Source organism: Hymenobacter caeli, assembly GCF_013294115.1.
In the GTDB taxonomy this organism is placed as follows: Bacteria; Bacteroidota; Bacteroidia; order Cytophagales; family Hymenobacteraceae; genus Hymenobacter; species Hymenobacter caeli.
Window position 1 is genome coordinate 1 of the sequence record NZ_JABSNP010000018.1, and the last position, 56,477, is coordinate 56,477.

Genomic DNA, 56,477 nt, shown 5'->3' on the forward strand with positions numbered 1-56,477 from the left:
TTGCTTCACGGGGCGGAACGAGTTTGGCTGTGTAGGAACTCCAAAGGTCGGGCCGCCCCGTTTTTATGCCTCAAATTTTAGTAGGGTAGAGTAGAGATATAGGATATTTCTGCGCAACGGATTATTCATTGCATAATGGCCGGCGCTGGCACGATTCAGGGCCGCCGGCTGAGTGCCCTCGTTAGCCGGGGATTTCAATCAATTGGCCGAAAAGTGCAACCAGCATTCCAGGGACCCGCTAGTTTTGAATTATTCAATCAAAAAGTTAAGCCCTCCCATGAAACACCTTATTCCCCACGGCTGCTTTATGTTACTAACCGCCCTTGCACTGGCCGGCCCCGCCCTAGGTCAATCCAAAGCCCTCCGCACCAACGCCTTGGCCCTCAACGAGCCCCGGGGCAGCGCTGGCCCGGCGGCCCCGGCTTCCGCGGCCCCGGTGGCCGCTACCAAGGAGCTAACCGGCCGGGTCGAAACCGCGCACGGGGCCCTGCCCGGGGCCGTGGTGCGCCTGGCGTCGTCCGGCCAATCGTGCGTGACCGATGCGCAGGGCAACTTCCACTTCGCGGTGCCCGCCAACGCGGGGCCCCTGGGGGCCGTGGCCACCTACGCCGGCTTTGCCGACGTGAGCACGACCCTGGCCCCCGGCGGGGCCCCGGCCGTGGTGCAGCTGCTCACGCCCATTGCCATCAAGATGGGCCGCAAGCAGCAGCTCAAAACCTACCTCAAAACGGCCCGCCGCGAGGTGCGGCACGACCTGCGCCAAATCAAGTAGCGCGGGGCCCGGGCCGCCCCCAGGCACCGGGGCCCTGGTTTTCGTTGCGGCCGCGCGGGGCCCGGGCCGGCTGGCGCGGGCCCCGCGCTTTTCAGCCGTTGCCTAGCCGCCGCCCTGCTTGCTGGCCCCGCCCTTGGTGTCGTCGTTGTTCACCTGCTTGCGCTGGCGGCCCTGCTGCTCCTGGCCGAAGCGGTAGCTGAAACTCAGGCGGAAGGAGCGCTGGTAGGCCCGGAATTCGCTGTGCTCGTTGAAGTACGCCGTGGTGGTGGTGGAGCGGTAAGGCCAGTAGGCGTTAAAGGGGCTGCCCAAGTTGAGCACCAGGTCGGCTTTTTCCTTGAACAGCGTTTTTTTCGCCCCTAGCTGGTAGTACAGGTTGGCCGCGCCCCGGCCCTGGATTTCGGGGGTGGGCAGCGAGGCGTACACGAACGACTGCAACGTGACGCCTTTGTCGAGCTTGTACGAGGTGTTCACGTTCAGGCCCGCCGTGAAGCCCTGGCGCTCGGCGTTTAGGGCCGGGCTGCGGCGCACGATGTACTGCACGTCGGGGCCGGCGCTGAGGTCCCACTTGGGCAGGGGCTTGGCCGCGAAATACACGTTGAACTGGTAGAACGTGTTGGCGGCCACGTTGGCGAAGGTTTGGGCCGTCACGCTGGGGTCGGTGGGCACGTCGGGCGGCAGCGGGGCGGCGGGGTTCACCGTCGAAAAGCGCACCTGCTCAATGGCGTTGCCGGTGTGGCGCACCGACAGCGAGGCGTTGACCGTGGTGGTTTTGAAGGTGGTGTTGTAACTCAGCTCGTAGGAATCGGTCAGCTCGGGGGCCAGGTTCGGGTTGCCGTAGGAAATATTTTTGGCGTCGGAGCGGTCCACGTAGGGGTTGAGGTAGTCGATGAACGGCCGGGTGATGCGCCGGCTGTAGGCCAGGCGCAGGCTGGTGGCGTCGCTGAAGGCGTAGCGGGCGTTGCCGTTGGGCAGCAGCGACAGGTAGCTGCGGTCGAAGCCCGTGCCGCTGGTCCGGAAGTCAGCGTTCAGCGCGGTGCGCTCCAGGCGGCTGCCCAGGCTGCTGGTCAGCTTCTTGCCCACGCCGAATGAGTAGGTGGCGTAGGCGGCCTGCACGTTCTGGGCGTAGCTGAAGTCGGTGGCGCGGCGCGGCGCCCGGGCAAAGTCGGCGGCCCGCGCGGGGTAGAGCGTGTCCACGGCGGCCACCGAGCCGGTGCGCCGGAAAATAGCTTTCAGGCCCAGCTCCAGGGTTTTCTTGTCGCCGAAGGGCTGGGTAAAATCCGTTTGAAACGTGTACTCGTGGCCCGGCGTGCGGCCCCGGCTGTGCTCGCGGTAGTCGGCCCGCGTTTGCTCCAGCGCCACCGGCGAATTGTTGAATTGGTCGAAGTCGTAGCCGGCCGTGCCGTTGTTGAGGGCGTACTGGGCCAGCGTGCTCCACTCGCGGCGGGCCTGCGCGAAGGTGCGGGTGTAGGTGCCGGTGGCTTCCACGTTCAGCCCGCCAAACACGGTGGTGGTGGCGCGGGTATAGAGCGGATTTGGTACGGGAAACGACGCAATGTCTTGGCTGAACTGGCTTTGCGTGCTGTTGCCGTTGTAGCCATTCACGGAGGTGGCCAGCGAGAGGCTGTGGTGCTCGGCGGGGTCGAAATCGAGGCCCAGGGTGCCGTAGTACCAGCGGCCGTTGTTGCGGCTGCTGCCCATCTGGCGCAGCGTGTCGGTGCCCAGGCTCGAAAACCCGACCCGTTCGAGGCTCGACTCGCCGCGGTTATTCCACGTGCCCGTGTTGGCCGAGGAAGTAAAGCCCACCTTGCCTTTTTTAAAGTTCAGGGCCGTGTTCAGGGCCGTGTTGCGGTTGCCGCCGCTGGCCCCCACCCGGCCGTTGAGGCCCTGGTCCACGCCCTTCTTCAGCACGATGTTGATGATGCCGGCCGTGCCTTCGCCGTCGTACTTGGCCGGCGGGGTCGTGATAATCTCCACGCTCTTAATCTGGTCGGCGGGAATGCTTTTGAGCGCCTCGGCCAGGTTGCGGGCCAGCGAGGGCGAGGGCTTGTTGTTGACCAAGACCTTAAAATTGCCCGAGCCACGCATTTTCACGTTGCCGTCGCCGTCCACGGCCAGCAGCGGGGCCTTACTCAGCACGTCGGCCGCCGTGCCGCCGGCGTTGCTCACGTCCTGGTCGGCGTTATATACGAGGCGGTCGGCACGCACTTCCACCACCGGCTTCGAGCCGATGACCACGGCTTCGCCCAGCAGCTGGGCCGCCGCCGGCAGCCGAAGGGGCCCCACGGCGGTGGCCCCGGCCGTCACCGTCACGGCCCGGGTGCGGGTGGCGTAGCCCACAAAGCTCACTTGCAGCCGAAAGGCCCCGGCGGCCAGCTTGGTCAAGGCGAAACGGCCCTGGTCGTCGGCCGCCACGCCGGTGATGGGTTTGTCGGCCGGGGCGGCGGGCAGCAACACCACCGTGGCGTAGGCCACCGGCTGGCGGCTGGCCGAGTCGAGCACCGTGCCCGTGAGCGAGCCCGTGGCGGCCGGCGCGGGGGCCTGGGCGGCGGCGGGCGCGGCGGCCCGCAGGCACAGCAGGGCCAGCAGCCCGCCTGCCCGGCAGAAGGTAGAAAGCAGCATATACAAACGGTTGGAAAGGAAAGGCTCGCGGGAGAGATGCCGGCGGCCACCGGCAGGTTGCGTGGCCTCGGATTAAGTTTTGGTGGCCCCGCCCCGGCTACCGGCGCGGGGGCCCAAACGTTACACGGAGCCCGCACTTTGGCACCAGCCCCCGGCGAAGGGCGCTCTATTTCTGGAGCACCTCGTAGCCCATGCCCATGCTGAAAGAAGTGTCGCCGGTAATCCGGAAGCCCAGCACGGCCTGGCGCTCGCCCAGGTTGCGCACGAGCGCCGCGGAGCCCGCGCCGAAGGCCAGCTCCACGCGCTGGCCCTGGTCGAGGCGGCCCCGCTCCTGCACCGTGCCGTCGGCCCGGCGCTCGGCCACGCTCACCGGCACGGGCCCCACGTTGTGGGCCGCCACCCGGAAGGCCCCGCGCTGCCGGCCGCCCAGCACGAACTGCTTGCCCGCGTCGATGAACGTGGTGGAGGTGATGCCGCCGCAGACCGCGAGCAACGCGGAGCCGGCCAGCAAGGCGGCCAGAAATAAGGTGCGCATGGCGGTTGGAGGGGATTGACGGGGGTGAAACGATGGCCCAAAGGTCCCCATCCGCCCCGCGGCCGGCGCTCCAAGCCATCGTTTGGCCCGTCCCAACTTATGCTTTGGGCCGCATTACCTCGCTGGGGGCCTGGCCCAGCAGCTTTTTGAACACGCGGTTAAACGTTGATTTTGAGTTGAAGCCGCTCTCCAGCGCTACGCCCACCAGCGAATAGTGCCCAAAGCGCGGGTCGGCCAGCTTGCGGCGGGCCTCGGCTACCCGGTACGTATTCACGAAGTCGTTGAAGTTCTGCCCGCAGCCCGCGTTGATGACCTTGGAGAGCAGCGCCGGGTGGGTGCGCAGGCGGTGGGCCAGCTCGGCCAGGGTCAATTCGGGCTCCAGCCAGGGCTGCTCGCGGGCCATCAGGGCCAGCAGCTTGTCGCGCCAGGGGCGCAGCTCGGGGGCCAGCTCCACGGGCGGGTGGGCCGCGCGGACGGCCGCCTCCACTCCGCGTTCCGACAGCGGGTTGGTGGCCAGCGCGACTTCTACTGCCGCTTCCAGCGCTTGTTCCGCCGCCGTGGGCCGCAGCAGGTCCTGGGTGGTGGCGTCGGGCGGGGCGGGCGTGGCCCCGAAGCGCAGCGGGCTGGTGGCCGCCGCGTAATTGGCCTGGATGCCCACCACGATGAGGCCAAACATCAGCACCCCGAGCAGGGCGTAAAAATACCAGGCCGCGTCGTAGCTAAAACTAAACACTTCATTCAGAGCCGTGTATAGCAGGCTGAGGCCCAGGGCCAGCAGCTGGAGCACCAGCAGCTGCCGCAACCCGGCAAAGCGCAGGCGCTCGGGGTCGGAGAAATTGTCGTCGAGGTAGCGGCGGTAGCGGCGGTAGTCCACCAGCACCCGCCAGCCGTAGGCGGGCAGCAGCACGTACACCAAACAGGCCACCGGCTTGTCCAGGGCCTCCAGCCACCCCGCGGCGGGGCCCTTGGTGCCAAAGTGCGCGGACAGCGGCTGCCCGCGCAGGCCGTGCCACCAAAGCAGGTCGTAGGCCGCCGCTGCCGCGAACAAGCCGATTTCGAGCAGCCCCGGCCCAAAATGCCACCAGGCCCGGGGAAACAGCTGAAACTCCTGGTTGGTGAGGCTGCGGAAGTACAGGTAATAGCCCGGCCCCAGCAGCAGGTTCAGCTGCCACGGCACGTAGAACATGGCCGTCGAGTAGCCGTCGTGGCTGTCGTACCAGCCGGCGTAGCCCAGCATCCACTGCGCGATGCCCAGCGTGGGCACCGCGACGAGCAGGGCCAGCAGGGCGTCGGCCGGGGCCCCGCGCCGCAGGGCCCGCCCCAGCAGCCACAGCGCCGCCGCGGCCCCCGGCACCACGAAGGGCAATAGCAACGCGCTGCGGGCACCGAACTGGAACAACATGCCGTGAAAATACGCCGCGGGCCCCACCGGGGCCCGGCTGGCAATTTGGGTTAGCTTTGGGTTGTTCCTAAATTATACAGCGCTTGCCCGCCCCGGCCGCCATGCACCTCCTCCGCCACGTCGACCTCGCCCGCATTTTCTTTGTCGACATCGAAACCGTGCCCGGCCACGCCAGCCACGCCGAACTGCCCGGGCCCCACCACGCGCTGTGGGAGCAGTTCTGCACGCAGCGCCACGCCAAAGAGCTGGCCGAGGGCCAAACCCACGCCGAGCTGTTCGCCCGCGGCGGCCTCTACGCCGAGTTCGGCAAGGTGGTCTGCATCTCGGTGGGCTTCTTCCGGCCCTTGAAAGACGACACCCTGGAGTTCCGCACCAAGTCGTTTGCCGGCCACGACGAGCCCGCGGTGCTGCGCGGCTTCGGCCAGTTTTTGCAGCGCTACGCCCCCTACGGCCCCGCCCGCTACGCCAAGCTCGAAACCGCGGGCCCCGACGGCTACTTCCTCTGCGCCCACAACGGCCGCGAGTTCGACTACGGCTACCTGGGCCGGCGCCTGCTCATCGGCGGGCTGGGCCTGCCGCCCATGCTCGACGTGGCCGGCCACCGGCCCTGGGACCTGCCCCACCTGCTGGACACGATGGATTTCTGGAAATTCGGCGACAGCAAGGGCCACATCACGCTGCCGCTGCTGGCGGGCGTGTTCGGCATCCCCTCGCCCAAAACCGACCTCGACGGCGCGCGGGTCGGGCACACCTACTGGGTCGAAAAGGACCTGGCCCGCATCGTGGCCTACTGCGAGCAGGACGTGGTGGCCACGGCCCGCGTGTACCTGCACTACGCCGGGCAGCAGGCCCTGTGGCCGGCCGTGCAGCTCACCCACACGCCGTGGCCCGGCGCGGCCCCCGGCCCGGCGGTACTGCGCATAGCGTAGCCCACGGCTCCGGCCCGTTTATACTATCCAAAGATGCAGGGCAGCCCCACGGCTGCCCTTTTTCGTGCCCTTTCCCCAGGCCCCCCATTGTGGGGTTCAAATACCCGACTAAGGTTAATACTATTTGCATATTTATTATTTTTTATAGCAACTTCATTTTCATTTATAATTTCTCAATTATTTTTATCAGATTAGTGCAAATAAAATTTATTATTTTCTTCAAAAAACGAGAAATAAGACTATGATTTAATTTTTAGTCCTATATTTGTCCAGGCCAAAACAACAACCCCGGGGGTTGTACACAAATTATAAGCTTTTGTTTTTTATTAGAATAGTTATAAATTATTTTTACCCTTACGCCTGGTTTCATTAGCTCAACCTATTCTATCTGGCCCCACCCTCTACTCGTCCTTTTATGCACTTACGCTTTCTATCGCTGCTGGTGGGGCTGGCGGCAGCCCTGCCGGGCCGGGCCGCGCTGGCCCAAGTAGTGGCCCCTGGCCAGGGCGGCGAAGTCAACCCGGTCCGCGTCACGGCCACCACCATGGAGCTGAGCTTCGGCACCATGGGCCAGGGCCAGGGCCGGGTAATCGCGGTGGCCCTGTCCAACAACGGCATGCCCGAGCCGCTGGCCGCCGTCGACAACCAGTTTTATAAAGCCGCCACCGTTTTCGGCCAGGGCGACCCGCTCGGCAAAGGCTACGTTATCTACGCCGGCCCGGGCCACTCGGTCACCATCACGGGGTTGCAGCCCGACACTTATTATTATTTTACCGACGCCGAATACAACGCCGACGGCACGAGCATCATTTACAACACCCGCGGCAGCAGCATGTCGACGCGCACCCGCAGCGCCCCGGTAGCCCCCGCCCCACTGCCCGTCGAGTTGACGGCCTTCACCGGCACCGTGGACGCCCGCGGCACGGCCTTGCTGCGCTGGACCACGGCCTCGGAGCGCAACACCGCCTTTTTTGCCGTCGAACGCTCGGCCGACGGCGCGGCCTTTGCGGAGGCGGGCCGGGTGGCCGCGGCCGGCGCCAGCAGCCAGCCGCTGGCCTACCAGTGGCCCGACCCCCAGCGCCTGACTGGTCCCACGTACTACCGCCTGCGCCAGGCCGACCGCGACGGGGCCGTGCACTACAGCGGCGTGGTGACGCTGTCGCCCCCGGCCCCCGTGGCCCGGCAGGTGGACGTGTACCCCAACCCCAGCGCCGGCCGGGCCGTGCAGCTCCACTTGCAGGGCTACGGCGGCGAAAGCCTCACCCTGCGCCTGGCCGATGCCCTGGGCCGCCCCGTGCTGGCGCAAGCCCTCGCCCCGGCCAACGCCCAGTACCTCGCCCCCCTGGCGTTGCCGCAGGGCCTGCCCGCCGGCACCTACTTCCTCACCTTGGCCAGTACCAGCGGCCCCATTCGCAAGCGTATCGTCGTGTCTGATTAAAGTGACTCACTACTATAATATTATTTGTCAATTAGTTAGGTTTTCATTAGTTATATTATCAACATATTAACATTATCCCATTACCAGGTTGCTATGGCGGGCCCCGCCGATATTTTATCCCCGTTCACCCATTCCTATTCGGTTTACTTAGTGTCTTATCCTGCGCCGTTCGCTTCCGCTATCTAGAACGGTTATTCTTTATGCTAGCAAAGGCCCCTCCCACCAGGAGGGGCCTTTTTATGCATAGGCCAAACCGTCAAACGGTTGGCCTTGCTTTTTCTAACAAGCCTCGGGCTCAATAACCGGTGGTTCGAGTCGAGTATAGTATTCGCCGCCGGCCAGAAGCAGTGAATAGAAGACAGGCAACATTTTTTTGCATTAAACAATTTCCCCCGGGGTTCATCGTATATTTGATTGTGTCTTTCCACACATTTATTATTGAACCCATGCAAAAACATCTAAACGCTCACCGATTTTCATCTTTAGCAGAGTATATACTACCAGGCAGCAAAAGCAGCCTGCTGGTTAGCTTGCTGCTGCTGTTCGTTGGCTTTGCCAACCAAGCTCGAGCCACTGGATTCTACAAAGAATTTATCGTCATTAATGGCGCGTATTATTACGCAAACAGTAATGTTGGGGGCGTTCAAGCATTTCAGAACAGAGATTTAGGGTCTTTTGACCGTAATTCTGGCAGCTTACAGCTAGGAGGTGAAGCAAATACATTTAGCGATAATGGCGATGATGTGCAACCTCCCCAGATGTACTACCGGGTTTACGCCCAAGGTTCTCCTGGTGGCTCCTTTGTTCCGCTGAATTTGAGCTTTGTGCGTTCGGGCGATGACGGAAAGTCCACGAATAAAACATGGGCTAATACTTCTACTTTACCCAACCTATTGGCTGCCACTAGCACTAACGGTACCGGCAATTATGTTATAGAAATCTATTTTCAAGGTCGCGCAGTTTATAATAACTCTGGCGGCAGCGGAAGCTTTGATTTTTATGATAATAATAACGGTCCCAACTACACAGCTACGTTTAGGGTAACAAACAGTATAGCGCAGTGGACGGGCACCAGTGACAATAACTGGTTCAACCCTTCTAACTGGAGTACTAACAAAGTTCCTGACCCAACCATTGATGCTAACATTCCTTATAATGGTAGTGGCCAATCTAGTTATCCAACCATTAGTGGCGGCGTGGCGCAGGTACGCACACTGACCTTGGCAGGCAACAACGGAGCTGTAGGAGCCCGTAACTTTCTAAAAGGTGGCGAACTACAGATATTCGGCAATTTTCAGGATCCCAACGGTGGCTTTGGGCAAACGGGGGGGGTATTCACTCTAGCCGGTACAACAGCACAAACATTTGACGGATCAACTTTTTTCGATTTTCGAATTCAAGGAGGTGGTACCAAGACACTCTCTAACCGCATGGACATTCTCAATAGTTTGCAATTCATAAGCGGCCAAGTTGTTACCCGTTCCGATAACGCTACTACTTACAACATTGATCTGGGTGTTAATGCGCAAATTATAGGGGAATCAGAAAGTAACTATGTTCTCGGTATTTTGCGCAGTCGTGGCCGAATAGTTACTCAGAATCAGCCCAGCTCTTTCGGCAATATTGGGGTAGAATTGACGGCAATGGATGGTTCGCCTGGAACTACACAGGTTACGCGAATTACTAGCTATACCTACACTGGAGTAGGAACGAGTAAAAGCATTCGGCGTGGTTTCATCTTTCAACCTGACAATCCGGATAATTTAAACTTCAATCTCGTTTTTCACTATCTAGACGCAGAATTAAACGGAATTTTCGAGGGTGACTTACGTCTTTTTCGTTCACTGAGCGGCGGCATTCCTTTCCAACCCCTAGGCGTATCGAGCGCTGATCCCAGCGCCAATACGCTGACTCGTAACAGTATTTCGGGTACTCTCGCAGCTACTTTCACCCTCGGTGACCAGACCAACCCCCTGCCCGTGACGCTGACCAGCTTCACGGCCGTAGCTCAGGGTGCGGATGCCGTGCTGACCTGGGCCACCGCCCAGGAGCTGAACAGCAAAGGCTTTGAGGCGCAGGTGTCGGGCGATGGGACGACGTTCCGCACGCTGGGCTTCGTGGCTTCGGTGACGCCCAACAGCAGCGAGGCCCGCACCTACCAGTACCGCGACGCGGAAGCTGGCAAGCAGGGCACCCGCTACTACCGCCTGCGCCAGCTCGACGTGGACGGCAAGGAGAGCTTCTTCGGGCCGCGGGCCGTGGCGTTTGGCGCGTCGGCGCTGGCCGCGGTGCAGGGCTTTCCCAACCCGTTCGGCTCGGAAATCAACCTGGCCCTGCAAACCGCCGCGGCCGGCCCGGCGGCGGTGAGCGTGTTCGACGGCGTGGGCCGCCTGGTGCGCACGTGGCAGCCCACGCTGGCCGCCGGGGCCTCCAGCCTGCGCCTGGGCGACTTGCAGGACCTGCCCCACGGCCTGTACGTGGTGCAGGTGCGCTACAGCGACGGCCAGGCCCAGCGCCTCAAACTAGTGAAGGAGTAACCGCTCCGCTCACAAAAAAAGCCCTGCGCCGTGCGCAGGGCTTTTTTTGTGGGGTTATGGCCGGGCTTTTGGCCCGCTGGGGCAGCGTAGCTAACTTCCCGGGCCGGGTTGGCAACAATTTGCCGCCCTTTGCGCGAAACGTGCTTATTTTTCGCTTCCCATCCGGCATTTTTGGTCTTTCATGCTCGTCCGATTTATGTTTTGCCGCGGCCGGCTGGCTAGCTTGGTGGCGTTGCTGCTGCTGGCCCAGCCGGTGGCGGCCCAGCAGTACCAGCCGCCGGGGGCCCGCTTCGTGCGCGACAGCCTGACGGCCTACGTGCGGCGGGGCCTGCGCCTGTGGAACATTCCGGGCCTGGCCGTGGTGGTGGTGAAGAACGGGCAGGTGGTGGCCAGCCAGGGCTTTGGGGTGCGGGCCGTGGACCAGCCCGAGCCCGTGGACGCCAACACCCTGTTCATGATTGCTTCGAACACGAAGCTGTTCACGGGCACGGCCCTGGCCCAGCTAGAGGAAGAAAGGCGGCTGAACCTGAACGACCCGGTGCGCAAGTACCTGCCCAGCTACCGCCTCTACGACTCGGTGAGCACGCGCCTGGTGAGCGTGCGCGACCTGCTGGGCCACCACCTGGGCACCCGCACGTTCCAGGGCGACTTTACGTTTTGGAACTCCGACCTGAGCCGGGCCGAGGTGGTGGCCAAGATGCGCACGCTCAAGCCCGTCAACCCGTTTCGCCAAACCTACGGCTACTGCAACTCGAGCTTCCTGGCGGCCGGCGAAATCATTCCGGCGGTGCTGGGCGGCAAAAAGTGGGAGGACTGGGTGCAGCAGCGCCTGCTCACGCCCCTGGGCATGGCCAACACCTACCCACTCACGGCCGGCTACGCCCAGCGGCCCAACATTGCCCGGCCCTACTCCAACGCCTACGGGCCCCTCACGCCCCTGCCCTTCGACGCCCTCGACAACCTGGCCCCGGCCGCGGGCCTTGTCTCGTGCGCCAACGACCTAGCGCACTGGCTGCGGTTCCAGCTCGACAGCGGCCGCTACAACGGGCAACGGGTGCTGCCCTGGGCCACGCTGCAACGCACCCGCCAGCCCAACACGGCCATCTCCGACGCGAAATCGTCCGTCCTGCCCAGCCACTTTTCGGTGTACGGCCTGGGCATTTACACCGGCGACTACAACGGCCGGCAAATCTTCTGGCACACCGGCGGGGCCTACGGCTTCGTCACCAACGTGTGCTTCGTGCCCGAAGAAGGCCTGGGGCTGGCCGTGCTCACCAACCAGGACAACCAGAGTTTTTTTGAGGCCCTGCGCTACCAGCTGCTCGACGCCTACCTGGGCGTGCCCTACGTGGACCGCAGCCGGCAGCTGTACAACCTGGCCCGGGCCGGCCGCGAAGAAACCCGCCACGGCCTGGCCGACATGGCCGCCCGCGTGCAACACAAAGACCGCCCCGCCCACCGCCTGAGTACCTACGCCGGCACGTACCGCAACCCGGTGTACGGCACCGTCACGGTGGAGGTGCAGGGCAAGCAGCTGCTGGTGCATTTCTCCCACCACCCCAACCTGCTGGCTACCCTCGACTACATGGACGACGACCAGTTCCGCACCACGTACTCCAACCCGGCCTACGGCATCCTGCCGGCCGCGTTCGGGGCCCAGGCGGGGGGCGTGCGCACCCTGGAGCTGCGCGTGAACCCCTTTCTGGAGCCGGAACCCTATTTGTTCACTAAAGAATAGCGCGGCGCAGCGCACACCAAAACGGCCGGCCCTCCGCGTGGAGAGCCGGCCGTTGGCCTAGGGGCTGGCTTAGGTTGTCAAGCAAAAATAAACGCGCGTTGACTTCTTTGTAATTTCCTGCCTGCCAGAACGAAAGCTAATAGCTAGCAGCCAATAGCTAACGGCTCATTACTTAGTTTAGCGAGGCCACGTCGATGACGAAGCGGTACTTCACGTCGCCCTTCAGCATGCGCTCGTAGGCTTCGTTGATGTGCTGGATGTCAATCATCTCGATGTCGGACATGATGTTGTGCTCGGCGCAGAAGTCCAGCATTTCCTGGGTTTCGGCGATGCCGCCGATGAGCGAGCCGGCGATGCGGCGGCGCTTGGCAATCAGGTTGAAGGCGTGGATGTGCGGGGCCTCGGAGGGCACGCCCAGCAGAATCATGGTGCCGTCGCGGCGCAGCAGGTTCACGTAGGTGGCGAGGTCGAGCTGGGCCGACACGGTGTTGATGATGAAGTCGAAGTAGTTGCCCACCGCTTTCAGCTGCGCTTCGTCTTTGGTAACCACGAACTTGTGGGCCCCCAGGGCTTTGGCATCGGCCTCTTTGCCGGCCGAGGTGCTGAGCACCGTGACCTCCGCGCCCAGGGCGGCGGCGAACTTGACGGCCATGTGGCCCAGGCCGCCCAGGCCCATCACGGCCACGCGGTGGCCCGCACCCACTTTCCACTGGCGCAGGGGCGAGTAGGTGGTGATGCCGGCGCACAGCAGCGGGGCCACGCGGGCCAGGTCGAGCTTGTCGCTCACCTTCAGGGTGTATTTTTCGTCCACCACAATCTGCTGCGAGTAGCCGCCGTAGGTGGGGGCCCCGGTGCCGATTTCGCGGGCGTTGTAGGTGCCCACCATGCCGGTGGTTTCGCAGTACTGCTCCAGGCCGTCCTGGCAGCTGGGGCAGGTGCGGCACGAGTCGACCATGCAGCCCACGCCGGCGATGTCGCCCACTTTAAAATTCTTCACGTGGTCGCCCACGGCCGACACGCGGCCCACGATTTCGTGGCCCGGCACCATCGGGAAGATGGAGCCGCCCCACTCGTCGCGGATTTGGTGCAGGTCGGAGTGGCACACGCCACAAAACAGGATGTCAATCTGGACGTCGTGGGCCCCGGGGGCGCGGCGCTCCAGCGAAAAGGGTTCGAGGGGGATGTTGGCGGCGGGGGCCGCGTAAGCCTTGGTGGTACTCATCAAGTGTGGTTTTGGAGAAATAATTGGTTTTGCACAACCAAATGTAGCTGTGTACTGCCTGCCCTAACCGGCCGGCGCGGCCAAAAGTTGCGGGTGGGCTAGCGCGTCGGCCACCAAGCGCCGCATCCGGGCCAGCGACTGGTGCGCGAACCGGCGCTGTAAGGTCCGGCCAAATACCTTAAAGCCAACCCAGTAGAACGGGTTGCGGATGTGCCCGGACTGCGACACGGCGTGGATGCGAAATTGCACGGCCCCGGTCGCCAGGTTTTTGTGGACGCTGAAATTAATCTGGCCGCGCTCGAAGTGGCCTTCGAGGGTGCGGTAGCCGTAGCCCCAGACCCGCTCGGGGCCATCGGGGCCGGGCTGGCTTTCGGCATCTACCACGTCGGCCACCTGCACCCCAAAGTAGAAATTGAACACCAAAAAATGCGCCCGCAGCACCATGATGCGCTTTTCCAGCGGTTGGCTGGGGTCGAAGTAGCCCGTGATGAGGTCGGGCGGCGGGAAGGCGTAGCGCCGCAGCACGTCCTGGGCGGCGGCAAACGCGCCGGCCGGCGCGGGGGGCCCGGGGGCCTCGGCGGGCAGGTCGGTGGCGTAGTCGTCGAGCCGCCAGCCGGTGGCCGGCGTGTACGCTTGCCGGGGCTCGTAGTCGTAGTTGACCCGGGCGTTGGCGTAGGTTTCAAGGCGGGCGCGTTGCTGCTCCCAGGCCGGGGCAGCGGCGGGGCTAATCGACATGAGAGACCTGCTGCTGGGTGGTGCCGTCTTCGGCGCGGCGGGTGGTTTCGACCGTGACCGGGCCCAGGGCCTGGCCGCCGCTGGCCTCGGCCACACGCTGGCAAAACTCCACCCAGGTGGCTTCCTGCATCAGCTTGCCGCCGCCAATGGTATCGTAGGCAAAGGCCACGAGCCCGTCGCGCGAGCGGGCCAGCGAATGAATCTCGAACCGCAGCGCGTCGGGCCGCGCGTCGAGGGCGTGGGTTTCGAAGCGGATGCGCCCGGCCTCGGGGTGACCCTCGAGCGTTACCAGTTCAAAAAACGTGGCCCCCACGTCGGTCACGCGCACGCTGCCGTTCCAGGGCCCCAGGATTTTGATGTGGAACTCGTCGCCGACGCGCAGGGCCCCGGCTTCGCCGCGCGTCTGCTCAAAATCGGCCAGCAGCCCGGGCGAAAACCGGGGCACGTCGGCTTGTACGGCGGCCATAAGCTGCGGGGGCGTCAGGCGGGGCCGCGCCACGTCGAGGTAGTAGCGGCGCTCCAGCTCGGGGCCGGTGCCCTGGGCGGCGGGTTGTTCGGGGTGGGCCACTTCCTTTATAGTTATGGGTTAGGAGTTATGAGTTATGAATTTTAAAAACCGCTTCTTTAAAAACCACTCCTACGTATACGCCAAGCAGCCCGCCAGGGTAGCGCTTCGTGCCTCGCAACTTCCAAACCCATAACTTCTAACTCATAATTAAAAGCAGTGGCCTACTACCGCCCCCCCGGCCCGCCGCCCGACCCCGCCCTGGTGCGCCGCCTCACCCAGCAGCAAGAGGAGATGCGCCAGCGCGTGCGGGCCGAGCCCCTGGCCCGCGAGCCGCGCCTGATTGGCGGCTGCGACTCGTCGTTCCCCACGCCCGAAACCATTCTGTCGGTGTTCGTGGTGCTGAAATTCCCGTCGCTGGAGCTGGTGGAGAAAGTGTACAGCTACGGGCCCGTAACCATGCCCTACGTGCCGGGCTTCCTCTCCTTCCGCGAGGCCGACAACGTGGTGCAGGCCTTCGCCAAGCTGGCGAACAAGCCCGACGTGGTGATGGTGGACGGCCACGGCATTGCCCACCCGCGCCGCATGGGCATCGGGGCCCACCTGGGCGTGCTGCTCGACGTGCCCACCTTCGGCGTAGCCAAGCAGCGGCTGACCGGCACGTTCACCGAGCCGGGGCCCGAAAAAGGCAGCATCGCGCCGCTCACCGACGCCAAAACCGGCGAGCTGATTGGCGAGGTCGTTCGCAGCAAAGACAAGGTGCTGCCGCTGTTCGTGAGCCCCGGCCACCGCTGCGACCAGGCCACCGCCACGCGGCTGACGCTGGCCTGCCTGCGCGGCTACAAGCTGCCCGAGCCCACCCGCCTGGCCGACCACTGGGCCGAGGAATTCAAAAAAGAAGTGCGGTAGCGGGGCCCGAAGCAGTCGTGTTCCGCTCTGAACAGTAGGTTTACGAACGAAGGCCAATAATATATGCGATACCTATTGCCTCTGCTATTATTCACTGCTAGCGGGAATATTTCTCCTGCTCTACCTGCTCATCCAAACTGCCAGCTTCAAGCGTTTGCAACACCAATAGAGCCGGATTTTGACGATACCCGACTAGCTGTGCGGGACTTTACGCGTCAGGCCGGTGCCGCATATACCGTGCTTTACATCCGTAAAGCAGCTGGCAGCCCCGATAAGGCGAAGTGCATACTTTTGGTCCAACGGTCTGCCACGCACTTCGTACGCTATACTTATTACGCCCAGCAGGTTGACAGCACCCAATTAGAAAACACCCGATGGCAGCAGCCCCTAGCACGCATAGGAGAGGGACATTACATGGCACTTTGCGAAAGTATTTCTACGGAACCAGTCTACTGGATATTGCTCGTAAAGCAGGGCCCCAAGGTAAAGTTTAGCTTGGGTTTTTCTGACAATCCCATACAGGATTTTACGCCCTCGGACCAAGTACAACTCACGCCTGCTTTCAATTTAGTGCGACTTCTTTCTGAATAGGCACGCCTAATGACTAGTAGCGATTTGGCATATGGTGCTGAAACGAATATTTAAAAAGGCATTCAATTCCTTGGAATCGCAGTCTAAAAAGAATTCGGCAGCAAGAGCCTAAAAAATCGTTTCAAACGCGGCCCGCAGCGTCGCCAGGGATTCGCCGGCTTCGGCGGGCAGCTTCAGCAGCTGCGCCACGGCAGTGAAAACGGTGCTCCGCTCCTGCCCCAGCACGCCCGTGGCCAGGGCCCCCTGCTGCGACTTGGAGAGCTTCTGCCCCGTTGCGTCCATCAGCAAACTATGGTGGCAGAACCGGATGCGAGTGGCGTTGAAAGCCGCCGTTTCGGAGAGCTGGGCGGCCAGCCACAGCTGGGCGGCGGTGCTGGCTTGCAGGTCCAGACCGCGCACGATTAGGTTGGTACCGAGCCGCAAATCGTCCACCACCGAAGCCACCTGGTAGGCGGCCACGCCGTCTTTTTTGCGGATAATGAAGTCGGGCATTGCCTGGGCCAGGGGCACTTGCGTGGGGCCCTGGCCCGCATCGTGCCAGCCCACCAGCACCTGCGGCGGCACCCGGGCCCGCCACGCCGCGCCGGGCGCATCCAAAGCGGCGGCAGTCTCTTGCGAAGACCCGGCGCGGCTGCGGTGGCTGGCCTGCACCAGCCCGGGCCGCTGGGCCAGGCGGCGCAGCACGGCGTTGTATTCGGGCAGGTGCAGCAGCTGCGAGTGGTGGCGCAGGAAGTCGTCAGGGCCCCGGGGGCCCTGGTCGTAGTCGATGCCCAGCCAGTCGATTACCCAAAAAATATTGTCCAGGTACGGCCGCCGCAGGCGGGCCCGGTCGAGGTCGTCGATGCGCAGGTGCAGCGTGCCGCCGGCCCGCCGCGTGAGCAGCCAGGTGAGCACGAAATTCACCGCGTTGCCCAGGTGCAGGCAGCCGCTGGGCGTGGGGGCCAGGCGGGCTACCGTAGGTAGTTGATGCGTTTCGATTGATGCGAAGAATGGATTCACTGGACGTGAAGGCCACAGTATTTATTGCACGCTCAGGCGCTGCACGGGAAGCAGCGCGCTTCCAGCTGATGTTTGCTGCGTCGAATGCACCGTCAGGCGCAGCAAGTAGAGGCCGGAGGAGAGTCCAACAGTGGGTATATTAGCCTGAACCTCGCCCTGTACCACGGGCAGCGTTGTACTGCTCACCGCTTGACCTACAGCATCACAGAGCGTTGCGTCCAAGGTGTGTACGCTGGCCGGTAATTGGTTTACGGTAAAGTGCACGGCCTGCGCCCGGGCACCAGGGTTAGGGAACAGGCGAACCTGGGGGGCGGACAACTGTGCGCCGGGTTGGGCAGCTAGGACGACCGTGGTGTTGAGCAGTACGCTAATCGTACTGGTATTAATGTTGGTGGTGATAAGGTCGGGCTTTCCATCCTTGTTCATATCGCCCGCTGCCACATGATGAAAGCTAACGTCGGCGCTTACCAAGTAGGGCACGAGCGGAGCAAAAGTGCCGTCTTTGTGGTTAAGCAGCACCCCACCAACCGTGGTGGTGAAGCCATTGGCCGTAACAATATCCAAGTAGCCGTCGCCATTTAAATCGCTCAGCGTCCCGCTCAAAGGTTCGCCGCTGTCGCCCGCAGCATAGGCCACGACAGGGGCAAAAGTACCGCCACGCCGATTCAACAATACCCCGGCAGTGTGCGCGATGTGATTGAACGCTACGATGTCTAAAGCGCCATCGTTGTTCACGTCGCCTACCGCTGCATCAAAGGGATAACTGCCGCTGCCCGTGGAATACTGTGCGGCCGGCGCGAAGGTGCCATCTTGCCGATTGAGCAGCACCCCAACCGTGCTGGTTGTGTGGCTGGATATCACCAGGTCCGGGTACCCGTCGCCGTTCATGTCTCCTATCGCCAACCCCTGGCTATTGCTGGTACTGCCAATCGCGTAAACCACAGCCGGGGCAAAGGTGCCGTCTTTCTTGTTTAATGACACGTTGACCGTGTTGTTATAAACGTCGCCCATAACCAAGTCAGGATACCCGTCCTTGTTAACGTCGCTCACCGCCACCCCACCTAAACTGGCACCCATCGGGTGTACCACGATGGACGCGAAGGTGCCGTCTTGCCTGGCCAGTAACACCCCGGCACCGGCATCAACGGCCGTTACTATGTCCAAGTAACCGTCTTTGTTCAAGTCGCCCACAGCCACGGCCCCAGGGTAACTATTGCTACCCGTAAAATACGCCACGGCGGGGGCTAGGGTGCCGTCTTTCCTGTTGGTTAGCAGTTTGACCTGACTTTCTCCATCACTTACAACGACGTCCGGGTAGCCGTCCCCGTTCATGTCGGCTACTTCCATACCAGCAGGCTGGCCCCCCGCCCCCGCTGAATAGTTTGCCACCGGGGCAAAAGTCTGGGCGTGGGCCGCGCCGGCCGTACCTGTTAGTAGCGCCAGCCCCATTGCAAAACCGCCCAGGTGGAAGTGCGAATAGCGGGTAATTAGGTTTGCCATGAAAGAAGCAAAAAAATTAAAAACTAAACTTACCGCCGCCACGCGACTGTCTCGCAAACTGATTCTCAATCGACCACGATCCACGGTTCGCCAGCGCGGTGCGCTACCAGCTCGCCGAAGCTTTCCAGGGCCAGGCCGTACTGCTGGAAGATGGCCTGGGCGGCGGCTTCGCCGGCGGGCGCGACGCACACGAGCAGGCCGCCCGAGGTTTGCGGGTCGCAGAGCCACTGCTGCTGCTCGGCGGTGAGGGGGCCTATTTTGTGGCCGTAGCTAGCGTAGTTGCGGGCGGTGCCGCCGGGCACGGCTCCCTGTAGTCGGTAGGCTTCGGCGGCGGCCAGGCGAGGCACTTTGGCGAAGTCGAGCACGGCTTGCACGCCGCTGCCCTCGCACACTTCGGCCAGGTGGCCCAGCAGGCCGAAGCCCGTGACGTCGGTGAGGGCCTGCACCTGGGGCAGGGGGCTGAGGGCGGCCCCGATTTTGTTGAGCTGGCGCATCTGGGCGGGGGCCACGTCGGCGTCTTCGGGGCGCAGGAGGCCTTGCTTCTGAGCCGTCGTCAGCATGCCCACGCCCAGGGGCTTGGTGAGGTAGAGGCGGCAGCCGGGCTGGGCAGTGTCGTTGCGCTTGAGGTCTTTTTCGGCCACCAAGCCCGTCACAGCCAGCCCAAAAATCGGTTCCGGCGCATCAATGCTGTGGCCCCCGGCCAGCGGGATGCCCGCCTCGGCACAAATGGCCCGGGCCCCCTCGGTTACCCGCGCGGCCACTTCGGGCGCGAGCTTGCCGATGGGCCAGCCCAGCACGGCAATGGCCAGGATGGGCCGCCCGCCCATGGCGTACACGTCGGAAATGGCGTTGGCCGAGGCGATGCGCCCGAAGTCGTAGGCATCGTCGACGATGGGCATGAAGAAGTCGGTGGTGCTGATGACGCACTGGCCCTCCTGGCCCGGCAGGCGGAACACGGCGGCATCGTCGCGCGAGCCGTTGCCCACCAGCAGGTCGGGGTAGTTGGGCTGGGGCAGGCTGCTGTGCAGGATTTTATCGAGCACGGCGGGCGCAATTTTGCAGCCGCAGCCCGCCCCGTGGCTGTACTGGGTGAGGCGGATGGGCTCGGTTTCGGGTTGGGAGGAAGTCACGTTATTATTTTTTTATTTCCCTGTAAAACCGCTGGGTACCGCGCAGTGCCCAAAGGTGATTAAATACTAAACTGTCGTCACTCAGCTTCACAATTTTCGTCGCGTCTTTCTTGTTGAAAGGGTCAGTTAGGTACAACGTGTGCGTCACCCGGTTGATGCGGTAATTAAACCGGTTGACGGTATCGGCGCGGTTGTCAAACACAGCAGTGGAATCCTGAAAAACCAATGTGATGTAAGCCGAGCTTATTTTATTCGCATTTATCCACCGGCCCTGTATTATCAGCGGTTTTTGCTCGATAGGGGACGAGCAACTCACAACCAACAAGCCACTTAAATAAAGCCATGTCCGGTTCATTATCTGGCGATAGTATAAAGCGGGGTGGCCCGGCGACTTTTTGATGCTCACGGCTCTTAGACAGCAATATCTTTAGCCGCGGCCAGCACCAGCGCCGCATTCGCGGGCCCGTCGGTGTCGGCGGCGGACACGGGTATGGTTTGGCGGCCGGCGGGGACGCTGGCCATGGTGTGGGCGTAGGTTTTGTCGTAATACGTCAGCACGAGGTCCACCATGGTGGCCATGTCGTTGTCGGCGATGGCGGCCAGGGCTTCCTTGGTTACGAGGCCGCCGAGGCGCTTGCGCAGGCGCAGGATGGCGCTGGCCAGGGCCCCGGCGTCGTGGCGGCCGTACTCCAGGGCCAGCTTGGGCACGCGGGCGGCGCGGGGCACGTCGAGGGCCAGCAGCGGGGCGGCCTGCATCTGGTCGAAGAACGGCGTGGGGATGTGCCGGCTGCCGATGGAGCGGCTTTCGTCCTCCACCCACACCGGCCGGCCCGGGGGCAGGGCGGCCAGCGCCGCGGCCAGGTCGTTCTCGAACTGCTCCTGGGTGGGCTGGGCCGGCTGCCCCAGGCTGCCGAACGACGAGCCCTTGTGGTGGGCCAGGCCTTCCAAATCGAGCACCGGCTCGCCCCGGGCAGCTAACTCGTGCAGCACCACGGTTTTGCCGCTGCCGGTGTACCCCCCCAGGATGCGCAGCTCCCGGGGCCGGGCAAACTCGGCGGCGGCCCAGCGGCGGTAGTCCTTGTAGCCGTGGTCGAGCAGCGTCACCCGGAAGCCGGCCAGCTCCAGCAGCCACTGCACGGCCCCGCTGCGCATGCCGCCGCGCCAGCAGTGCAGGCGCACTTCCTGGCCGGGGGCCAGCTGCCGGGCCTGCTCCACCATGGCCCGCATTTTCGGCCCAAAGAAATCGAGGCCCACCAGCACGGCTTTCTCGGGGCTCATCTGCTTATACGTGGTGCCGACGCGGGCCCGCTCGTCGTCGCTGAACAGCGGCAGGCTCAGGGCCCCGGGGATGTGGCCCTGGGCGTACTCGGCCGGGGCCCGCACGTCGAGGATGGGCCCGGCGGCGGGGGCGGCCAGGAAATCGGCAATCGGGCTTCGGGGCATGGACGGGGAACTGGGGCGGGCCAAATTTACGCGCTGGCGGGCCCCCGGCCGGCCGGAGCCGCGCGGGCATTAAACCCCCGCGCCCCGCGGCAGTCTGTTGCCCAGGGGCATTCTTCATTCACCACTCACCCACCCGCTTATGCGTCGCCTGCTACTCTTACTGCTGATTGGTTGCGGCCTGGGGCTGCCGGGACGGGCCCAGCCGGCCCTGTACTTCCCGCCGGCCACGGGCACGGCCTGGGCCACTACCACTCCCGCCAGCCTGGGCTGGTGCCCGGCCCCGCTCGACTCGCTGCTGGCCTTCGCGGGCCGCAAGGGCTCCAAGTCGCTGCTGATGCTGAAGGACGGCCGGCTGGTGGTGGAGAAGTACTACGGCACCTACACCGTCGATTCGGTGCATTACTGGGCCTCGGCGGGCAAGTCGCTGACGGCCGTGCTCGTGGGCCTGGCCCAGCAGGACGGGATTCTGAGCATCGGCGACAGCACGTCCAAGTACCTCGGCCGCTGGACCAGCGCCACGCCCGCCCAGCAGCGGCAAATCACCCTCCGCCACCAGCTCACCATGACCACCGGGCTCGACGACGCCCCGGTCGCGCCCTGCACCAACGAGAGCACCACGCCCGGCTGCCTCCGCTACCTGGTGCCGCCCGCCACCCGCTGGGCCTACCACACCGGGGCCTACCGCACCTTGCAGGACGTGCTGGTGCAGGCCAGTGGGGCCCCCAGCATGAGCCAGTACACCGCCCAGCGCCTGGGCACCCGCATCGGCATGACGGGCCTGTGGTCCGACGACGTGTTTTACAGCCGGGCCCGCTCCATGGCCCGCTTCGGCCTGTTTATTCTGGCCAAGGGCAGCTGGGACGGCACCCCCGTCCTCACCGACGCGGCCTATTTCCGGGCCATGACCACGCCCAGCCAGGCCATCAACCCCAGCTACGGCTACCTCTGGTGGCTCAACGGCCAGACCAGCTACAAGCTGCCCACGGTGCAGGCCTCGTTTCCGGGCGCGGTCATCCCCACGGCCCCGGCCGACCTGATTGCCGCGCTGGGCAAAGACGACCAGAAGATTTACGTCGTGCCCAGCCTGGGCCTGGTGGTGGTGCGCCAGGGCGCTTCGGCCGGGGCCAGCCGGCTCGCCGCCTCGTCGTTCGACGCCGAGCTGTGGTCGAAAATAATGGCCGTGTTTTGCCTGCCCACGGCCCGCGCCGCCGCCGCCGAAGCCGCCGGCTTCCTGGCGTACCCCAACCCGGCGGCCGAAACCCTCACCTTGCGGCAGCCGGCCCGCGCGGCCGCTTTCGTGCGCCTACTCGACGCCCTGGGCCGCGAAGTGGTGCGCCAGCCCGCCCCGGGCCCCGAAGCCACGGTGTCGGTCGCGGCGCTGGCCCCCGGCCTCTACGCCGCCCAGTGGCTGGCCGCCGACGGGCGCGTGCTGATGAGCCGTCCGGTGGCGCGTCCCTAGAACTTCCGCGGCCACCGCGCGGCCTTGCCGGGGAGTGCGTAAGTTTGCGGTCAATTTGCGGGTGTACCCCCACGCCGCGACGCGCCCAACCCGCTTGCCGATGCTGACTGCTGTACTGCTTTTTCTCCCCCTGGCGGCCGCGCTGCTGCTGCATTTCACCAAGGGCGGCACCGCCCGCACCCTGGCCCTGGGGGCCTCCCTGGTCGAATTCGCGCTGGCCGCCTTCGTGGCCTTCGACTTCACCCGCCACGGCTCGGGGGCCTACAACCTCGACTACGCCTGGATTTCGTCGGCCGGCATCAACTTTCACCTCGGGCTCGACGGCCTCAGCCTGCTGCTGGTGCTGCTCACCACCTTCCTGGTGCCGCTGATTCTGCTGGCCGCCTTCCGGCACGACTACGACAACCCCTCGGCCTTCTACGCCCTGGTGCTGGCCATGCAAACCGGCCTGCTCGGCGTGTTCATGTCGCTCGATGCCTTCCTGTTCTACTTCTTCTGGGAAGTGGCCCTCATCCCGATTTACTTCCTGGCCGGGGCCTGGGGCGGCGAGCGGCGCATCGCCGTCACCCTCAAGTTCTTCCTCTTCACCGTGGTGGGCTCGCTGCTGATGCTGGCCGGCTTCGTGTACCTGTACCTGCAAACCGGCCCGGCCGCCAGCGGCCTCGCCGCCCACTCGTCCGAGCTGTCGGCTTTCTACAAGCTGCGGCTGAGCGCCGGCGAGCAGTCGTGGCTGTTCTGGCTGATTTTCGCGGCCTTCGCCGTGAAGATGCCCGTCTTCCCCTTCCACACCTGGCAGCCCGACACCTACACCGAGGCCCCCGCGCCGGCCACCATGCTGCTCGCGGGCATCATGCTGAAAATGGGCATCTACGGCACGCTGCGCTGGCTGCTGCCCATCGTGCCGCTCGGCGTCAGCCAGTGGCAGCGGCCGGTCATCATCCTGGCCGTTATCGGGGTTATCTACGGGGCCCTCATCGCCATCCGGCAGCGCGACATGAAGCGGCTCATCGCCTACTCGTCGCTTTCGCACGTGGGGCTGATGGCGGCCGGCGTGTTCTCGCTCACCCAAATCGGCCTGCAAGGCGCGGTCATCCAGATGCTGGCCCACGGCGTGAACGTGGTGGGCATGTTCTTCGTGGCCGACGCCATCGAGCGCCGCACCGGCACCCGCCTGCTGCCCGACCTCGGGGGCCTCACCCGCCGCACGCCCCTGCTCAGCGTGTGCTTTCTGGTGCTGTTGCTCAGCACCGTGGCCCTGCCCCTCACGGGCGGCTTTGTGGGCGAGTTCCTGCTGCTGGCCGGCATCTACCAGTACTCGGCCTGGGTGGGCGCGGTGGCCGGCCTTACCATCATCTTCTCGGCGGTGTACCTGCTGCGCCTGTTCCAGCGCACCATGCTGGGCCCCGACTCGTCCTTCTCCGCCACCATCACCGACCTCACCGGCGCCGAGCTGGCCGTGTTCGTGCCCCTCATCGTGCTGGTGTTCTGGCTGGGCCTGTTCCCGGGCACTTTCCTGCACATCTCCGAGCCCGCCGTGAGCAGCATTTTGACGGCCGTGGGCCGGTAGCTTTAGCTGTTAGCTGATGGCGGGGGCCTTTAAGCGGCCCTTAGCTGTTAGCTTTTGCTCTAGGCAATCAGCCCGCTCTTGTTTGGCCGCTCACTCCACCCCTGCTGAATAGCCGAATCTCAACGCCTTCAGCAAAAAAGCTAACAGCTAACAGCTAGTGGCTAACAGCTCAAAATTATGATTTCCATTATCCTTCTTTCCGTCTTCGGCATCGTTCAGCTGTTCCTGGGCTTTTTGCGCTCGAACAAGGTGCTGCTGCCCGCCGCGCTGCTGGTGCTGGCGGTGGTGTTCGGCGTCAACCTGGCCGACTGGAACCACGCGCCGCAGTCGTTCTTCAACCACATGCTGACGGTGGATAACTACACGGTGGCCTTCACCGGCATCGTGGTGCTCACCGCCCTGCTGCTGCTGCCCTTCTCGCGCAGCTACGTGGTGGCCCACGAGCCCAACCTGGCCGAGTACTACGCGCTGCTGCTGTTCTCGCTGGTAGGGGCCATCATGATGATTGGCTACGACCACTTGCTGATGCTGTTTGTGGGCATTGAAATCCTGAGCATCAGCATGTACGTGCTGGCCGGGGCCAGCAAGCGCGACTCCCGCTCGAACGAGGCGGCCCTGAAATACTTCCTGATGGGGGCCTTCGCCACGGGCATCCTGCTCTTCGGCATCGCGCTGCTCTACGGGGCCACCGGCACCTTCGCCCTCTCGCAGATTGCCGCCGCCGTGGCCGCCCCCGCCAACGCCAGCCTGCTGCCCATGCTCCACATCGGCATCCTGCTGATGATTATCGGCATCGGCTTCAAGGTGTCGGCCGCGCCCTTCCACTTCTGGACGCCCGACGTGTACGAGGGCACGCCCACGTTCTTCACCGCCTTCATGAGCACGGTGGTGAAAACGGCGGGCTTCGCCGCGTTTCTCAAGCTGCTGGCCGTGGCCCTGCCGGCGGCCCAGGGCTTCTGGGCCCCCACCATCCAGGCCATGTGCGCCCTCACCCTGCTGCTGGGCAACGTGGGGGCCGCCGTGCAAACCACGCCCAAGCGCATGCTGGCCTACTCCAGCGTGAGCCACGCCGGCTACCTGCTCATCGGCCTCGTGGCCGGCAGCGGCACCCTGGTGGGGCCAGCGGCCAGCGGCATCTTCTTCTACTCGCTGGCGTATTCCATCGCCACCGTGGCCGCGTTCGGCGTGCTGAAGCTGGTGGCGGCCCACCGCCAGCGCAGCGACTACACCGCCCTCAACGGCCTGGGCAAAACCAACCCGCTGCTGGCCGCGGTGATGACGGTGGCCATGCTCTCGCTGGCCGGCATTCCACTCACGGGCGGCTTCTTCGGCAAGTTTTTCCTGCTCACCGCCGCCGCGGGTCAGGGCCACATCGGCCTCGTGGTGTTCGCCGTCATTATGAGCATGGTAGGCATATATTACTACCTGCGCCCCATCATCGCCATGTACCTGCGCCCCGCCGAGGGCCCCACCGCCGAGGCCGTGCCCGTCGATGGCTTGCAATCTTTTACGCTGGCCCTGCTGGCGCTGCTCACCATTGCCCTGGGCATTGTGCCGGGCTTTCTGAGCGGGATATTGTAGCACGTCATTTTCTTTTAAAAGAAAAGGCCACCCGAATTGGGTGGCCTTTTCTTTTGTTTTTGTCATAGTGGCAGCGGTTCATCAAGCCCTCGGGGCACTATTTGGCTGCGTAGTGAAAGCGGCATTGCAGCACGTGAATCAGGTCAGCCTCGAAACGATAAACCAGCCGGTGCTCCCCACTGATGCGGCGCGACCAGAACCCGGTAAAGTCGTGTTTGAGAGGTTCCGGCTTGCCCGTGCCCGTGGCGGGGGGGTGCATGCATTCTTTGAGCAACGCCCGGATTTTGCGAGCCGTGGCTTTATCAGTATCAAGCCAGTATTGAAAATCCTCCCAGGCGGCGGCGTCCCAGCTCAGCGTCACAGCTTTGTCGGTAGCTCGTGGGCTTCGCGCTCGCCGCGTTTGTCGCGCTCCAGGGCCGCGTACAGCCGGGCCGCGTTGGCAGGGGAAGAAAGCAGATAATCCGTTTCGTCCGGGGCCGGGGCTTTAGCAGCCTGGCCGCGCAGCTTGACAAAGGGCAGATTTCGCAGCAGCTCCAGCAGGAAATCGGCGCGGCTTTCGGGCACTTCTAACGTGATTTTCATGGATAGTAAATTTACGCCTCAGTGCAGGTGCACCGTCAAATTCCCGTACTTAATCCAGTCCTCCATGCGCTTGTGGTAGCTCACCACGTGGCCGCGCAGGTACTTTTCGATCATCAGGCCGGCGGCGGGGGCGGCGCTGCTGCCCCCGAAGCCGCTGTTTTCGATGAACACGGCGATGGCGATTTTCGGGTCGTTGGCCGGGGCGAAGGCGGCGAAGGTGGCGTGGTCGTAGCCGTGGGGGTTTTGCACGGTGCCGGTTTTGCCGGCCACCGAGATGCCGAACTCGCGCAGCGAGGCCAGGTTGCCGGTGCCGCCGCGGCCGTCCACTACTTCCTGCATGCCGGGGATGATGTACTTGAACAAGGCCGTGTCCACGGCCGTGTAGTGCCGCTCGCGGTACTGCGGCAGGGCCCCCGCGCTGCCAATGCCCCGCACGAAATGCGGCGTGTAGTAGTAGCCGCGGTTGGCAATGGTGGCCATCACGTTGGCCATTTGCAGGCCGGTGATGCCGATTTCGCCCTGCCCGATGGCCAGCGAGTACACGGTTTTGAAGTTCCAGTGGTGGTAGCCGCGCAGCTTGTCGTAGAACGCGGCCGAGGGGATGAAGCCGCGCTTCTCCTGGCTCATGTCCACGCCCAGTTTTTCGCCCAGGCCGAACGACTTCACCATTTTCTGCCACTGCACCAGGCCCAGGCGGGCGTCCTCGAACTTGTTGCTGGATTGCCCGCGCACCACCGCCGCCCGCATCACCTGGTAGAAGTAGGGGTTGCAGCTGTTTTTGATGGCGATGCTCACGTTGGCCGGGTACTCGTGCTGGTGGGTGCAGTGCACCAGCCGCTGGTCGCAGGCGAAGCCCGTGCCGGGCGCAACGACCCCCAGCTGCAAGGCCACCAGCTCGTTCACCAGCTTAAACACCGAGCCGGGCGGGTACGTGGCCATCAGCGGGCGGTCGAACAGGGGCCGGTCGGGGTTGCGCAGCAGGTCCATGTAGCGGTTGCCCATGCCCTTGCCGGTCAGGATCTGGGGGTCGTAGTGGGGGGCCGACACGAAGGCCAGGATTTCGCCCGTTTTGGGGTCGATGGCCACGATGGAGCCGCGCCGGCCGGCCAGCAGCTCCTCGCCGTAGGCCTGCAGCTCGGCGTCGATGCTGAGGTGCAGGTCCTGCCCGGCCACCGAGAGCGTGTCGTACCGGCCGTCCCGGAACGCGCCTTTTTCGACGCCGCGCACGTTCACCATCTTGAACTGCACGCCGCGGCGGCCCATCAGCGTGGGCTCGTAGTACGACTCGAGGCCCGCGATGCCCACGTTTTCGCCCGGCACGTAACGGGCGTACTTGGGCAGCTCCAGCAGCTTGGGCGTGATGGGCCCCACGTAGCCCAGGGCGTGGGCCAGGTTGGGCGTGCGGTAGGCCCGCGCCATGCGCACCTGGGTGCGGAAGCCCGGAAAGTCAATCAGGTTGTCTTCGATGGCCGCCCGCTCGGCCAGGCTCAGGTTTTGCACCAGCGGCGAGGGCTTGGTGCGGGAATATTTTTTGGCCACCCGCAGCCCCTCCCGCAGGCTGGCCAGCGGGATTTGCAGCAGCTGGCAGAAGCGGGCCGAGTCGAGCTGCCGCACCTCACGGGGCACCACCATCAGGTCGTACACGGGCGTGTTGGTGACGAGCAGCTGGTTTTTGCGGTCGTAAATCGAGCCCCGGTAGGGCACCCGCACCAGGCGCTGCAAGGTGTTTTTATCGGCCGCCAGCTTGTAGGTAGGGTCGAGCACCTGCATGAAAAACAGCCGCGTGGCAAACACCACCGCCACCAGCAAAAAAATGCCTTGCACCACGTAGCGCCGGCCTTCCAGGTATTGCATACTATAAAGTTACAACCGAACCAGGGCCCCGGTGCAGCTTATCGGCCCCCGGCCCTACTGCCGGCTGCGCCGCACCGGCGAAAACAGCAGCTGCACAATTAGTAGCGCCACGCACGTAAACGCCCAACTTACGCCCACTTTTTCCAGCGTGAACCCGAAGTGCCGGAAGCTGCCCAGCTCCAGCAGGAAAAACGCCAGGTGGTGCACCAGCACCAGCACCCCCAGGTAGGTGAGGAACCACGCGGGGCCCATGTAGTGCACGTTCGCGGCATCGGCGGCGTCGTAGCCGTCGCGCGGGCGCAGCAGGCGCAGCACCGCCGGCCGCACGGCGGCCAGCAGCACCGCCGCCGCCGCGTGCAGGCCCCCGGTGTCGTAAAAGATGTCCATCGTCAGGCCCGTGCCGAAGGCCAGCAGCAATTGCACCACCACGGGCGTGCCGAGGGGCAGGAACAGCAAAAACCCTAAGTAAAAAAAGCACCAGCCCGCCTCGAACAGCACCAACCGACTGATAATGAACACGTGCACCAGCGTGTAGAGCGCGTAGCGCAGCGCCTGCCCCAGCAATAAGCCCAGCTCTTTCACCGGCGGCCCTCCTTTCCGGCCGGCGGCAGGGCGCGGGCCTCCACGGTGTCGCGCTCGGGCCGCGAGCGGCTCGTGACCACGTACACGTAGGTCAGGTTGCTGAAATCGACGCCCAGCCGCAGGTGCACCGTCCAGAAGTTTTTGTCCGGCTCCTTCACGAACGAGGCGACGGTGCCGATGAACACGCCCTCCGGGAAAATGGCGTTGTAGCCCGACGTCACCACGGTGTCGCCCACCACCAGCTTGTTTTGGCGCGGGATGTCGTCGAGCAGGCCCTGCGTGGGGTCGTCGCCGGGCCAGCGCACGCTGCCAAACGTGCCGTCGCGCTTGATTTTGGCCGACACGCTGGTTTTGGAGTGCAGCAGGCTGGTGGCGGTGGCGTAGTGGGCCGTGGCGGCCTTGATGCGGCCCACCACGCCGGCGGCGGCCAGCACGCCCAGGCCGGGGCGCACGCCGTCGGCCAGGCCCACGTTCAGGGTGAAGTAGTTATCGACGGCCCGCAGCGAGTTGTTAATCACGCGGGCCGCCACGAGCGGGTAGGCGGGGTCGTGGGCGGCCAGGCGGCGCTGGGCCAGCAGCAGGGTGTCGGGGCGGGCGGCCGGCCGCCCGTAGCGCACGCGGCGCAGCGAGTCGCCGGGGGCCGGGGGCACGGCCACCGAGTCGGCTTCGCGGCGGCCCAGGTCGGGCGGGTACAGCTGCTGGCGGAGGCGGGCGTTTTCGGCCAGCAGCTGCTGGTTCAGGGCCCCCAGGTGGAAATAATCGAGCACTTCGGTGCGGCGGGCCAGCACCGTGCCGGTGTAGGCGTTGGCCGAATTGAAAAACGCGGCCCGCTGGTACGAGCTGCTGGTGACGAACAAGTACAGGCTGATGCCCTCCAGGAGGCCGAACGCCAGCAACCCCTGAAACCGCACCAGCAACCGCAGCAGATTCTTCATTCATTTAACAATTATCATTTATCATTTAACACCCACATTATTACCAGGCAGTCAAGTGGTGGGGGCCGCCTGTTAAATGTTAATTGATAAATGTTAAATGCCCTACGTCATCAGCACGCCCCGGTAGGCCTGGATGTCTTTGATGGCCTTGCCGGTGCCGAGCACCACGGCCCGCAGCGGGTCTTCGGCGATGTGGATGGGCAGCTTGGTTTTGGCGGCCAGGCGCTTGTCGAGCCCGCGCAGCAGGGCCCCGCCGCCGGTGAGGTGGATGCCGTGCTCGTAGATGTCGGCCGACAGCTCGGGGGGCGAAATTTCCAGGGCTTTCAGCACGGCCTCCTCGATTTTGGCCACCGACTTGTCCAGCGCAATGGCGATTTCCGAAAACGTGACTTTAATCACCTTCGGGATGCCCGTCATCAGGTCGCGGCCGCGCACCTCGTGGTCGGGCGGCGGGTTGTCCAGCTCGGTAAGGGCGGCCCCCACCTCAATTTTGATGCGCTCGGCCGAACGCTCGCCGATGAGCAGGTTGTGCTGGCGGCGCATGTAGTCCAGGATGTCCTGGTTGAAGACGTCGCCGGCCGTTTTGATGCTTTGGTCGCACACGATGCCCGAGAGGGCAATCACGGCAATCTCGGTGGTGCCGCCCCCGATGTCGATGATCATCGAGCCCACCGGCTGCTGCACGTCGATGCCGATGCCGATGGCGGCGGCCATCGGCTCCTGAATCATCCATACTTCCTTGGCCCCGGCGTGCTCGGCGGAGTCGCGCACGGCGCGTTTTTCCACTTCCGTGATGCCCGACGGGATGCAGATGACCATGCGGTGCGAGGGCTGGAACAGCCGCTTGCGCGTGTCAATCATCTTAATCATGCCCTTGATCATCTCCTCCGCCGCGTGGAAGTCGGCGATGACGCCGTCCTTGAGCGGGCGAATGGTTTTGATGTTGTCGTGGGTTTTCTCGTGCATCTGCTGGGCCTGGCGGCCCACGGCGATGATCTTGTTGGTGGTGCGGTCTTTAGCAATGATGCTCGGCTCGTCCACCACAATCTTGTCGTTGTGGATAATGAGCGTGTTGGCCGTGCCCAGGTCGATGGCAATGTCGCTGGTCAGGAAGTTAAAGAAACCCATTGAGTTATAGTCGGAAAAGCCGCACTACCACTGAGGTTGCGCGCAAATAATGGGCAAAGATACGGAAGTAATGCCCGGATGCGGGGGCTTGCTTTCGTCCTGCCCGGCCTTCGCTCAGTGCCGGAAACGCCGGCTAGGCGGCGGGGCCCCGCGCTTCGGCGGGGCCCCGCCGCCTAGCCGGCTGCCGCGCCGAAGCGCGGGGCCGGCGGGCCGCCTACCGCTTGTTGCGCCGGCCCGCGAGCGATACCGTGGCGACTGCCGCCGTCAGGCCGCCCGCCGCGGCGAAGACGACGCCCAGCACGCCCAGCCCGGGTGCGAACACCCGGATCAGAATCCCAATAATTAAAAAGACGTACCCGACGGCCAGGGCAATTTTCATGAGTAGGTGGTCAAAGTACAAGGCCGCTTTCCGGCCGGCCGACGGTTAGTGCTTGAAGTGGCGCACGCCGGTGAGCACCATCGCCATGCCGCGCGCGTCGCAGGCCGCCACGCTGTCGGCGTCTTTGATGGAGCCGCCGGGCTGCACCACGGCGCGGATGCCGGCGGCCCCGGCAATTTCGACGCAATCGGGGAAGGGGAAGAACGCGTCCGAGGCCATCACCGCGCCTTGCAGGCCGAAGCCGAAGGCGTGGGCCTTCTCGATGGCCTGGCGCAGGGCGTCCACGCGCGAGGTTTGGCCCACGCCGGAGGCCAGCAGCTGGCCGGCGCGGGCCAGCACGATGGTGTTGCTCTTGGTGTGCTTGCAGATTTTGCCGGCGAACACCAGGGCCTCCGTTTCCTCGGCCGTGGGGGCCGACTGGGTCACTACTTTGAAATCGGCGGCAGTTTCGCTCCGGTGGTCGGCGTCCTGCTCGATGAGGCCGTTGAGCAGGGTTTTCACCTGCTTGGCGGGGAACTCGACGGGCTTCTGGCGCAGCAGGATGCGGTTTTTCTTGCTTTGCAGGGCCGGCAGCGCGTCGGGGGCGAAGCCGGGGGCAATCAACACCTCAAAAAACAGCTGGCTCAGCTCGGCGGCGGTGGCCGCGTCCACTTCCTGGTTCACGACGATGACCCCGCCAAAGGCCGACACCGGGTCGCAGGCCAGGGCGTTCACGTAGGCCTCGTGCAGGGTGGCGGCCTGGGCCACGCCGCAGGCGTTGGTATGCTTGAGGATGGCGCAGGCGGGGGGGCCGTCGGCAAACTCGCGCATGAGCTGCACGGCGGCGTCCACGTCCACCAGGTTGTTGTAGCTCAGCTGCTTGCCGTGCAGCTGCTCGAACAGGGCCCCCAGGTCGCCGTAGAACGTGCCGGCCTGGTGGGGGTTCTCGCCGTAGCGCAGGGGGGTGGCTTCGCCCCGGGGCCCCGCGCCGGGGCCGGCGGCCGGGGCCAGGTCCGTGCCCTGGCGCACGTACCGGAAAATCTCGGTGTCGTAGTGGCTGGTGGTGGCGAAGGCGGCGGCGGCGTAGTGGCGGCGGTCCTCCAGGTCGGTGGCGCCGTTTTTGGCGGCCAGCAGCTCGGCCACGGCGGCGTACTGGTCGCGGCTGCTCACCACCAGCACGTCGCGGTAGTTTTTGGCGGCAGCGCGGAGCAGGGCAATGCCGCCGATGTCGATTTTCTCGATGACCTCGGCTTCGGCCGCGCCGCTGGCCACGGTTTCCTCAAACGGGTATAAATCGACGACCACCAAATCGATGGGCGGGATGCCGTGCTGCTGGGCCTGGGCCAGGTCGCCGGGCTCGTGGCGGCGGTGCAGGATGCCGCCAAACACCTTGGGGTGCAGCGTTTTCACGCGGCCCCCGAACACTTCGGGGAAGCCGGTGAGGTCCTCGACGGCCACTACGGTGGCCCCCTCGCTTTCGAGGAACTGCTGGGTGCCGCCGGTCGAATAGAGCGTTACGCCGTGCTGGCGCAGCACCTGCACCAGCGGCCCCAGCCGGTCTTTGTGGTAGACGGACAACAGGGCGGCGCGAACGGGACGGGACGACATAACGGCGGAAGAAGCCAGGGCACTATTGCCGCCGCAAAGGTACGCCGGGCCGTTGCCGGGGCCCAACGCCCGCGCTAAAATCGCTGGCCAGCGGCACTTTTTCGGCGGCGGGCCCCGCCCCACGAACACGGCCGCGCGTTTTGGAGTATAGTTGGTACCCTCACATATATTTCACGTTCGTGCCGATGCTATTCGACGCCGCCAGCCCCGACCTTTCCATTAGCACTCCTTCGCTTGCCCCGGGCCCCGCCCCCCTTTCCCCGCCGGCCGAGGCCGTGCGGGCCGCCCGGGCCCTGGCCCCGCGCCTGTTTGCCCAAGCCGCCGCCACCGATGCCGAGGCCACGTTCCCGGGGCAGGAGTTCGCCTGGCTGCGGGCCGCCGGGCTGCTCACCGCCCCCCTGGCCCCGGCCCTGGGCGGGGCCGGCCTGGGGGCCCCCGCCGCCACCGAGGCGCTGCTGGACGTGCTGCGCCACGTGGGCCGGGGCAACCTGGCGGTGGGTCGGCTCTACGAAGGCCACGTCAACGCCCTTCTGCTAATACAGTTGTACGGGCACGCGGCGCAGTTGCAGGGCTGGGCCGCCGATGCGGCCGCTGGCCGGTTGTTTGGGGTGTGGAACACCGAAGACCCCGCCCAGGGCGTGCGGCTCGAGCCCTTGCCCGGGGGCCGCTACCGGCTGTTTGGGGCCAAAACGTTCGCCTCCGGGGCCGGGTACGTGCACCGGCCGCTCGTCACCGGGGCCCTGGCGGAGGGGCACGGCTGGCAGATGTTCGTGCTGCCCGCCGACGCGCAGGCCCCCGCGCTGGACCGCAGCTTCTGGCGGCCGCTGGGGATGCGGGCCACCGCCAGCTACCGGGCCGACCTGACCGGCCTCGAAATCGGGCCCGCCGACTTGCTCGGCCCGCCCAACGCCTACTACCGCCAGCCGTGGTTCGGGGGCGGGGCCAGCCGGTTTGCGGCCGTGCAAATGGGCGGGGCCGAAGCGGTGTTCGACGAGACGCGGCGCTTTTTGCAGCGCCTGGGCCGCACCGACGACCCCTACCAGCGCCAGCGCCTGGGCCAGATGGCCCTGCTGCGCGAAAGCGGCCGGCAGTGGCTGCGCGGGGCCGCCGCCCGCGCGGCCCTGCCCGCCGACGCCGCGGCGGGCCCCCAGCCGGCCGCCGCGGCCTACGCCGGCCTGGTGCGCACCGCCATCGAGCAAATTGGCCTGGCCATGCTGCCCCTGGCCGAGCGTTGCGTGGGGGCCCGCGGCCTGCTCCAGCCCGAGCCCTTCGAGCGCCTGCACCGCGACCTGACCCACTACCTGCGCCAGCCCGCCCCCGACGCCGTGCTGGCCGACGTGGGCCGCTTCGTGCTGGACGGCCACGATTTTTAGGACGGCCGCGTCCCGTTTTTATATTCCCAAGCAGTCGACTGAACGTAAACGCTTGTCGGCTTTAAGTAAGCCTTTATTACCCAAAACGGAAGCCAATGGCTAACAGCTGAAAGCCAGTAGCTGAACACTTGATGCGCATGCTGCCCTTTGCCGAATACCCGTTGCGCCCCGCCGAATTTGCCGCTACGCTGGGGCCCACGGTGGTGGTGGTGCCGCACCCCGACGACGAGGCCCTAGGCTGCGGAGGCCTGCTGGCGCTGCTGCGGCAAGCGGGCCAGCCGGTGCACGTCGTGCTGGTGAGCGACGGCTCGATGTCGCACCCGCAATCGGTCCTGTTTTCGGCCGAGGCCCGGCGGGCCGTGCGCGAAGGCGAGCTGCGCCACGCGCTGGCGCTGCTCGGCGTGCACACCGAGCCGCTGCCGCTGCGCCTGCCCGACGGCCGCGTGCCTTCCAGCCCCGGGCAGCCCGGCTTTGCCGAGGCCGCCGCGCGGCTGCGGGCACTTTTGCTGGCCGCCCGGCCCGCCACCGTGCTGCTGCCCTGGCGGCGCGACCCCCACCCCGACCACCGCGCCAGCTACCAGCTGGCCCAAGCCGCCCTGGCCGGGCTGCCCGGGGCCCCGCGCCCGCTCGAATACGTGGTGTGGGCCTGGCAGCGCGCCGCCCCTGCCGACCTGCCCCAGCCCGCCGACCAGGTGGCGGGGTTCCGGCTGGCCATCGACGCCGTGCTGCCCCACAAGCTGCGGGCCATTGCCGCGCACCGCTCGCAGGTGGCCCCCGGCGTGTTCACCGACGACGCGGCGGGGTTTCTGCTGGCCGACGAGATGCTGGCGAAATTCGCCCAGCCCACCGAAGTATTTTTTGAAGCCGCCCCATGAACGAGAACCAGCCCAACACCCTCGGCGAACAATATTTTGACGCCGTGTACCGCGCCAACGACGACCCGTGGGGCTTCGAAACCAGCCCCTACGAGCACGCCAAGTACGCGGCGTCGCTGGCCGCCTTGCCCCGGTCGCACTACCCGCAGGCGTTCGAGATTGGGTGCTCGCTGGGCGTGTTCACGGCGCTGCTGGCCCCGCGCTGCGGGCGGCTATTGGGCGTCGATGTGAGCGAGCAGGCCCTGGCGCGGGCCCGCCAACGCTGCGCCGACCTGCCGCAGGTGGCGCTGGAGCGGCGGCGGCTGCCCGACGAGTTTCCCGAGGGACAATTCGACTTGGTTACCCTGTGCGAAGTGGGCTACTACTGGAACCCGGCCGATTTGGCCCGCGCCGCCGCTGGCATCGCGGCGGCCGTGCCCGCCGGGGGCCAGCTGCTGCTGGTGCACTGGACGGCCCCGGTCCACGATTACCCCCTCACGGGCGACGAGGTGCACGAATTTTTTCTGCAACGGGCGGGGCCCGACGGCCCCTGGCGGCACCTTAGCGGCCAGCGCCAGCCCCAGTACCGGCTCGACGTGCTGGAAAAGCGTTAGCTGCGCGCTGCCGCCAGCTACCCCCAATGAGCAGCTACTTTAACTGGTATTCGCACGATGTAGAGACGCGTCCTCGCGTTTCAGGCTTGAACGAGGCCACTGGAGTGCCTGCCAGGATGGCGTGCAAATCTGCTGCCGGACCTGCTGTTCAAGCCTGAGTTGCAAGGGTGCGCCCTTAGCTCCGTTTCAGGAGCTGAGGCATCCACACAAAACAGTTTTTTGGGGACGGGACAATAATCCAGCGAGGGCAAAACACAAAGTTTTCTGGTTTATATAAATTTAATTGCAGGCAATTAAACTTTATGCGGCTAAATCCCGTTTTGAGTCCGACCGCCATGAGCAAGCCAGCCGACATGCCTTCCGCCAACCCCTTGCAGCAGCTGGACAAGCAGCTGTGCTTCCCGCTGTACGCGGCTTCGCGGATGCTGACTAAAGCCTATCAGCCCCACTTGCAAGAGCTGGGCCTCACCTACCCCCAGTACCTCGTATTTTTACTGCTTTGGCAGTACCAGGAACTGACGGTGAAGCAATTGGGCGAACAACTGCTGCTCGATTCGGGCACACTCACCCCCTTGCTCAAGCGCATGGAGCAGAAGCTGTGGGTGAGCCGTCGCCGCGACCCGCGCGACGAGCGCTCGGTCATCGTCGGGCTGCTGCCCGCCGGGCGCGACTTGCAGCAGCGGGCCGGCCACGTGCCCGAAAAGCTGCTCGAAAAGTTGGCCCTGACGCCCGCCGCCTTCGAAGCCCTGCGCCAGCAGTTGCAAAACCTTCTAACCCAGCTGGCTTGATAGGCCCACCGTTTTTTAGGGCCTGTTTTAGGGCGTCAGCACCGGCTGGGCCCAAGGGTGCCGCGCACCCGGGCAGATAACCCAGGCTATTATCCACCCTCTGGCGCGGCCACGCCCGCGTTCCCCTCCTTTTATCATGAGCCCTTCCGCTGACATTATTTGCGTGGCCGCCGAATGGCGCACGCGGCCCGAACAAGCCGAAGCCGTGCGCCAGCTGATGCGGCAAGCCGCCGCGGCCGTGCGCGAAAATGAACCGGGCAACCTGCTTTACCTCGGCCACCAGGACCCGACCGACCCCGCGCACTTCCTGTTCTACGAGCAGTACGCCGACCAGGCCGCCCTGGAAGCCCACCGCGACTCGGCCCACTACCAGCAGCTGGTGCTGGGCCAGATTGTGCCCTTGCTGACGGAGCGCACGGTGACGTTTTATAAATTACTCGGATAGTTTTTCGGGCCCCCAACCCGCGTTTTTCACTTTTTTTTGATTCCCATGAAAATCCTGATGGTGCTGACCTCGCACGACCAACTCGGCGACACCGGCAAAAAAACCGGCTTTTGGCTGGAAGAATTCGCTGCTCCCTACTACGTGTTTAAAGACGCCGGCGCGGCCCTGACCCTGGCCTCGCCCAAAGGCGGCCAGCCGCCCCTCGACCCAAGCAGCGACAGCCCCAGCGCCCAAACCGAAGCCACCGAACGCTTCAAGAAAGACCCCGCCGCCCAGCAGGCCCTGGCCCACACCGCGACGCTCGCCAGCGTATCGGCCGCCGATTACGATGCCGTGTTTTACCCCGGCGGCCACGGCCCCCTTTGGGATTTGGCCGAAGACAAAATCTCCATCGCGCTGATTGAGAACATGTACGCCGCCGGCAAGCCCGTGGCCGCCGTATGCCACGCCCCCGCCGTGCTGCGCCACGCAAAAGCCGCCGATGGCTCGCCACTTGTGAAAGACAAAGCCGTAACCGGCTTCACCGACACCGAAGAAGTGGCCGTGCAGCTGACCGACGTGGTACCCTTCCTGGTAGAGGACATGCTGAAAGCCAACGGCGGCAACTACTCGAAAGGAGCCGACTGGGCCCCCTACGTAGTAAGCGCCGACCACCTCATCACCGGCCAGAACCCTGCCTCGTCGGGCCCCGCCGCCGAAGCCCTGCTGGCGATGCTGGCCAAGTAAGCTCAACCAGCTACCCTTGAAAAGCCGCCCTGGCTGTCCCCGTTTCCGGGGCGGCTGGGGCGGCTTTTTGCATTTACTGCTTGTTATTCGGCGCCGGTGGTCTGGGCCCGCAGCCAGGCCAGGGCCTCGCTCAGCGGCACTTGCGGCACGGCCACTCCGGCAGCGGCCCGGGCCTGCTCCACCCACTCCCAGAGCCGGCCAAACGTGCGGCTGCCCAGCACCTGCCGGGCCAGGGGCTTGCCGGCCAGGCCCAGGGCAGCGGCCACGCCCTGCCCGGGAGCCCCAAAAGGAACCGCGTGGGCCCACCAGGTGCGCAGCCGCCGCCGCGCTTGCCACAACGCCGCCAGGTGGCGCGGGCAGGGAACCTGGGGCTCCAGATTTTCCGCGGTTTGCGCGGCCCACTCGCGCAGCTGCCACGAAAGGCCCACCTCCACACGCCCGCAGCGGCGCGGCGAGGTGTGCACCACCACGCGGGGGCTGTGGCGCAGGCGCAGGTCGTGGCGGCGCAGCTGTTGGCACAGGGCTTCGTCTTCAAGGTAGCGGCGCACGGGCAGGCCCCCCACGCGGCGGTAGACGCGGGCCGTGAGGGCCAGACTAGCCCCGAAGTGCTGGTGGTGGCGCGGCCACGGGTCGGCGGCCTGGGGGTCGAGCCGCGCCTCGAGCCGGGCGCAGAGCAGGTGGTAGGCCGCGTCGCGCAGCTGAGTGCGGCGCACCGGACAGCGCCCGCTGGGCGCGGCGTCGGTGAGGATGCGGCCGCCCACGGCGTCGGCCCCGGCCGCAATTTCGGCCCGGGTGGCCGCCAGCCAGTCGGGCGCCACCCGGGTGTCGGCGTCGGTACTGGCAATGAGGCCGTTGAAGCGCCCCAGGCCCAGTAGGCGCTGGCAGGCTTCGTCCATCAGCAGGCGGCGGGCGCGGCCCACGTGGGCATCGGAGGCGGCCAGGCACAGGGTGGCCACGTGCAGCGCCAGGCCGGGACGCTGGCCGGCAAACCGCCGCACGGCAGCGGCCGTACCGTCGGTGCAGTTGTTGGCTAGCACGATTACCTCGAAGGTGCCGGGCGGCAGGGGCTGCCCGGCCAGGTCGGTTTGCGCGGCCAGGGCGGCCAGTGTGGCGGGCAGCGCCGCGGCTTCGTTCTTGGCAGGTATGATGACGCAGGCCCGCAGCGCGGCGTGGGGCGGGGGCAGCTGCCGCCGCAGCTGAGCCGCGTAGTCGGGGGCATGGTCAGGGGCAGCGGGTACCGGGGTGGGAGCGGCGGCGGCTTCGCGGGCGGCTTGGAAGCGTAGCGGAGTGGCGGTGTTCATGGTACCGCGCTTTTACGCCCTAACCGGGGGCGCGGCTGAAAAAAAACGGCGTTTCCCCCGACAAAATGCCACCTTTTTTAGCCCTCGGCGAAAGCCCGGGCCCGGGGCAAAAATTTACTAAATTATTTCGGACATGAACACTTTATCATCAAATACTTATAGCAGCTAATTGCTGCCTGTTTATTCGTCAAGCCGCCATTGGCACATCGAATGAGGAGCCGTAAAATAGGGTGGCAAAGCCTGCCTGCATCTTAATCGCTGCGCCGTTCTCCAGCAAGTCGGGCAAGCCTAAGCGCCGCTACCCCGTGCGGGAGCTGGCGCAAACGGCGCCTAAAAAAGCCCCGGCCCGCTGAGCGGGCCGGGGCTTTTTTAGGCGCCAAGCCTTGGGGGCCCTGCGCCGGTTGGCGCTAAAAAGCCTCGCCGATGGCGAACAGGATGCCCGACTTCGAGCCCGCGCCCGCCGCGTAGTCCAGGCGCAGGTTCACCCGGTCGCGCCGGATGAAGTTGAACCGCAGGCCGGCCCCGCCCGAGCCCTTGATGCCGCTGGTGGAAAAGTCGCTGGCTCCGTTGGCCACCTCGCCTGCCCCGGCAAAGGCCGCTACGTCGATGCGCCAGAACACGTGCTGGCGCAGTTCAGCCTGCACCATCATCATCTGGCGGTCGCGGTAGCGCTGCTCGTAGATGCCGCGCAGCAGGTTGGCGTTGTCGTAAAGCGTGCCGCCGAGGTTGGCCCCGATGCCGGCCAGCTCACGAAAGGGCACGTCGCCACTGTGGAACTGCCCCAGAAACTGCACGGCAAAAATGGTATTGTCCGAAAAAACCGGCTGGTAGTGGCGCACGTCCAACTGGTAGCGCACGAATTTGTAATCCGAGCCCAAGGCCTTGCCGTTGAACATCACGGTGGCGTCCACCAGGTTGCCGTGCGTGGCCCCCAGCGCCACGTCGCGCGTGTCGTAGGTGAGGACCGGGCCCAGGCCCGACACCGTGGTGCCCATCCGCTCCCGGTCGCTCAGGCGCGGGTCGCGGTAAAAATAGTTGGTTCCGCCATCTTCGGACCCGTCGCGGGCCTCAATCTGGCTCACGTCGGTGAGGCGGTACTGGGCCCCGAAAAATAGCTTCGGCGCAATGGCCTTTTGCACGCGCTGGTTCACGATGAACAGCTTGTAGGCCACGTTCGACTGGTTTCCGGTGGCGGTGTTGTTGCCCTTGCCGTAATAGTACAGCAGCTGGTCGTAGCCGCTAACTTCGCCGTTGAGGTAGTACTTCTCGCCCGGTGTGTAGATGGTGTGCACGAACTGGATGAGCGACTGCTTTTTTGCCGTCTGCCAGTACTGAATGCGGGCGTTGGACGAGCGCACGGTGGTGTCGGCCCCGAAGCGGCCGCTCAGCAGGCCACCGATGCCGTAGCCGATGCCGGTTTCGGCCTGGTAAAACAGCACCGGGATGGGCAGAATCGTGAGGTTTTTCTTGGGCTTGCCGAGGGCCGGGGCCGGTGGGGCGGGCTTCACGGCCAAGGGCACCACCGGGCCATCGGGCGAGGCCGCCGGCTGGGCCAACGCCGCGGAAGAGAGGCCGGCCAACAGCGCGGCAAAGGATAAAAAACGCATTATCTGAATAAAAAATGAAAAGCTGCTTCACCTAACGGATTTCCCGCGCCTACGGTTGAGGCCCCGCCGGGCCCCTACCCCACCCCGCCGGCCAGGGCCATGCTCAGCACCCCCGCCAGCATGATGCCTTTGCACCAAGTGCTGAGCTGGCGGAAGTGGCGGCGGCGGTCGGCCAGCGCCAGCAGGCGGGCCAGCGCCGCCAGCGGCAGCAGCACCAAGGCCCCCAGCCACGCGGCCAGCGGCCAGGGCCCGTGCGCCGCCAACCAGGCCACCGCCCCGCCCGTGAGCACCGCCAGGCAAGCCAGGAAAAACCCCGCCACCCACTTGGTGCGGGCCACGCCCAGCACCAGCGGCAGGGTGTGGCAGTCGTGCTGGGCGTCGCCGCGCATGTCCTCCACGTCCTTCACGATTTCGCGCACCACCGTGAGCAGGAACGCCGCCAGCGCGTAGCGCCACACCACCGGGTTGCCGGTGCGCAGCTGCAACTCTGGCAGCAGCACCAGCGCCGCCGTGAGGGCCCCGATGCTGACGTTGCCCACCAGCGCCACCCGCTTGAAGCGGGCCGAGTAGCCCCACAGCAGCAGCGCCGCCCCCAGCGTGACGCCCCCCAGCAGCGGCGACAGGTACGCGGCCAGCGCCACGCCCGCCCCGCTCAGCACCAGGTGGGCCAGCATGGCGCTGCGCCGCCGCACCACGCGCCCCACCACCAGCCGGTCGGGCCGGTTGATGGCGTCGATTTTCACGTCGTAGTAGTCGTTGATGATGTAGCCGGCCGCCGCCACCAGCAGGGCGCTGAGCACCAGCAGGCCGAAGCGGGGGGCCAGCAGGGCCCCCACCTGCCCCGGCAGCAGCAGGCCCGCCCGCACCAGCGCCAGGCTCAGGAGCATGATGAGCAGGTTGGGCCAGCGCACCAGGCCGGCCAGCAAGCGGCCCCGCGCCGCGCCCGGGGCCCCGCAGGGGCCCGGGGGCCCGGTGGGCGGCAGCGCAGAAAACGGGGCGGCGGGCATGGCGGAGCGGCGTGTGCCGCAAAGGTGGGGCCCAGCCCCGGCCCCGGCCGCCAAACGCATCTAAACGCAGCAAAGGCTTCGCGGCGGTGCCGGGAAGCCTTTGCAAAAAAACGCCCCCGCAGGGCGGGGCACGAAAATCAGATTTTGCGCACGTTCACGGCGTTCACGCCCTTGCGGCCCTCCTGGGTTTCGAACTCCACCCGGTCGTTTTGCTGAATCTGGCCCCCGTTGAGGCCGGTCACGTGCACGAAGAAATCTTCGCGGGTGGCTTCGTCGGTGATGAAACCGTACCCCTTTTCCTCGTTAAAAAACTTTACGGTCCCGGTGTGCATCGCAATAAAAGAAAATGTGGAAAGGGCCTAAACAGGCGGCCGGATTGCCTCGCCCCACCAACGCAGCCGGGCACCCCCGCACATACGGCGGGGCCGGGCGGCGGGTTGAGCCGCCCGGCCCCGGCCCGGCATTTTGCCTTTATTGGTTATCCCGCCACTCGTACACCCACTTGGCCTGGATTTGCTCGAGGTGGCCCTCGGTGGCCTGCTCGCGGGTGCCGGCGAAGTTGGGCAGCGTCAGCACCCAGTCAATCAGGTCGGTGAAGCGGATGCGGTAGATGCGGGCCTCTGGGAAGTCGTTGCCAAATTTCTCGTACAGCGCCATGGCCACGTCCTCGTGGTCGGCCCACTGGATGGGGGGTTCGAAGTGATTCATCTTTTGTTAGTTACGAGTTAAAAGCTATGGGTTATGAGTTGGTGACTGGCGGAGAAGTACCGGGCTGGGGCCCGGCGAGCAACTCATAACCCATAACTTATAACCCATAACCGGCGCGGCCTAGTGCCCCAGGAAGTGCTGCACGGGAATGGTGACGGTGAGCTGCGTGCCAGCCTCCACCACGCACTGGCAGGCCAGGCGCGAGGTAATGCGCGGGTTCTCGGCGCGGTCGATGAAGTCCTCTTCCTTGTCGCTGATTTCGGGCAGCGCGTCGCCGCCTTTGTCCACGTACACGTGGCAGGTGCTGCACCCGCACACCCCGCCGCAATTGTGCTGGAGCTGGATGGCGTTGTTCAGGGCCACGTCGAGCACCGATTCGCCGGCGGCCGCCACGTGGGTTTGGGCCGGCTGGCCGTCCTGAAACTGGAACGTAATGGTAGTGGCGGGCACGAAGCTGGTTTCTTAGGTAAATGATGGCTGCCCGATGGGCAAGCGCCTAGGGCTCAACCACCCGACCCCCGCGAGGGTTGGCCGGCGGCCCCGAAATTTTGTGCGGGCCAGGGCCCCAACGCGGCCGCAAAGGTAGCCCCGCCCGCCCCGGCATCAAAGCCGCCGCTAGCCAGCGGCCGGGCCCGCTTCCGCCAGCAGCTCGGCCTGGATGCTGGCCGTGAGCGAGTTATACACCCCGAGCCAGGCCGAGTGCGCGGCCAGCGCGGCCCGGTGGGCAGCCAGCGTGGGCGCGTCGCGGCGGGCCGCGGGCCCCGTTTGCACCCCGAAGGGCGAGCCGGCGGCCAGGGCCTTGGCCACGGTTTCGCGCACGAGCGGGGCCAGCAGCGCGGCGGGCAGGCCAGCTTCGGCCAGCAACGCGTCGGCAATGCCCAGCACGTGGTTGGTGAAGTTGTTGGCGAACACGGCCGCCACGTGCAGCCGCAGCCGGTCGGCCGAGGCCAGGCGGCGCACGTCGGCGCTGAGGCTGCGGGCCAGGGCCAGCAGCAGGGTTTCGGTGGCAGCGTCGGCGGCTTCCACGCACAGCGGCACGGCGGCCCAGTCCACGGCCCGGCCCGGGCTGAAGGTCTGGAGCGGGTAGAGCACCCCGCCCCGCACGGCCGGCCGCGCCGCAAAAACCGCCAGCGGCAGGGCCCCGGCCAGGTGGGCCACCACGGCCCCGGCCGGCCAGGCCACGGCCGCCAGCAGCGGAGCCACGGCCGCGTCGGGCACGGCCAGCAGGTAGGCGTCGGCCGGGGGCAGAGCGGCCAGGTCCGTCAGCACGGGCGTGCCGGGCAGCTGGGCGGCCAGGGCGGCGGCCGTGGCCGGCTGGCGGCTCCACACGAACACCACCGCGTGGCCGGCCGCCACCAGCGCCGGGCCCAGCTGCCCGGCCACGCGCCCGGCCCCGAACAGGCCGATGCGCAGCGGAGCGGGTCGGGGCCGGGCGGGGTCGGTAACAAGTTCTGGGGCCATGCGCTACTTAAATAAAAACGGTCAAATACCGGGGTGGTCCGGCGACTTTTTCCGTCTCGGGCCACGCTTACTTTAAACGGAGCCGCTGCCCAGAGCTATCTGGCCAATGCCAACCGTTCAACGCCAGAGTGGCCCGACGACAAAAAAAGTCGCCGGACCACCCCGGTATCTGTTACCAAAACCAACCTTTACGCTACTGGCTCCAGGCGGGCGCGGGGCTCAGCTACGGGGCCAACTTCTGGGCCCGCGTTGCGCCGGGTGTTGCGCTGGCGCAGGCTCAGGCCGAAGCCCAGGGCCATGAGCAGCGTGCCGCTCCAGAGCAGGTTGATGAACGGCTTCTGCATGGCCTTCAGGATAATGTAGTCCTTCTGGGCGGTGCTCACGCCGAAGGTGAACTTGCCCTTTTGCGGGTCGATGGTGTTCAGGCTGAGGCGGATGCCGAGGTCGTCTACCTCGTCGGGCACGCGGCCCACCAGGCGGTTGCGCACCACAAACAGCGGGTGGACGTGGTACTGCCGCTGCTCGCCGTACACCACCATGTCGGCTTGCAAGGCCAGGTCGCCTTTTTGCAGGCCCAGGCCCACCGTTTCCTTGGCCGGCTCGATGGCACGGAACACGGCGAAGTAGTCGTTCAGGAAAATGGTGTCGCCCACGCTCAGCACGTGCTCCTTGGGCTCGCTCCACTGCTTGTCCTTGCGCGTGTCGGGGGCCCCGCTGATGTGGGTGTAGATGTCGTGGTCCCAGAAGTGCTTGATGTCGGGCGAGGCCAGGATGCCGCCCCCGCCCATCTGCTCGTTCACCTGGGCACGGGGGTAGAGCGTGAACCGCTCACCCGAGGCCTTGTTGGTGTAATCGACGCGGTAGTAGGTGTTTTCGGGTATAACCGTCACCGTGTCGCCCATCTTGTAGTACAGCTTGCCGCCCACCTTGATGTCGGCGCGGGCCAGGGTCTTGTAGTCGTCGTCGGTGCGGAAGAGCACTTGCTTGTTCACGTAGCCGGGCACGCCGGGCACCTCGAAGTACTGGCCGGCGTAGGTGAGCTGGTAGCCGTGCATGGGCGCGGCCTCGTTGCGGTACAGCAGCACGTTGTCGCGGTTGATGTCTTCCGAAAACTCGCGCGAGTAGAGCAGACCCGACACGTTGCGCGAGATGATGGCCGAGTAGCCCGACGAGGCCAGCACGCCCAGCAGCATCAGGGCCACGCCGAGGTGGGCCAGGGCCCCGCCCGAGAGCGTGATGCCGCGCCGCGCCAGCGTGAACAGGGCCCCCAGGTTGGCCAGCACCCCGAAGAGCCCGGCCAGGAACAGCGCCACGAAGGGCGGCGAAATCGTGAGGCCGTTGTAGCGCACCAGCAGCACCGCCAGGGCCGTGCCCAGCAGCGCCAGCAGCACGGACGGCGTGAGGGCGTTGAGCAGGGTTTCCTTGTCGTTGCGCTGCCACCACATCACCTGGCCCAGGCCCGAGAGCACCCCAATGCCCACGCCCATCCACAGTTGCAGCTTGGAGTAGTGGGCCACCTGGTCGGCGGGCAGGGCCACGTTGGTTTTGATGCCGACAAAGCCCATGAAGGCGTTGTACACCGGAATGCTGGTTGTGAACAGCACCTGGAACGCGCCCAGGCACAGCACCGTGGTGCCCACGAACACCCACAGCTCGGGGCTGTACATGGTCAGCTCTTTCTCCGACACCGGAATGTCCTTCCAGCGCCAGACCAGCAGGCCCACGGCCAGCACCGTGAAGAAACCCAGGTAGATGAGCAGCTGCCCCGAGAGGCCCAAATCAGTAAACGAGTGCACCGAGGCGTTGCCCAGCACCCCGCTCCGGGTGAGGAACGTGGCGTAGAGCACCAAAATAAACGTGGTGATGACCAGCGCGTAGGCCGTGCGCAGGCCGGTGCGGCGGCGCTGCCACAGCACCAGGCCGTGCAGGCCCGCCACCAGCACCAGCCACGGAATGTACACGGCGTTTTCCACCGGGTCCCAGTTCCAGTAGCCGCCGAAGTTGAGGGTTTCGTAGGCCCAGTAGGCCCCCATCACCACGCCCACGCCCAGCACGCCGCCGCCCACCAGGGCCCACGGAATGGCGGGCTTCACCCAGGCCGTCAGCTCCTTTTTCCAGAGCGCGGCGATGGCGAAGGCGAACGGCACCAGCGTGAGGGCGAAGCCCAGGAACAGCGTGGGCGGGTGAATCACCATCCAGTAGTTCTGGAGCAGGGCGTTGAGGCCGGTGCCGTCCTTGGGCACGAAGTTGGGGTTGGTTTTCCACACCGGCAGGTCGGTGAGGAACTCGCGCAGCAGCATGAACGGCGAGGAGCCGATTTTCAGGCCCCCGGCCACCACGCCCACAATCATGCTCACCAGAAAGGCCTGCACCGCGCTGAACACGGCCAGCACCGGCGCTTCCCACCGCTTGTTGAACACCATCACGCCCACACCCAGCAGCACCTGCCAGAATATCCAGAGCAGGAAGCTGCCCTCCTGCCCGGCCCAGAAGCACGATATCATGTACTTGATGGGCAGGTGGTTGGAGCTGTGGCTCCAAGCGTAATAATACTCGTAGCGGTGGTGGTAGATGATGTCGAACAGGCAGCCCACCACGGCCAGCACGGCCGCGCCGTGCACGAAAAACGCGCCCCGGCCCAGCCGCTGCCAGCTGGCGTCCACGTCGCCCAGGGCCCGGCCCCGCGTCGCCTGGAAGTAGGCGTAGGCCGCCACAATTGCCGCCACAAACGCCACGATAACGCTCAGGTGGCCAATGTCTCCAACTAGTAAGTTCATATAAATCAGAATATCGGGCAAATTTACGGCGCGGCCACCGGCGGCACATCAAACAGCAAACGGTCGGTAGAAAACCGGCCGCGCAGCGGGTGGCAGACAATTTCAACGGCCACCTTGCGGACGCCCGCCGCCTGCCACTGGGATATATCTACCCAACCCATTTTCGGGGCGTTTGGTTGGTTTACCAGCTGCTTATTTAGCAGCACCCGGCCACTCACCGCATCGGTTACCAGCACCGACAAACTGGCCCGGCGCGGGTACTTGCCCAAGGGCAGCTCCAGGTGCGGCTCGGTGGGCAGGGGCCCCAGCAGGGGGTTGAGCTGGCTGTAGGCCACCCAAAACTGCTTGAGCAAAACCGGGGTGGCCAGCCCGTTGGGCGCGGCATCGGCCACTACCTGGTATAAATAGTAGCCCGGCCGGGGCAGCGTATCGGCCACGGCGTAGGCGGCGGGGCGGCCGCCGTAGCTGTTGCGCGTCACCGGCACGCGGTGGCGCTCGGCGCTACGGAACTCGTGCTGCTCGCGGCGCAGCACCCGGCAGCGCGGGGCCCCGGCCAGCGAGTCGGGCAAGGCCCAGGCCACCTGCACCACGCGGCTGGTGCCGGGCAGGGCCCCGGCCAGCGAGGCGGGCGGCGGCACGGCGGGCACGCCCACCGCCCGGCCGCTCACTTGCAAGGTAAACTGGCAGAAATCTTTCAGGTAGCCGTCCACGTCCAGTAGGTAGGGCTGGCCGGCCTGCAGGTTTTCCAGGGCCACGAATACGTCGTCCTGGGTGCCGAGCGAGGTGCAGCTAAGCACCTGGTACGTAGCCGGCTGGCACGGCTGGCCGCTGAGCACCACCAGCTGCACCCCGCGCACGTCGCGGCACCGCTGCCCGCCGATGTTCACGAAGTAGCGCCCCGCCGCGGCCGGCGTAAACTCAAACCACTGGTCGTTGTGGTACTGAATGCACTGTCCCGTTAGGCGCTCGTCCACGCAGCTGCGCTGCACGGTGCAGCCCGTGGTGTTGGAGGTGATGGTTTCATTCAGCTTCAGTACCCGGCGATTCTCGATGTTGTCGTTGGCCACCTGGGCCCAACCATTCGAACTAGAACACAGCGCCGTGATGAGCAAAAAAACCAGCCGTTTCAGGGCCCGGTGCCGGTGGCAAGGGAGCCCGAAACGGCTGAACGATTTTCCCGGGCGGGGGCGCGTGCCCACCGCTACTTGGCGGCTACCTCAGTGCCTTTCAGGTCTTTCTTCACGTATTTGCTCGGGCACTTCAGCAGGATGTTGTCGGCCATGAACACGCCGCTGCGCATGGCCCCGGTGATGACGACCTGCTCGGAGGTTTCAAAATCCTGGGGCTTGGGGTTGTTGTACACCACGCGCTGGGCCACGTGTGTGGAGTCCACGAGGGTGAAGGCGAAGTAGTTGGGGTCCACCATCGGGTCGTATTGCAGGCCCACGGGGTGGTTCTGGGCGTCGCGGGGCAGGCGGCCCACCACGTGCACCTTGGTGGCGTTGCCCTCGGCGGCCCGCTGCCGGGCTTCGCCAAACAGCACGTACACGCTGGCATCGGCCGTAGTGCTGAGGATGATGCCGGCCGCGACGGCGATGATGGCGATAACGAAAATATGAGTCCTCTTCATGACCACAGATTTAACGGATTTCTAACGGATTCAACAGGTTTTTTGGGGTTCCGCCGCTGGGTTATCGGGTCAGGCGGCGGGCCAAGGAAAAGGTAGCAAAATTAGCGGAGCGACGAATCATAACAGAAATAACCAGGAAAAGGTAACGGCCGGCAGGAGAAAAATCTACCCGACCTGCTTAATTCAAAAGCCGCGGCGGAACCCCAAAAAATCCGTTAAATCCGTTAGAAATCCGTTAAATCTGTGGTCCTTTTCTCCAGGCGGCCCACCTTGCGGTCGAGGGCGATGAGGTAAACCAGAAGGCCGGCGATGATGACGACGACGGCGGCCACCACCACGTAGATTTTGCCGCTGGCCCGCAGGTCGTCGGCCATCGCGGGGGCGTCGGGGCCGGGGGCCTGCGCCCAGGCGTGGGCGGCGGTGCCCAGCACGAGCTGCAACCCAAAGCAGGCCGCTAGGAAGTACCGAAAAAGCTTATTGGTCATCGTGGTGGTGTTGAAGGAGCGTCAGCCGGCTGCTGACCTGGGTGAGCCAGAAAGCAAACAAAATCCAGCCAATGACGGCGGCGTAGAACACGGGCCGCATGGTGCTGTCGAGGTCGTACTTGTTGAAGCCGGGGTTGCCGGTCTGGCCCGGGTGCAGGCTGTTGCCCGAAATGCGGGGCAGGATGAACAGCAGCGGAATGGCCGCCGCAAACGCAAAAATATTGTAGATGGCCGAGACCCGCGCCCGCTGCTGGTCGTCGCGGAACGAGCCGCGCAGCACCAGGTAGGCCCCATATATAAGGAGGGCCACGGCGGCGGCGTTCAGGCGGGGGTCGGGCGTCCACCAGGCCCCCCAGGTGTAGCGGGCCCACAGGCTGCCGGTGGCCAGGCCCAGCACGCCCAGCAAAATGCCGGTTTTAGCCGCTTCGTGGGCCAGGATGTCGAGCCGCGCCGAGGGCCGCCGCAGGTACTGCATCGAGTACACGATGGACACGAGCATCACCATAATCATCCCGAACCACATGGGCACGTGGAAAAACAGGTTGCGGATGCTCTCGTTCACGATGGGCAGGCGCGGCACCGGAATGAGCAGCCCCGCCACGGCCGAGCCCACGATGAGCACCACCGCCACCCACTTCCACGCGCCCCGGCCGCGCGACTCAATCAGCCGCTGCCCGCCCCACACCGCCCCCACCGTGACGACGAGACTGACGAGGGAGATGATAATTCCTAAGGTTGCTTTGCTCATGATAACCAAGGCTTAACCGCGCCACAAAAAAGGGTACAGCAGGTACGACGTCCCCGCCACAATTACGTTCAGGGCCAGCAGGGTGATGATGGATTGCTGGCTCAGGCCGCGGTCAAGGCCGTCGAGGGCGTTCTTGCTGACTTTGATTAACAACAAAAGCATCGGAATCATTACCGGAAAACCAAGCACAGCCATCAAAGTAGCGCCGTTGCCGCCGGCTTTGGCCGCAATGCCCGATACCAGCGTGAGCGTGGTGGCGAAGCCCAGGGCCCCCAGCACCAGGTTGGCCAGGAACAAGGACAGGTCCTGAATCGGGTTGCCCAAAAAGGTGGTGTAGAGAAACAAACCCAGCAGCCCCACGCCCAGCAGCAGCAGCGCGTTGTAGAGCATTTTGGCCAGGATGATGGCCTGGGGCCGCACCAGCGTGTAGTAATAGAGGCGCTGGCCGGGGCTTTCCTGCATGAAGCCCTTGGCCACGGCGTTGACGGCCGCGAACAGTAGAATCACCCAGAACAAGGCGTTCCAGGCCGGGGCCGGGGGCTGCCCGCCGCGCAGGCTGAAGCTCAGAAAGCATACGAACACCGTGCTGCCCACGTACAGCACCAGCCCGCCCAGCGCCGCCCGCTGCCGCCACTCCAGGCGGAAGTCTTTGGCGAGCAGGGCATAAATTTCGCGGAGCAGCACGGGCAACGGGTGGGTTTCGGGCCGCAAAGATACGACCCGCGCCCGGCGCGGGTGCCGAAACGCAGTTCCACAAATTCAGGCCCTACAGCCAAAAAAGAAGGGCCCCAGATAAAACCGGGGGCCCTTGCAAACCATTAGAAATCAGCGAAATTCTTTTAAACCTGCAAAATCTGCGGCTAGAAGTCGTAGCCCAGCGTGAAGTAGAACTTGGGCGGATTGGTCACGTAGTTTTCGCGGCCCCAGGCCACGTCGGCCTTGCCGTAGAAACCGAACAGCGTGCTGCGGATGCCGCCCCCGTAGCCCACCAGCAGCGGGTTGCTGAAGTTGGTGACGGTGCCCGAGAACGGGTTGCCGTTGCCGCCGAAGGTGAGGGTGTTGTTCGAGTTGTCGACGCTGAGCGGGTTGCCGCCGTTGTAGGCCGTGCCCGCGTCGACGAAGCCCGTGATTTGGAAGTTGCGCAGGAACGACGACGTGATGGGCCGCCGCGCGAAATACTGCACGATGGGGATGCGCAGCTCGCTGTTGAACAGCAAGTAGCGCGAGCCGTAGCGGGTGCTGTAGTCGAAGCCCCGCAGGTTGGTCACGAACTGCTGGTTGAACAGCTGGCTGGGGTCCAGTTCCGGCACGTTGGGCAGGAAATTCACCCGGTCGCCCTTGTAGTTGGCAAAGAAGGAGTTGTCCATGCCGCCCAGGCGGAAGTACTGGGTGTTGGGCCCAAAATACTGCCCGTAGCTGGCCCGGTTGGCCCAGATGATGGAGCGGTGGACCTTCTGGTAGTGGCGCAGGTCGATGGTGAGCTTGCCGAAGTTGAGCGGCGCGTTGTTGATGCCGCGCAGCTGCTCCAGGGCTATTTTCATGCGGGTGCCGCGCAGCATGTTCACGCCGGTGGCAATGGAGTTGTCGAACACCATCTCGGCCTTGTAGCCCAGGTAGTTCTGGTTGGTGTCGAGGTTGTTGAGGAAGTTGTCGGTCCGGGTGCGGTTGAGGTTTTCGTAGCGGGGGCCCGCCCGCAGGCTCAGGTTGTGGGTGAGCGGGTAAGAGAAAGTAACGGCCGCCGCCTGCCGCCCGTAGCGGAACGTACCGTCTTGCAAATCAAAGAAGTAAGCCTGCTTCTGGTAGGCAATGGTGTAATCGATGCGGCGGGTGAGGTTGGTGTACGAGGCGTTGATGTTGCTGGTGCGCAGGTCGAAGAGCCCGAACAGTCCCGCGTCGATGCGCTGGTTCTCCAGAATGTCGTTCAGGTGGGCCCGGAACTGCAGGCCGATGCCCAGCAGCGGGTCCGAGTAGAGCGAGGTGGTGATGTTGTCGGCCATGAAGCGCGTGTCGTAGCGGAAGGGGCCGGTCACCTTGGGCACGTCGGGCAGCACTTTGTTCACGGGGGCGCGCCGGGCCGCGCGCTTGGGCTGCACGGGCTCGTCTTCCTCAAACACGTAGTCGTTCGTGTTCACCGCCTCGTTGGCTTTGCGGCGGGCCCGGCGCGTGCCGGGGGCCCCCGTGCTGTCGGCCGTGGGCGTGGTCACGCTGGCCGCGGCCTTGGCGGCGGCCACCGGCGCGGCCGAGCGGTCTTCCAGGGTTTTCTGGCGGGTGGTTTTTATGCCGGGCAGCGCCGCGGGCAGCGCAAACGTGGGGTAGCTGTACAGCACGTCGCGGGCCTGCGCCGGGGCCACGAAGGCCAGGGCCGTGGTGGCGGGGCTGTAGTCGAAGTCGTTGACGTTGGGCAAAAAGCCCGTCAGCAAAGCCCGCTCCTTGGTTTTGAGCGAGTAGCGGTAGAGGCTGCGCACGCCGCTCTCCTCGCCCAGGTACAGGATTTCGTCGTCGGAGATGGCGCGGGGCCGGGTTTCGTTGGAGATGGTGCTGGCCAGGGCCTCCACCGGCAGGGCCCGCCCGTCGAGGTGGTAGAGGAACAGGTCGTAGTTGTTCACCACGTTGGGGAAGGTGGCCGGCCGGCTCCGCCCCAGCGAATCGAGGTAGCGGTTGGAGCTGAACACGATGCCCTGGCCGTTGGGCAGGAACACCGGCTGCACGTCGTCGAACAAGTCGTTGGTGAGCTGCTCGGCCTGGCGGCTGCCGGCCCGCAGCACGAACAAGTCGTTCTGGCCGCCGCGCACGGCGCTGAACACCAGAGCCTTGCCGTCGGCCGAGTAGTTCATGGCCAGCACCTGGTCGTAGCTCTGGAGCACCGAGGCGGGCCGCCGGAACTGCACCACCGAGCGGAAGCGGTCGAGCAGGTTGCTGCCGCTGGCGCTGCGCAGGTGCAGCGTCATCACGCCCTGGTCGGTTTCGGCCACGGCCACCTGGGCGTTGCCGCGCCAGGCCAGCACGGGCAGGCGGCTTTCCACCTGCTGGTCGGGGGTTTTGTAGCCGCCGCGGCCCACGGTGCGGCGGTGGCTGCCGTCGCGGTTGGCCACCACCACGCGGTAGCGGCCCAGCTCGTTCACGGCGTAGGCCAGCTGCTGGCCGTTGGGGCTGAGCACGGGCTGCGAGTAAATGACGGCCCGGCGGTTGCGCCCGCCCACCTGGAACTTGGCGTCGGGCACGGCCAGCGCGGCCGTGGCCGCCGCGTTGTTGATGCCCCGGTAGTAGGCCAGCCAGTCGCGCAGAAACGTTTTGTACGGCACGTTCAGCGACGAGCTGATGCCCACTTCCGCGTCGCGGGTGATGCGCGTCAGGTTCAGAATGTTTTGCACCGAGGTGTAGCCGTAGCGCTCGGCGATGTAGTTCCAGATGCTCTGGCCGGCCAGGCGCGGGTCGCGGATGAAAAACGGGGCCGTGCGGTTGCCGCTGGGGTAGAGGCGCGTCATGTCGCGCATGTAGCCGTCCATGTCCACGCTCCAGCCCTCGGCCCCGTAGGCCGCCGCCCCGCCGATGAACCAGTCGGGCAGTTGCAGCAGGTAGCTACTTTGCAGCACTTCGCGCAGCGAGCCGCCGTACATCATGTCGTTCAGCAGCACCTGCGTGAGCTGGTAGCTGACCTCGCGCTTGAAGTCGGTTTGCAGGCCGGTGAAGGCAATCTGCACCTTGCTCATGCGGGCCAGGGGGGCGTCGCCGCCGGCCACGGTTTCGGGGTTGGGGTCGAGGCCGATGTTGCTCTGGCGCAGGTCGCCCACCGAGTTGTAGAGCATCAGGGTGGTTTTGGAGTACGGGTAGTACCCGATGAGCGCCGTGATGCGCTGCAGCTCCTTTTCGGCGTAATCGACGGCGCGGCGGGCGGCGGGCTCGTTGCCGTCGTAGTACATCACCGTGAAGTTGGAGGTGGCATACTGCTGCCAGTGCAGCGTTTTGTACTGGATGCGCACCCGCCCGAACTGCTCCTGGGCCGTTTGGGCCCGGGCCGGGCCCGCCGCGGCCACCAGCGCCGCCAGTGCGCACGCGCCCCGCACCGCCCTCATCACCGAAGAAATATCTCTCATAATCAGCCAACGAACAAAGGCGGAAATTAGTCCGCCGTACAACGTAAAAATCAACCGGGCCCCGGCCCGGGCCCCAGGGCCGCGTACCGCGCCAGGCTCACCTCGGGCCAAAGGTCGGCCCGGCCGGCGAGCCAGTCGGCAAAAAGCACCGCCAGCCGGGGGGCCAGCACCACGCCCTTCGAGCCGTAGCCCCCGCAGAAGCTGAGGCCCGGCACCGCCGGGTGGGCCCCCAGCAGCGGCTTGCGGTCGCGCACGGCGGGCCGCACCCCCGCCCGCTGCCCCACCACCGCAAACGGCGCGTGGGTGAGGGCGGCCAGGCGGCCGGCCAGCTCGGCGCGGCCCTCGGCGGTGGGCCCGTCGGCAAACGGCGGCCAGCGGTAGGTGGCCCCCACGCGGAAGCGCCCCGCCCCCAGCGGTACCACGTAGGCGCTCCGGTTGAGCACCTGCCCGGCGGCCAGGCCGGCGCATTCCACGTCGAGCACCTCGCCCTGGTTGGGCGTAAGGGGCAACCAATTAAAGTACGGATTGTTAACGGCTTCGGCCCCTTCGCAGCACACCACCTGGTGCGCGCGCACGGTGCCGTCGTACTCAAACGCCGGGGAGGCCCCGGCCGGGGCGCTAACGAGCTTGGCCCAGGCAAAAGTTTCGCGCCGCAGCCAGCCGCCGGCCGCGCCTTCGGCGGCCAGCGCGGCCAGCAGCTCGGCCACGGCCAGGTAGCCGCCGTGGCGCAGCCAGGCCCCGCCGTGGGGGGCCGCCACGCCGGGCAGGCCGGGGTCGTGGGCCAGGATTTCGCCCACGAAGTCGCCCCAGGGCTGGGCGGCGCTGCGGGCCAGGGTGTGCGCCAGCTCTTCGGCCGAGCCAAACACCTTGAAGATGGGTACGGCCGTGTAAAATGACTGGCCCAGCCGGGCTTCCAGGGCCCGGTAGTAGGCGGTGGCGCAGGGAATCAGCTCGGCGGCCCGCCAGGCCAGGGCAAAGCGCCGGCCCGCCACGGGGTTGACGAGGCCCGCCGCCACCCGCGAAGCGGAGTCGGGCCGGCCGGCGTCGTACACCAGCACCCGCTGGCCGCGCCGCCGCAGCTCGTCGGCCAGCGTAGCCCCCGCCAGGCCGTGGCCCACCACCAAAACGTCGCACTCCGTCATCGCGGCAAGGTAAGGCCAGCGGGCCCAAACGCCGGGCTGCTGCCGTACTTTGCCCCGGCTTCGCGGCGACTTTCGTCACCGGGCCCCGGGGCCCCGTTCCGGCTGCTGGAGCCAATCTTTTTCTTGCCTGCTTCTTACCATGCTGATTAAAACTTTCACCTTCAACGCTTTTTCGGAAAACACCTACGTGCTTAGCGACGAGGCCACCCGCGCCTGCGTCGTCGTGGACCCCGGCTGTTACACCGCCGCCGAGCAGGCCGAGCTGCGGCAGTACATCGACGACAACCGGCTTCGGGTGAGTGCCGTGCTGCTCACCCACGCCCACATCGACCACGTGCTGGGCTGCGCCTTCGTGCTGCACACCTGGCCCGGCACGCCCCTGCTGGTGCACGACCTCGACCGGCCCACCCTGGCCGGCGTACCGACCTACGCCGGGCCCTATGGCTTCGGGGCCTACCAGCCCGCCGAGCCCACGGGGGCCCTGGCGGCCGGTGAGCCCGTGCGCTTCGGCGACACCGAGCTGGAGGTGCGCTTTGCCCCGGGCCACGCGCCCGGGCACGTCGTGTTCTACCACGCGCCCAGCGGGCAGCTCATCGGCGGCGACGTGCTGTTCCAGCGCAGCATCGGCCGCACCGATTTGCCCGGCGGCGACCTGGTGACGCTGCTGCGCAGCATCGACGCCCAGCTGATGACCCTGCCCGACAGCACCGTGGTGCACTCCGGGCACGGCCCCACCACCACCATCGGGGCCGAGCGGCGCGGCAACCCGTCTCTGAACTAACTGGTGCGCAGGCCATTGCCCTTTCTTCGTTTATCCGCCCACCGTTGCCCTTGAAAAAGCACCTTCCCAACGCCCTCACCTGCCTGAACCTGTTGTGTGGCTGCCTGGCGCTGACCTTTATATTCTCTACCCGCCCGCTCAACCTTGTGACGGGGGCCTACTTGGTGGGGCTGGCGGCGGTGGCCGATTTCCTCGACGGCCTGGTGGCCCGGGCCCTGCGCGTATCGTCGCCCATCGGCAAAGACCTGGACTCGCTGGCCGATATGGTGTCGTTCGGGGTGGTGCCGGGGGCCATTTTGTTCCAGCTTCTTCGGCTTGCCCCGGCCCAGTCGGCAGCGGCAGGTTACCCGTTGGCTTGGGGGGCTGATTATTTGCCCTACGCGGCGTTTCTAGTCACCATTTTTTCGGCCCTGCGGCTGGCCAAGTTCAACAATGACACCCGGCAGACCAACTCCTTCATCGGGCTGCCCACGCCGGCCTGCACGCTGGTGGTGGCCTCGTTGCCGCTCATCCTGGCGGCCGAATCCAAGCGCCCGGCGGCCTTCAGCACCCTCATTCCCTTAATTTTAAACCCCTGGGCCCTGCTGGGCCTCACCGTGCTGTTGTCGGGGCTGCTGGTGGCGGAGCTGCCGCTGTTTGCTTTGAAGTTCAAAGACTTCGGCTGGGTGGGTAATCGGCAGCGGTTCCTATTTTTGCTGCTGGCTGTGGCGCTGATGATATTTCTGCACGCCGCGGCGGTGCCGCTGGTGGTGCTGCTCTACGTGGGGCTGTCGGTGGCCGGGCCCCGCCGGGCCTGAATGGACCGCTCCACAATAAAAACCTACCTCCTCAGTTAAGGCCCCGGCCACGGGCCGCCCCGTTGGGGCTGCCCCCGGGGCCATTTGTCGTTATTCTATGCGTCGTCTTTTACTCTTGCTGGTGCTGGTCGGGTTAGGGTACGCGCCGGCGCGGGCGCAGGGCGGCGCGGCCACGGCCCACGCCGCCCTGCGCTGGGGCGGCTACACCGAAGTGCCCAGCCGCACCGGCCGCACGCAGCGGGTGCCCACCTTCGCGGGGGCCTGGGCGGCGTTTGATGAGCAGGTGGGCACCTTCAGCCTGCGGCTGAGCGGCGACGTGCGCGAGGGCCAGCTGCTGAACCCGGTGTACGAGGCGTTTTCCGACGCCGACGCCAAGCTCTTCGACCTGAGCAAGCTGCCGGCCGGGCCGGTGGTGCAGCTCACGCCGGGCACCGAGACCAAGCTGCCCATCACGCGCCTGAGCCTGCGCCCGGTGCGCCGC

53 protein-coding genes (1 of these 53 running past the window's edge) are annotated in these 56,477 nt (G+C 65.4%); 18 read left to right on the forward strand and 35 right to left on the reverse strand.

From position 1 onward, the window contains the following. Positions 1-307 precede the first annotated feature (307 nt). Entirely contained in the window at positions 308-772 is a 465-nt protein-coding gene (locus HNP98_RS16620; RefSeq protein WP_173811297.1) for a peptidase associated/transthyretin-like domain-containing protein, read from the forward strand. A gap of 102 nt (positions 773-874) precedes the next feature. Here HNP98_RS16620 and HNP98_RS16625 read toward each other — a convergent pair whose 3' ends face one another. From HNP98_RS16625 to HNP98_RS16635, 3 genes are all read right to left on the reverse strand, one after another. Then, complete coding sequence (locus HNP98_RS16625) at positions 875-3,391, reverse strand: TonB-dependent receptor domain-containing protein (protein ID WP_173811298.1); 2,517 nt, start codon at positions 3,389-3,391, stop codon at positions 875-877. Positions 3,392-3,557: 166 nt separating this feature from the next. Next, positions 3,558-3,926 (reverse strand): hypothetical protein, encoded by a 369-nt coding sequence (locus HNP98_RS16630; protein ID WP_173811299.1) that lies wholly within the window; start codon positions 3,924-3,926, stop codon positions 3,558-3,560. Positions 3,927-4,023: 97 nt separating this feature from the next. Further along, positions 4,024-5,328: a helix-turn-helix domain-containing protein gene (locus HNP98_RS16635; protein WP_173811300.1), complete on the reverse strand. Its 1,305-nt coding sequence runs from the start codon at positions 5,326-5,328 to the stop codon at positions 4,024-4,026. Between the two features lie 101 nt (positions 5,329-5,429). Here HNP98_RS16635 and HNP98_RS16640 point away from each other — a divergent pair, with 101 nt between their 5' ends. Together HNP98_RS16640 and HNP98_RS16645 are read left to right on the forward strand one after the other, a co-directional pair. Continuing rightward, positions 5,430-6,257: a ribonuclease H-like domain-containing protein gene (locus HNP98_RS16640; RefSeq protein ID WP_173811301.1), complete on the forward strand. Its 828-nt coding sequence runs from the start codon at positions 5,430-5,432 to the stop codon at positions 6,255-6,257. Between the two features lie 415 nt (positions 6,258-6,672). Further along, entirely contained in the window at positions 6,673-7,695 is a 1,023-nt protein-coding gene (locus HNP98_RS16645; protein ID WP_173811302.1) for a T9SS type A sorting domain-containing protein, read from the forward strand. A gap of 497 nt (positions 7,696-8,192) precedes the next feature. Here the strand turns inward: HNP98_RS16645 and HNP98_RS16650 are convergent, their stop codons facing one another. Continuing rightward, a complete protein-coding gene (locus HNP98_RS16650) occupies positions 8,193-8,342 on the reverse strand; it encodes a hypothetical protein (protein ID WP_173811303.1) in 150 nt (49 codons plus the stop codon). A gap of 1,332 nt (positions 8,343-9,674) precedes the next feature. Here HNP98_RS16650 and HNP98_RS16655 point away from each other — a divergent pair. After that, a complete protein-coding gene (locus HNP98_RS16655; RefSeq protein WP_173811304.1) occupies positions 9,675-10,232 on the forward strand; it encodes a T9SS type A sorting domain-containing protein in 558 nt (185 codons plus the stop codon). Positions 10,233-10,413: 181 nt separating this feature from the next. Beyond that, a complete protein-coding gene (locus HNP98_RS16660) occupies positions 10,414-11,970 on the forward strand; it encodes a serine hydrolase (RefSeq protein ID WP_246275181.1) in 1,557 nt (518 codons plus the stop codon). 172 nt (positions 11,971-12,142) lie between these two features. On the opposite strand, the gene HNP98_RS16665 is transcribed toward HNP98_RS16660, so the two are convergent. From HNP98_RS16665 to HNP98_RS16675, 3 genes are all read right to left on the reverse strand, one after another. Continuing rightward, complete coding sequence (locus HNP98_RS16665) at positions 12,143-13,192, reverse strand: NAD(P)-dependent alcohol dehydrogenase (protein ID WP_173811305.1); 1,050 nt, start codon at positions 13,190-13,192, stop codon at positions 12,143-12,145. 63 nt (positions 13,193-13,255) lie between these two features. Continuing rightward, complete coding sequence (locus tag HNP98_RS16670; RefSeq protein WP_173811306.1) at positions 13,256-13,927, reverse strand: DUF1990 family protein; 672 nt, start codon at positions 13,925-13,927, stop codon at positions 13,256-13,258. Beyond that, the gene (locus HNP98_RS16675) at positions 13,917-14,495 is read right to left on the reverse strand and encodes a DUF1990 family protein (protein WP_317171131.1); all 579 of its coding nucleotides are present in this window, start codon (positions 14,493-14,495) and stop codon (positions 13,917-13,919) included. The genes HNP98_RS16670 and HNP98_RS16675 overlap by 11 nt, the downstream gene beginning before the upstream one ends. Positions 14,496-14,651: 156 nt before the next feature. Here HNP98_RS16675 and nfi point away from each other — a divergent pair, with 156 nt between their 5' ends. Then, the gene (nfi, locus tag HNP98_RS16680; protein ID WP_173811307.1) at positions 14,652-15,341 is read left to right on the forward strand and encodes a deoxyribonuclease V; all 690 of its coding nucleotides are present in this window, start codon (positions 14,652-14,654) and stop codon (positions 15,339-15,341) included. Between the two features lie 699 nt (positions 15,342-16,040). On the opposite strand, the gene HNP98_RS16685 is transcribed toward nfi, so the two are convergent. From HNP98_RS16685 to mnmH, 5 genes are all read right to left on the reverse strand, one after another. After that, positions 16,041-16,931: a glutamate--tRNA ligase family protein gene (locus HNP98_RS16685; RefSeq protein ID WP_317171132.1), complete on the reverse strand. Its 891-nt coding sequence runs from the start codon at positions 16,929-16,931 to the stop codon at positions 16,041-16,043. Between the two features lie 21 nt (positions 16,932-16,952). Then, entirely contained in the window at positions 16,953-18,431 is a 1,479-nt protein-coding gene (locus HNP98_RS16690; RefSeq protein ID WP_173811308.1) for a T9SS type A sorting domain-containing protein, read from the reverse strand. 65 nt (positions 18,432-18,496) lie between these two features. Further along, entirely contained in the window at positions 18,497-19,561 is a 1,065-nt protein-coding gene (gene selD / locus HNP98_RS16695) for a selenide, water dikinase SelD (protein WP_173811309.1), read from the reverse strand. A 4-nt stretch (positions 19,562-19,565) separates the two neighbouring features. Continuing rightward, entirely contained in the window at positions 19,566-19,967 is a 402-nt protein-coding gene (locus tag HNP98_RS16700; protein WP_173811310.1) for a hypothetical protein, read from the reverse strand. 5 nt (positions 19,968-19,972) lie between these two features. Further along, positions 19,973-21,004 carry a tRNA 2-selenouridine(34) synthase MnmH gene (mnmH, locus tag HNP98_RS16705; protein WP_173811311.1) on the reverse strand — a complete coding sequence of 344 codons (1,032 nt, stop codon included), beginning with the start codon at positions 21,002-21,004 and terminating at the stop codon, positions 19,973-19,975. A 139-nt stretch (positions 21,005-21,143) separates the two neighbouring features. Here mnmH and HNP98_RS16710 point away from each other — a divergent pair, with 139 nt between their 5' ends. The 3 genes from HNP98_RS16710 (at position 21,144) to HNP98_RS16720 (ending at position 25,611) form a co-directional block, all read left to right on the forward strand. Further along, the gene (locus HNP98_RS16710; protein WP_173811312.1) at positions 21,144-22,463 is read left to right on the forward strand and encodes a serine hydrolase; all 1,320 of its coding nucleotides are present in this window, start codon (positions 21,144-21,146) and stop codon (positions 22,461-22,463) included. 100 nt (positions 22,464-22,563) lie between these two features. Then, positions 22,564-24,030, forward strand: a complete 1,467-nt coding sequence (locus tag HNP98_RS16715) for a complex I subunit 4 family protein (RefSeq protein ID WP_173811313.1) — start codon at positions 22,564-22,566, stop codon at positions 24,028-24,030. Positions 24,031-24,207: 177 nt separating this feature from the next. Beyond that, entirely contained in the window at positions 24,208-25,611 is a 1,404-nt protein-coding gene (locus tag HNP98_RS16720; RefSeq protein WP_173811314.1) for an NADH-quinone oxidoreductase subunit N, read from the forward strand. A 97-nt stretch (positions 25,612-25,708) separates the two neighbouring features. Here the strand turns inward: HNP98_RS16720 and HNP98_RS16725 are convergent, their stop codons facing one another. The 8 genes from HNP98_RS16725 to purH all read right to left on the reverse strand — a co-directional run bounded on the left by HNP98_RS16725 (position 25,709) and on the right by purH (position 32,658). Continuing rightward, a complete protein-coding gene (locus tag HNP98_RS16725; RefSeq protein ID WP_173811315.1) occupies positions 25,709-25,972 on the reverse strand; it encodes a Txe/YoeB family addiction module toxin in 264 nt (87 codons plus the stop codon). Next, positions 25,969-26,193: a type II toxin-antitoxin system Phd/YefM family antitoxin gene (locus tag HNP98_RS16730; protein ID WP_173811316.1), complete on the reverse strand. Its 225-nt coding sequence runs from the start codon at positions 26,191-26,193 to the stop codon at positions 25,969-25,971. Before HNP98_RS16730 ends, HNP98_RS16725 begins: the two co-directional genes overlap by 4 nt. 18 nt (positions 26,194-26,211) lie before the next feature. Next, the gene (locus HNP98_RS16735; RefSeq protein WP_173811317.1) at positions 26,212-28,047 is read right to left on the reverse strand and encodes a peptidoglycan D,D-transpeptidase FtsI family protein; all 1,836 of its coding nucleotides are present in this window, start codon (positions 28,045-28,047) and stop codon (positions 26,212-26,214) included. A gap of 54 nt (positions 28,048-28,101) precedes the next feature. Beyond that, complete coding sequence (locus HNP98_RS16740) at positions 28,102-28,629, reverse strand: hypothetical protein (protein ID WP_317171133.1); 528 nt, start codon at positions 28,627-28,629, stop codon at positions 28,102-28,104. Beyond that, positions 28,626-29,564 (reverse strand): rod shape-determining protein MreC, encoded by a 939-nt coding sequence (mreC, locus tag HNP98_RS16745; protein WP_173811318.1) that lies wholly within the window; start codon positions 29,562-29,564, stop codon positions 28,626-28,628. Before mreC ends, HNP98_RS16740 begins: the two co-directional genes overlap by 4 nt. 102 nt (positions 29,565-29,666) lie before the next feature. Continuing rightward, positions 29,667-30,692, reverse strand: coding sequence for a rod shape-determining protein (locus HNP98_RS16750; protein WP_173811319.1), 1,026 nt, complete (start codon positions 30,690-30,692; stop codon positions 29,667-29,669). 214 nt (positions 30,693-30,906) lie between these two features. Then, positions 30,907-31,071: a hypothetical protein gene (locus tag HNP98_RS16755; RefSeq protein ID WP_173811320.1), complete on the reverse strand. Its 165-nt coding sequence runs from the start codon at positions 31,069-31,071 to the stop codon at positions 30,907-30,909. Positions 31,072-31,116: 45 nt separating this feature from the next. Then, positions 31,117-32,658, reverse strand: a complete 1,542-nt coding sequence (gene purH / locus HNP98_RS16760) for a bifunctional phosphoribosylaminoimidazolecarboxamide formyltransferase/IMP cyclohydrolase (protein ID WP_173811321.1) — start codon at positions 32,656-32,658, stop codon at positions 31,117-31,119. Between the two features lie 185 nt (positions 32,659-32,843). Between purH and HNP98_RS16765 the strand changes: the two genes are divergently transcribed. The 6 genes from HNP98_RS16765 (at position 32,844) to HNP98_RS16790 (ending at position 37,458) form a co-directional block, all read left to right on the forward strand. Continuing rightward, positions 32,844-34,031 (forward strand): acyl-CoA dehydrogenase family protein, encoded by a 1,188-nt coding sequence (locus HNP98_RS16765; protein WP_173811322.1) that lies wholly within the window; start codon positions 32,844-32,846, stop codon positions 34,029-34,031. A gap of 137 nt (positions 34,032-34,168) precedes the next feature. Then, the gene (locus HNP98_RS16770) at positions 34,169-34,906 is read left to right on the forward strand and encodes a PIG-L deacetylase family protein (RefSeq protein ID WP_246275182.1); all 738 of its coding nucleotides are present in this window, start codon (positions 34,169-34,171) and stop codon (positions 34,904-34,906) included. Further along, entirely contained in the window at positions 34,903-35,499 is a 597-nt protein-coding gene (locus HNP98_RS16775) for a class I SAM-dependent DNA methyltransferase (RefSeq protein ID WP_173811324.1), read from the forward strand. Before HNP98_RS16770 ends, HNP98_RS16775 begins: the two co-directional genes overlap by 4 nt. A 320-nt stretch (positions 35,500-35,819) precedes the next feature. Further along, positions 35,820-36,287 (forward strand): MarR family winged helix-turn-helix transcriptional regulator, encoded by a 468-nt coding sequence (locus tag HNP98_RS16780; RefSeq protein ID WP_246275183.1) that lies wholly within the window; start codon positions 35,820-35,822, stop codon positions 36,285-36,287. A 136-nt stretch (positions 36,288-36,423) separates the two neighbouring features. Further along, positions 36,424-36,732 carry a putative quinol monooxygenase gene (locus HNP98_RS16785; protein WP_173811325.1) on the forward strand — a complete coding sequence of 103 codons (309 nt, stop codon included), beginning with the start codon at positions 36,424-36,426 and terminating at the stop codon, positions 36,730-36,732. A 45-nt stretch (positions 36,733-36,777) separates the two neighbouring features. Then, the gene (locus HNP98_RS16790; RefSeq protein ID WP_173811326.1) at positions 36,778-37,458 is read left to right on the forward strand and encodes a type 1 glutamine amidotransferase domain-containing protein; all 681 of its coding nucleotides are present in this window, start codon (positions 36,778-36,780) and stop codon (positions 37,456-37,458) included. A gap of 83 nt (positions 37,459-37,541) precedes the next feature. Here HNP98_RS16790 and HNP98_RS16795 read toward each other — a convergent pair whose 3' ends face one another. The 15 genes from HNP98_RS16795 to HNP98_RS16865 form a co-directional block, all read right to left on the reverse strand. Further along, a complete protein-coding gene (locus HNP98_RS16795; protein WP_173811327.1) occupies positions 37,542-38,759 on the reverse strand; it encodes a glycosyltransferase in 1,218 nt (405 codons plus the stop codon). Between the two features lie 407 nt (positions 38,760-39,166). Then, positions 39,167-40,366 (reverse strand): BamA/TamA family outer membrane protein, encoded by a 1,200-nt coding sequence (locus tag HNP98_RS16800; RefSeq protein ID WP_173811328.1) that lies wholly within the window; start codon positions 40,364-40,366, stop codon positions 39,167-39,169. Between the two features lie 74 nt (positions 40,367-40,440). Continuing rightward, a complete protein-coding gene (locus tag HNP98_RS16805; RefSeq protein WP_173811329.1) occupies positions 40,441-41,373 on the reverse strand; it encodes a geranylgeranylglycerol-phosphate geranylgeranyltransferase in 933 nt (310 codons plus the stop codon). Between the two features lie 137 nt (positions 41,374-41,510). Then, complete coding sequence (locus tag HNP98_RS16810; protein WP_173811330.1) at positions 41,511-41,705, reverse strand: cold-shock protein; 195 nt, start codon at positions 41,703-41,705, stop codon at positions 41,511-41,513. Between the two features lie 139 nt (positions 41,706-41,844). After that, on the reverse strand, positions 41,845-42,081 hold the full coding sequence (gene iscX / locus HNP98_RS16815) for a Fe-S cluster assembly protein IscX (protein ID WP_173811331.1): 237 nt from the start codon (positions 42,079-42,081) through the stop codon (positions 41,845-41,847). 120 nt (positions 42,082-42,201) lie between these two features. Further along, on the reverse strand, positions 42,202-42,531 hold the full coding sequence (locus HNP98_RS16820) for a 2Fe-2S iron-sulfur cluster-binding protein (RefSeq protein ID WP_173811332.1): 330 nt from the start codon (positions 42,529-42,531) through the stop codon (positions 42,202-42,204). Between the two features lie 165 nt (positions 42,532-42,696). Then, positions 42,697-43,542: a Rossmann-like and DUF2520 domain-containing protein gene (locus HNP98_RS16825; RefSeq protein ID WP_173811333.1), complete on the reverse strand. Its 846-nt coding sequence runs from the start codon at positions 43,540-43,542 to the stop codon at positions 42,697-42,699. A gap of 188 nt (positions 43,543-43,730) precedes the next feature. Further along, on the reverse strand, positions 43,731-46,319 hold the full coding sequence (ccsA, locus tag HNP98_RS16830; protein ID WP_173811334.1) for a cytochrome c biogenesis protein CcsA: 2,589 nt from the start codon (positions 46,317-46,319) through the stop codon (positions 43,731-43,733). A 23-nt stretch (positions 46,320-46,342) separates the two neighbouring features. Continuing rightward, the gene (locus HNP98_RS16835; RefSeq protein WP_173811335.1) at positions 46,343-47,431 is read right to left on the reverse strand and encodes a hypothetical protein; all 1,089 of its coding nucleotides are present in this window, start codon (positions 47,429-47,431) and stop codon (positions 46,343-46,345) included. 89 nt (positions 47,432-47,520) lie between these two features. Next, positions 47,521-47,949 (reverse strand): cytochrome c maturation protein CcmE domain-containing protein, encoded by a 429-nt coding sequence (locus HNP98_RS16840; RefSeq protein WP_173811336.1) that lies wholly within the window; start codon positions 47,947-47,949, stop codon positions 47,521-47,523. Between the two features lie 224 nt (positions 47,950-48,173). Then, the gene (locus tag HNP98_RS16845; protein WP_173811337.1) at positions 48,174-48,434 is read right to left on the reverse strand and encodes a CcmD family protein; all 261 of its coding nucleotides are present in this window, start codon (positions 48,432-48,434) and stop codon (positions 48,174-48,176) included. Beyond that, entirely contained in the window at positions 48,424-49,182 is a 759-nt protein-coding gene (ccsA, locus tag HNP98_RS16850; protein WP_173811338.1) for a cytochrome c biogenesis protein CcsA, read from the reverse strand. Before ccsA (HNP98_RS16850) ends, HNP98_RS16845 begins: the two co-directional genes overlap by 11 nt. A gap of 12 nt (positions 49,183-49,194) precedes the next feature. Next, positions 49,195-49,863: a heme exporter protein CcmB gene (locus HNP98_RS16855; RefSeq protein ID WP_380267434.1), complete on the reverse strand. Its 669-nt coding sequence runs from the start codon at positions 49,861-49,863 to the stop codon at positions 49,195-49,197. A 179-nt stretch (positions 49,864-50,042) separates the two neighbouring features. After that, the gene (locus HNP98_RS16860) at positions 50,043-53,276 is read right to left on the reverse strand and encodes a PD40 domain-containing protein (protein ID WP_173811339.1); all 3,234 of its coding nucleotides are present in this window, start codon (positions 53,274-53,276) and stop codon (positions 50,043-50,045) included. A gap of 50 nt (positions 53,277-53,326) precedes the next feature. Continuing rightward, positions 53,327-54,418 (reverse strand): NAD(P)/FAD-dependent oxidoreductase, encoded by a 1,092-nt coding sequence (locus tag HNP98_RS16865; RefSeq protein WP_173811340.1) that lies wholly within the window; start codon positions 54,416-54,418, stop codon positions 53,327-53,329. Positions 54,419-54,557: 139 nt separating this feature from the next. Between HNP98_RS16865 and HNP98_RS16870 the strand changes: the two genes are divergently transcribed. From HNP98_RS16870 to porU, 3 genes are all read left to right on the forward strand, one after another. Next, on the forward strand, positions 54,558-55,199 hold the full coding sequence (locus HNP98_RS16870; RefSeq protein WP_173811341.1) for an MBL fold metallo-hydrolase: 642 nt from the start codon (positions 54,558-54,560) through the stop codon (positions 55,197-55,199). A gap of 50 nt (positions 55,200-55,249) precedes the next feature. Then, complete coding sequence (locus tag HNP98_RS16875; protein WP_173811342.1) at positions 55,250-55,996, forward strand: CDP-alcohol phosphatidyltransferase family protein; 747 nt, start codon at positions 55,250-55,252, stop codon at positions 55,994-55,996. 97 nt (positions 55,997-56,093) lie between these two features. Further along, positions 56,094-56,477, forward strand: the 5' portion of a protein-coding gene (gene porU, locus HNP98_RS16880; protein WP_173811343.1) for a type IX secretion system sortase PorU. It continues 3,603 nt past the right edge of the window; only the first 384 of its 3,987 coding nucleotides appear in the window; it begins with the start codon at positions 56,094-56,096; the stop codon falls past the right edge of the window.

What these genes read in the sequence shown, in the direction of transcription:
- HNP98_RS16620 (WP_173811297.1), top strand. Translation starts at nt 308, where the DNA reads ATGTTACTAACCGCCCTTGCACTGGCCGGCCCCGCCCTAGGTCAATCC.
- HNP98_RS16625 (WP_173811298.1), bottom strand. Translation starts at nt 3,391, where the DNA reads ATGCTGCTTTCTACCTTCTGCCGGGCAGGCGGGCTGCTGGCCCTGCTG.
- HNP98_RS16630 (WP_173811299.1), bottom strand. Translation starts at nt 3,926, where the DNA reads ATGCGCACCTTATTTCTGGCCGCCTTGCTGGCCGGCTCCGCGTTGCTC.
- HNP98_RS16635 (WP_173811300.1), bottom strand. Translation starts at nt 5,328, where the DNA reads ATGTTGTTCCAGTTCGGTGCCCGCAGCGCGTTGCTATTGCCCTTCGTG.
- HNP98_RS16640 (WP_173811301.1), top strand. Translation starts at nt 5,430, where the DNA reads ATGCACCTCCTCCGCCACGTCGACCTCGCCCGCATTTTCTTTGTCGAC.
- HNP98_RS16645 (WP_173811302.1), top strand. Translation starts at nt 6,673, where the DNA reads ATGCACTTACGCTTTCTATCGCTGCTGGTGGGGCTGGCGGCAGCCCTG.
- HNP98_RS16660 (WP_246275181.1), top strand. Translation starts at nt 10,414, where the DNA reads ATGCTCGTCCGATTTATGTTTTGCCGCGGCCGGCTGGCTAGCTTGGTG.
- HNP98_RS16665 (WP_173811305.1), bottom strand. Translation starts at nt 13,192, where the DNA reads ATGAGTACCACCAAGGCTTACGCGGCCCCCGCCGCCAACATCCCCCTC.
- HNP98_RS16670 (WP_173811306.1), bottom strand. Translation starts at nt 13,927, where the DNA reads ATGTCGATTAGCCCCGCCGCTGCCCCGGCCTGGGAGCAGCAACGCGCC.
- HNP98_RS16690 (WP_173811308.1), bottom strand. Translation starts at nt 18,431, where the DNA reads ATGGCAAACCTAATTACCCGCTATTCGCACTTCCACCTGGGCGGTTTT.
- mnmH (WP_173811311.1), bottom strand. Translation starts at nt 21,004, where the DNA reads ATGCCCCGAAGCCCGATTGCCGATTTCCTGGCCGCCCCCGCCGCCGGG.
- HNP98_RS16710 (WP_173811312.1), top strand. Translation starts at nt 21,144, where the DNA reads ATGCGTCGCCTGCTACTCTTACTGCTGATTGGTTGCGGCCTGGGGCTG.
- HNP98_RS16715 (WP_173811313.1), top strand. Translation starts at nt 22,564, where the DNA reads ATGCTGACTGCTGTACTGCTTTTTCTCCCCCTGGCGGCCGCGCTGCTG.
- HNP98_RS16720 (WP_173811314.1), top strand. Translation starts at nt 24,208, where the DNA reads ATGATTTCCATTATCCTTCTTTCCGTCTTCGGCATCGTTCAGCTGTTC.
- HNP98_RS16730 (WP_173811316.1), bottom strand. Translation starts at nt 26,193, where the DNA reads ATGAAAATCACGTTAGAAGTGCCCGAAAGCCGCGCCGATTTCCTGCTG.
- HNP98_RS16735 (WP_173811317.1), bottom strand. Translation starts at nt 28,047, where the DNA reads ATGCAATACCTGGAAGGCCGGCGCTACGTGGTGCAAGGCATTTTTTTG.
- mreC (WP_173811318.1), bottom strand. Translation starts at nt 29,564, where the DNA reads ATGAAGAATCTGCTGCGGTTGCTGGTGCGGTTTCAGGGGTTGCTGGCG.
- HNP98_RS16750 (WP_173811319.1), bottom strand. Translation starts at nt 30,692, where the DNA reads ATGGGTTTCTTTAACTTCCTGACCAGCGACATTGCCATCGACCTGGGC.
- HNP98_RS16755 (WP_173811320.1), bottom strand. Translation starts at nt 31,071, where the DNA reads ATGAAAATTGCCCTGGCCGTCGGGTACGTCTTTTTAATTATTGGGATT.
- purH (WP_173811321.1), bottom strand. Translation starts at nt 32,658, where the DNA reads ATGTCGTCCCGTCCCGTTCGCGCCGCCCTGTTGTCCGTCTACCACAAA.
- HNP98_RS16765 (WP_173811322.1), top strand. Translation starts at nt 32,844, where the DNA reads ATGCTATTCGACGCCGCCAGCCCCGACCTTTCCATTAGCACTCCTTCG.
- HNP98_RS16770 (WP_246275182.1), top strand. Translation starts at nt 34,169, where the DNA reads ATGCTGCCCTTTGCCGAATACCCGTTGCGCCCCGCCGAATTTGCCGCT.
- HNP98_RS16775 (WP_173811324.1), top strand. Translation starts at nt 34,903, where the DNA reads ATGAACGAGAACCAGCCCAACACCCTCGGCGAACAATATTTTGACGCC.
- HNP98_RS16785 (WP_173811325.1), top strand. Translation starts at nt 36,424, where the DNA reads ATGAGCCCTTCCGCTGACATTATTTGCGTGGCCGCCGAATGGCGCACG.
- HNP98_RS16790 (WP_173811326.1), top strand. Translation starts at nt 36,778, where the DNA reads ATGAAAATCCTGATGGTGCTGACCTCGCACGACCAACTCGGCGACACC.
- HNP98_RS16795 (WP_173811327.1), bottom strand. Translation starts at nt 38,759, where the DNA reads ATGAACACCGCCACTCCGCTACGCTTCCAAGCCGCCCGCGAAGCCGCC.
- HNP98_RS16800 (WP_173811328.1), bottom strand. Translation starts at nt 40,366, where the DNA reads ATGCGTTTTTTATCCTTTGCCGCGCTGTTGGCCGGCCTCTCTTCCGCG.
- HNP98_RS16805 (WP_173811329.1), bottom strand. Translation starts at nt 41,373, where the DNA reads ATGCCCGCCGCCCCGTTTTCTGCGCTGCCGCCCACCGGGCCCCCGGGC.
- HNP98_RS16810 (WP_173811330.1), bottom strand. Translation starts at nt 41,705, where the DNA reads ATGCACACCGGGACCGTAAAGTTTTTTAACGAGGAAAAGGGGTACGGT.
- iscX (WP_173811331.1), bottom strand. Translation starts at nt 42,081, where the DNA reads ATGAATCACTTCGAACCCCCCATCCAGTGGGCCGACCACGAGGACGTG.
- HNP98_RS16825 (WP_173811333.1), bottom strand. Translation starts at nt 43,542, where the DNA reads ATGGCCCCAGAACTTGTTACCGACCCCGCCCGGCCCCGACCCGCTCCG.
- ccsA (WP_173811334.1), bottom strand. Translation starts at nt 46,319, where the DNA reads ATGAACTTACTAGTTGGAGACATTGGCCACCTGAGCGTTATCGTGGCG.
- HNP98_RS16840 (WP_173811336.1), bottom strand. Translation starts at nt 47,949, where the DNA reads ATGAAGAGGACTCATATTTTCGTTATCGCCATCATCGCCGTCGCGGCC.
- HNP98_RS16845 (WP_173811337.1), bottom strand. Translation starts at nt 48,434, where the DNA reads ATGACCAATAAGCTTTTTCGGTACTTCCTAGCGGCCTGCTTTGGGTTG.
- ccsA (WP_173811338.1), bottom strand. Translation starts at nt 49,182, where the DNA reads ATGAGCAAAGCAACCTTAGGAATTATCATCTCCCTCGTCAGTCTCGTC.
- HNP98_RS16860 (WP_173811339.1), bottom strand. Translation starts at nt 53,276, where the DNA reads ATGAGAGATATTTCTTCGGTGATGAGGGCGGTGCGGGGCGCGTGCGCA.
- HNP98_RS16865 (WP_173811340.1), bottom strand. Translation starts at nt 54,418, where the DNA reads ATGACGGAGTGCGACGTTTTGGTGGTGGGCCACGGCCTGGCGGGGGCT.
- HNP98_RS16870 (WP_173811341.1), top strand. Translation starts at nt 54,558, where the DNA reads ATGCTGATTAAAACTTTCACCTTCAACGCTTTTTCGGAAAACACCTAC.